The organism is Pseudomonas sp. BIGb0164 (assembly GCF_024810135.1).
GTDB lineage: Bacteria > Pseudomonadota > Gammaproteobacteria > Pseudomonadales > Pseudomonadaceae > Aquipseudomonas.
Map to the genome: position 1 here is coordinate 398,028 of NZ_JANUEA010000003.1, position 56,259 is coordinate 454,286.

At 61.8% G+C, this 56,259-nt stretch carries 55 protein-coding genes (2 of these 55 running past the window's edge); 24 read left to right on the plus strand and 31 right to left on the minus strand.

Going from position 1 to position 56,259, the window contains the following annotated elements:
- Positions 1-315, plus strand: the 3' portion of a protein-coding gene (locus M2394_RS09690; RefSeq protein ID WP_178919941.1) for an amino acid ABC transporter ATP-binding protein. Its footprint begins 423 nt before the window's first position; only the last 315 of its 738 coding nucleotides appear in the window; its start codon lies beyond the left edge, outside the window; its stop codon occupies positions 313-315.
- On the opposite strand, the gene M2394_RS09695 is transcribed toward M2394_RS09690, so the two are convergent.
- The 4 genes from M2394_RS09695 to M2394_RS09710 form a co-directional block, all read right to left on the minus strand.
- Positions 287-811, minus strand: coding sequence for a DUF1120 domain-containing protein (locus M2394_RS09695; protein WP_259172354.1), 525 nt, complete (start codon positions 809-811; stop codon positions 287-289). The genes M2394_RS09690 and M2394_RS09695 overlap by 29 nt on opposite strands.
- Positions 801-3,308, minus strand: a complete 2,508-nt coding sequence (locus M2394_RS09700) for a fimbria/pilus outer membrane usher protein (RefSeq protein ID WP_259172356.1) — start codon at positions 3,306-3,308, stop codon at positions 801-803. Before M2394_RS09700 ends, M2394_RS09695 begins: the two co-directional genes overlap by 11 nt.
- Before the next feature lie 7 nt (positions 3,309-3,315).
- Positions 3,316-4,014: a fimbria/pilus chaperone family protein gene (locus M2394_RS09705; protein WP_178919938.1), complete on the minus strand. Its 699-nt coding sequence runs from the start codon at positions 4,012-4,014 to the stop codon at positions 3,316-3,318.
- Between the two features lie 119 nt (positions 4,015-4,133).
- The gene (locus tag M2394_RS09710) at positions 4,134-4,781 is read right to left on the minus strand and encodes a DUF1120 domain-containing protein (RefSeq protein WP_259172357.1); all 648 of its coding nucleotides are present in this window, start codon (positions 4,779-4,781) and stop codon (positions 4,134-4,136) included.
- A gap of 448 nt (positions 4,782-5,229) precedes the next feature.
- Between M2394_RS09710 and ppx the strand changes: the two genes are divergently transcribed.
- Positions 5,230-6,732 carry an exopolyphosphatase gene (gene ppx / locus M2394_RS09715; protein ID WP_178919936.1) on the plus strand — a complete coding sequence of 501 codons (1,503 nt, stop codon included), beginning with the start codon at positions 5,230-5,232 and terminating at the stop codon, positions 6,730-6,732.
- A 145-nt stretch (positions 6,733-6,877) separates the two neighbouring features.
- On the opposite strand, the gene ppk1 is transcribed toward ppx, so the two are convergent.
- Both ppk1 and hemB read right to left on the minus strand, forming a co-directional pair.
- Positions 6,878-9,100: a polyphosphate kinase 1 gene (ppk1, locus tag M2394_RS09720; RefSeq protein WP_176996883.1), complete on the minus strand. Its 2,223-nt coding sequence runs from the start codon at positions 9,098-9,100 to the stop codon at positions 6,878-6,880.
- Positions 9,101-9,118: 18 nt separating this feature from the next.
- Complete coding sequence (hemB, locus tag M2394_RS09725; RefSeq protein ID WP_178919935.1) at positions 9,119-10,132, minus strand: porphobilinogen synthase; 1,014 nt, start codon at positions 10,130-10,132, stop codon at positions 9,119-9,121.
- Between the two features lie 208 nt (positions 10,133-10,340).
- Between hemB and M2394_RS09730 the strand changes: the two genes are divergently transcribed.
- Complete coding sequence (locus tag M2394_RS09730; protein ID WP_178920097.1) at positions 10,341-10,976, plus strand: DedA family protein; 636 nt, start codon at positions 10,341-10,343, stop codon at positions 10,974-10,976.
- Here the strand turns inward: M2394_RS09730 and M2394_RS09735 are convergent.
- Positions 10,957-12,192 carry a sterol desaturase family protein gene (locus M2394_RS09735; RefSeq protein ID WP_259172358.1) on the minus strand — a complete coding sequence of 412 codons (1,236 nt, stop codon included), beginning with the start codon at positions 12,190-12,192 and terminating at the stop codon, positions 10,957-10,959. The genes M2394_RS09730 and M2394_RS09735 overlap by 20 nt on opposite strands.
- A 116-nt stretch (positions 12,193-12,308) precedes the next feature.
- On the opposite strand from M2394_RS09735, the gene elbB reads away from it, so the two are divergent.
- Positions 12,309-12,974: an isoprenoid biosynthesis glyoxalase ElbB gene (gene elbB, locus M2394_RS09740; protein WP_178919933.1), complete on the plus strand. Its 666-nt coding sequence runs from the start codon at positions 12,309-12,311 to the stop codon at positions 12,972-12,974.
- A 128-nt stretch (positions 12,975-13,102) separates the two neighbouring features.
- Here the strand turns inward: elbB and M2394_RS09745 are convergent, their stop codons facing one another.
- Both M2394_RS09745 and M2394_RS09750 read right to left on the minus strand, forming a co-directional pair.
- Positions 13,103-13,558: a YaiI/YqxD family protein gene (locus M2394_RS09745; protein ID WP_259172359.1), complete on the minus strand. Its 456-nt coding sequence runs from the start codon at positions 13,556-13,558 to the stop codon at positions 13,103-13,105.
- A gap of 171 nt (positions 13,559-13,729) precedes the next feature.
- Positions 13,730-15,625 carry a cytochrome c/FTR1 family iron permease gene (locus M2394_RS09750; RefSeq protein WP_178919931.1) on the minus strand — a complete coding sequence of 632 codons (1,896 nt, stop codon included), beginning with the start codon at positions 15,623-15,625 and terminating at the stop codon, positions 13,730-13,732.
- Positions 15,626-15,893: 268 nt separating this feature from the next.
- Between M2394_RS09750 and M2394_RS09755 the strand changes: the two genes are divergently transcribed.
- Genes M2394_RS09755 through M2394_RS09770 form a run of 4 tightly spaced genes read left to right on the plus strand, consistent with a single transcriptional unit; the run spans position 15,894 to position 19,040 of the window.
- A complete protein-coding gene (locus tag M2394_RS09755; protein WP_178919930.1) occupies positions 15,894-17,291 on the plus strand; it encodes a COG3014 family protein in 1,398 nt (465 codons plus the stop codon).
- A gap of 10 nt (positions 17,292-17,301) precedes the next feature.
- The gene (locus M2394_RS09760; RefSeq protein ID WP_038844227.1) at positions 17,302-17,673 is read left to right on the plus strand and encodes a YcfL family protein; all 372 of its coding nucleotides are present in this window, start codon (positions 17,302-17,304) and stop codon (positions 17,671-17,673) included.
- Positions 17,674-17,708: 35 nt separating this feature from the next.
- Positions 17,709-18,296, plus strand: a complete 588-nt coding sequence (gene lpoB / locus M2394_RS09765; RefSeq protein ID WP_176996890.1) for a penicillin-binding protein activator LpoB — start codon at positions 17,709-17,711, stop codon at positions 18,294-18,296.
- A gap of 3 nt (positions 18,297-18,299) precedes the next feature.
- Positions 18,300-19,040 (plus strand): penicillin-binding protein activator LpoB, encoded by a 741-nt coding sequence (locus M2394_RS09770; protein WP_259172360.1) that lies wholly within the window; start codon positions 18,300-18,302, stop codon positions 19,038-19,040.
- Between the two features lie 122 nt (positions 19,041-19,162).
- On the opposite strand, the gene M2394_RS09775 is transcribed toward M2394_RS09770, so the two are convergent.
- From M2394_RS09775 to M2394_RS09785, 3 genes are all read right to left on the minus strand, one after another.
- Positions 19,163-19,795, minus strand: coding sequence for a LysE family transporter (locus tag M2394_RS09775; RefSeq protein WP_178919928.1), 633 nt, complete (start codon positions 19,793-19,795; stop codon positions 19,163-19,165).
- An 88-nt stretch (positions 19,796-19,883) separates the two neighbouring features.
- Positions 19,884-20,456, minus strand: a complete 573-nt coding sequence (locus M2394_RS09780; RefSeq protein WP_178919927.1) for a mechanosensitive ion channel family protein — start codon at positions 20,454-20,456, stop codon at positions 19,884-19,886.
- Complete coding sequence (locus tag M2394_RS09785; protein ID WP_178919926.1) at positions 20,456-22,366, minus strand: ATP-binding cassette domain-containing protein; 1,911 nt, start codon at positions 22,364-22,366, stop codon at positions 20,456-20,458. The genes M2394_RS09780 and M2394_RS09785 overlap by 1 nt, the downstream gene beginning before the upstream one ends.
- Before the next feature lie 50 nt (positions 22,367-22,416).
- Between M2394_RS09785 and M2394_RS09790 the strand changes: the two genes are divergently transcribed.
- Positions 22,417-22,875 (plus strand): TIGR02444 family protein, encoded by a 459-nt coding sequence (locus tag M2394_RS09790; RefSeq protein ID WP_259172361.1) that lies wholly within the window; start codon positions 22,417-22,419, stop codon positions 22,873-22,875.
- Here M2394_RS09790 and M2394_RS09795 read toward each other — a convergent pair.
- Positions 22,872-24,083, minus strand: coding sequence for an AlgP family protein (locus M2394_RS09795; protein ID WP_259172362.1), 1,212 nt, complete (start codon positions 24,081-24,083; stop codon positions 22,872-22,874). The two genes, M2394_RS09790 and M2394_RS09795, sit on opposite strands and share 4 nt — an antisense overlap.
- 192 nt (positions 24,084-24,275) lie before the next feature.
- Between M2394_RS09795 and M2394_RS09800 the strand changes: the two genes are divergently transcribed.
- The gene (locus tag M2394_RS09800) at positions 24,276-24,953 is read left to right on the plus strand and encodes an FKBP-type peptidyl-prolyl cis-trans isomerase (protein WP_259172363.1); all 678 of its coding nucleotides are present in this window, start codon (positions 24,276-24,278) and stop codon (positions 24,951-24,953) included.
- A gap of 54 nt (positions 24,954-25,007) precedes the next feature.
- Here M2394_RS09800 and rsd read toward each other — a convergent pair whose 3' ends face one another.
- The 7 genes from rsd to M2394_RS09835 all read right to left on the minus strand — a co-directional run bounded on the left by rsd (position 25,008) and on the right by M2394_RS09835 (position 31,412).
- On the minus strand, positions 25,008-25,466 hold the full coding sequence (gene rsd, locus M2394_RS09805) for a sigma D regulator (RefSeq protein ID WP_178920275.1): 459 nt from the start codon (positions 25,464-25,466) through the stop codon (positions 25,008-25,010).
- A 210-nt stretch (positions 25,467-25,676) separates the two neighbouring features.
- Entirely contained in the window at positions 25,677-26,198 is a 522-nt protein-coding gene (locus M2394_RS09810) for a disulfide bond formation protein B (protein WP_178920276.1), read from the minus strand.
- A 236-nt stretch (positions 26,199-26,434) separates the two neighbouring features.
- Entirely contained in the window at positions 26,435-27,676 is a 1,242-nt protein-coding gene (locus M2394_RS09815) for a heme biosynthesis protein HemY (RefSeq protein ID WP_259172364.1), read from the minus strand.
- Between the two features lie 5 nt (positions 27,677-27,681).
- Positions 27,682-28,797, minus strand: a complete 1,116-nt coding sequence (locus M2394_RS09820) for a uroporphyrinogen-III C-methyltransferase (RefSeq protein WP_259172365.1) — start codon at positions 28,795-28,797, stop codon at positions 27,682-27,684.
- A gap of 42 nt (positions 28,798-28,839) precedes the next feature.
- Entirely contained in the window at positions 28,840-29,589 is a 750-nt protein-coding gene (locus M2394_RS09825) for a uroporphyrinogen-III synthase (RefSeq protein ID WP_259172366.1), read from the minus strand.
- Entirely contained in the window at positions 29,586-30,527 is a 942-nt protein-coding gene (hemC, locus tag M2394_RS09830; RefSeq protein ID WP_178920280.1) for a hydroxymethylbilane synthase, read from the minus strand. Before hemC ends, M2394_RS09825 begins: the two co-directional genes overlap by 4 nt.
- A gap of 138 nt (positions 30,528-30,665) precedes the next feature.
- Positions 30,666-31,412 carry a LytTR family DNA-binding domain-containing protein gene (locus tag M2394_RS09835; protein ID WP_259172367.1) on the minus strand — a complete coding sequence of 249 codons (747 nt, stop codon included), beginning with the start codon at positions 31,410-31,412 and terminating at the stop codon, positions 30,666-30,668.
- 503 nt (positions 31,413-31,915) lie between these two features.
- Between M2394_RS09835 and argH the strand changes: the two genes are divergently transcribed.
- A complete protein-coding gene (gene argH, locus M2394_RS09840) occupies positions 31,916-33,310 on the plus strand; it encodes an argininosuccinate lyase (RefSeq protein ID WP_176994423.1) in 1,395 nt (464 codons plus the stop codon).
- A 142-nt stretch (positions 33,311-33,452) separates the two neighbouring features.
- Here the strand turns inward: argH and M2394_RS09845 are convergent, their stop codons facing one another.
- A complete protein-coding gene (locus tag M2394_RS09845) occupies positions 33,453-34,112 on the minus strand; it encodes a glutathione S-transferase family protein (RefSeq protein ID WP_259172368.1) in 660 nt (219 codons plus the stop codon).
- 126 nt (positions 34,113-34,238) lie between these two features.
- On the opposite strand from M2394_RS09845, the gene M2394_RS09850 reads away from it, so the two are divergent.
- From M2394_RS09850 to M2394_RS09860, 3 genes are all read left to right on the plus strand, one after another.
- Positions 34,239-34,523: a hypothetical protein gene (locus M2394_RS09850; RefSeq protein ID WP_178920286.1), complete on the plus strand. Its 285-nt coding sequence runs from the start codon at positions 34,239-34,241 to the stop codon at positions 34,521-34,523.
- 95 nt (positions 34,524-34,618) lie between these two features.
- Entirely contained in the window at positions 34,619-34,873 is a 255-nt protein-coding gene (locus M2394_RS09855; RefSeq protein WP_178920288.1) for a TIGR02647 family protein, read from the plus strand.
- Positions 34,874-35,039: 166 nt separating this feature from the next.
- Positions 35,040-37,880 carry a class I adenylate cyclase gene (locus tag M2394_RS09860; RefSeq protein ID WP_178920291.1) on the plus strand — a complete coding sequence of 947 codons (2,841 nt, stop codon included), beginning with the start codon at positions 35,040-35,042 and terminating at the stop codon, positions 37,878-37,880.
- Here M2394_RS09860 and rnk read toward each other — a convergent pair.
- The 3 genes from rnk to cyaY form a co-directional block, all read right to left on the minus strand.
- Positions 37,877-38,290: a nucleoside diphosphate kinase regulator gene (rnk, locus tag M2394_RS09865; protein WP_135311347.1), complete on the minus strand. Its 414-nt coding sequence runs from the start codon at positions 38,288-38,290 to the stop codon at positions 37,877-37,879. The two genes, M2394_RS09860 and rnk, sit on opposite strands and share 4 nt — an antisense overlap.
- Positions 38,291-38,421: 131 nt before the next feature.
- The gene (locus tag M2394_RS09870) at positions 38,422-38,640 is read right to left on the minus strand and encodes a DUF1289 domain-containing protein (protein WP_046070059.1); all 219 of its coding nucleotides are present in this window, start codon (positions 38,638-38,640) and stop codon (positions 38,422-38,424) included.
- A gap of 2 nt (positions 38,641-38,642) precedes the next feature.
- The gene (gene cyaY, locus M2394_RS09875; protein WP_016975873.1) at positions 38,643-38,990 is read right to left on the minus strand and encodes an iron donor protein CyaY; all 348 of its coding nucleotides are present in this window, start codon (positions 38,988-38,990) and stop codon (positions 38,643-38,645) included.
- Positions 38,991-39,228: 238 nt separating this feature from the next.
- On the opposite strand from cyaY, the gene M2394_RS09880 reads away from it, so the two are divergent.
- From M2394_RS09880 to M2394_RS09905, 6 genes are read left to right on the plus strand one after another with little or no spacing between them, the layout of a single operon-like run.
- The gene (locus M2394_RS09880) at positions 39,229-39,399 is read left to right on the plus strand and encodes an LPS translocon maturation chaperone LptM (RefSeq protein ID WP_034110232.1); all 171 of its coding nucleotides are present in this window, start codon (positions 39,229-39,231) and stop codon (positions 39,397-39,399) included.
- A gap of 9 nt (positions 39,400-39,408) precedes the next feature.
- On the plus strand, positions 39,409-40,656 hold the full coding sequence (gene lysA, locus M2394_RS09885) for a diaminopimelate decarboxylase (protein ID WP_178920292.1): 1,248 nt from the start codon (positions 39,409-39,411) through the stop codon (positions 40,654-40,656).
- Positions 40,657-40,659: 3 nt separating this feature from the next.
- Positions 40,660-41,490 carry a diaminopimelate epimerase gene (dapF, locus tag M2394_RS09890; protein ID WP_178920294.1) on the plus strand — a complete coding sequence of 277 codons (831 nt, stop codon included), beginning with the start codon at positions 40,660-40,662 and terminating at the stop codon, positions 41,488-41,490.
- 13 nt (positions 41,491-41,503) lie between these two features.
- The gene (locus tag M2394_RS09895; RefSeq protein WP_259172369.1) at positions 41,504-42,220 is read left to right on the plus strand and encodes a DUF484 family protein; all 717 of its coding nucleotides are present in this window, start codon (positions 41,504-41,506) and stop codon (positions 42,218-42,220) included.
- Positions 42,221-42,222: 2 nt separating this feature from the next.
- Positions 42,223-43,122, plus strand: coding sequence for a tyrosine recombinase XerC (xerC, locus tag M2394_RS09900; protein ID WP_178920298.1), 900 nt, complete (start codon positions 42,223-42,225; stop codon positions 43,120-43,122).
- On the plus strand, positions 43,119-43,814 hold the full coding sequence (locus tag M2394_RS09905; RefSeq protein ID WP_178920300.1) for an HAD family hydrolase: 696 nt from the start codon (positions 43,119-43,121) through the stop codon (positions 43,812-43,814). The genes xerC and M2394_RS09905 overlap by 4 nt, the downstream gene beginning before the upstream one ends.
- 196 nt (positions 43,815-44,010) lie before the next feature.
- Here M2394_RS09905 and sutA read toward each other — a convergent pair whose 3' ends face one another.
- The 4 genes from sutA to glnK form a co-directional block, all read right to left on the minus strand.
- On the minus strand, positions 44,011-44,337 hold the full coding sequence (gene sutA / locus M2394_RS09910; protein WP_178920302.1) for a transcriptional regulator SutA: 327 nt from the start codon (positions 44,335-44,337) through the stop codon (positions 44,011-44,013).
- Between the two features lie 103 nt (positions 44,338-44,440).
- Positions 44,441-44,866 carry a secondary thiamine-phosphate synthase enzyme YjbQ gene (locus M2394_RS09915; protein ID WP_178920304.1) on the minus strand — a complete coding sequence of 142 codons (426 nt, stop codon included), beginning with the start codon at positions 44,864-44,866 and terminating at the stop codon, positions 44,441-44,443.
- Between the two features lie 211 nt (positions 44,867-45,077).
- Positions 45,078-46,418: an ammonium transporter gene (locus M2394_RS09920; protein WP_176994434.1), complete on the minus strand. Its 1,341-nt coding sequence runs from the start codon at positions 46,416-46,418 to the stop codon at positions 45,078-45,080.
- A 34-nt stretch (positions 46,419-46,452) separates the two neighbouring features.
- Complete coding sequence (glnK, locus tag M2394_RS09925; protein ID WP_002555808.1) at positions 46,453-46,791, minus strand: P-II family nitrogen regulator; 339 nt, start codon at positions 46,789-46,791, stop codon at positions 46,453-46,455.
- 422 nt (positions 46,792-47,213) lie between these two features.
- On the opposite strand from glnK, the gene M2394_RS09930 reads away from it, so the two are divergent.
- Together M2394_RS09930 and M2394_RS09935 are read left to right on the plus strand one after the other, a co-directional pair.
- Positions 47,214-47,474 (plus strand): accessory factor UbiK family protein, encoded by a 261-nt coding sequence (locus M2394_RS09930; RefSeq protein ID WP_025856328.1) that lies wholly within the window; start codon positions 47,214-47,216, stop codon positions 47,472-47,474.
- 195 nt (positions 47,475-47,669) lie between these two features.
- Positions 47,670-49,166 carry a YifB family Mg chelatase-like AAA ATPase gene (locus tag M2394_RS09935; protein WP_259172371.1) on the plus strand — a complete coding sequence of 499 codons (1,497 nt, stop codon included), beginning with the start codon at positions 47,670-47,672 and terminating at the stop codon, positions 49,164-49,166.
- Positions 49,167-49,222: 56 nt separating this feature from the next.
- Here M2394_RS09935 and M2394_RS09940 read toward each other — a convergent pair whose 3' ends face one another.
- Positions 49,223-51,199 carry a methyl-accepting chemotaxis protein gene (locus M2394_RS09940; protein WP_178920308.1) on the minus strand — a complete coding sequence of 659 codons (1,977 nt, stop codon included), beginning with the start codon at positions 51,197-51,199 and terminating at the stop codon, positions 49,223-49,225.
- A 177-nt stretch (positions 51,200-51,376) separates the two neighbouring features.
- Complete coding sequence (locus M2394_RS09945) at positions 51,377-52,297, minus strand: LysR substrate-binding domain-containing protein (RefSeq protein ID WP_178920309.1); 921 nt, start codon at positions 52,295-52,297, stop codon at positions 51,377-51,379.
- Positions 52,298-52,447: 150 nt separating this feature from the next.
- Between M2394_RS09945 and M2394_RS09950 the strand changes: the two genes are divergently transcribed.
- The gene (locus M2394_RS09950) at positions 52,448-53,851 is read left to right on the plus strand and encodes a NorM family multidrug efflux MATE transporter (protein ID WP_178920310.1); all 1,404 of its coding nucleotides are present in this window, start codon (positions 52,448-52,450) and stop codon (positions 53,849-53,851) included.
- A 195-nt stretch (positions 53,852-54,046) separates the two neighbouring features.
- Here the strand turns inward: M2394_RS09950 and M2394_RS09955 are convergent, their stop codons facing one another.
- Positions 54,047-55,711, minus strand: a complete 1,665-nt coding sequence (locus M2394_RS09955; protein ID WP_259172374.1) for a bifunctional diguanylate cyclase/phosphodiesterase — start codon at positions 55,709-55,711, stop codon at positions 54,047-54,049.
- A 269-nt stretch (positions 55,712-55,980) separates the two neighbouring features.
- Here M2394_RS09955 and rep point away from each other — a divergent pair, with 269 nt between their 5' ends.
- A protein-coding gene (rep, locus tag M2394_RS09960) for a DNA helicase Rep (RefSeq protein ID WP_178920312.1) crosses the window boundary here: on the plus strand, positions 55,981-56,259 show its 5' portion. Its footprint extends 1,731 nt past the window's final position; only the first 279 of its 2,010 coding nucleotides appear in the window; the start codon lies at positions 55,981-55,983; its stop codon lies beyond the right edge, outside the window.

The following is a 56,259-nucleotide window of genomic DNA, read 5'->3' on the forward strand; positions in this document are numbered from 1 at the left end:
GGCCAGCAACAGCGCGTGGCGATTGCACGCGCCCTGGCCATGTCGCCCAAGGTGCTGCTGTGCGACGAAATCACCTCGGCCCTGGACCCGGAACTGGTCAATGAAGTGCTCAGCGTGGTGCGCCAACTGGCCAAGGATGGCATGACGCTGATCATGGTGACCCACGAAATGCGCTTTGCCCGCGAAGTCGGCGACAAGTTGGTGTTCATGCACCAGGGCAAGGTGCATGAAGTGGGCGACCCCAAGGTGTTGTTTGCCAACCCGCAAACGCCCGAGTTCGCCAACTTCATTGGCTCCGTGGAACAGGCGGACTGACCAGCTCGAAATGCCCCTGCCCCTCCAGCACTGTGTGGCTGCGCACACGCAGGGCGTCGACAGGCAGGTCGGCATCGATCTCGACCTGGGCCGCCAACTGCCGGCCAGCCCCTTGGGCCACCAGGGTCCGTCCCGGCAGCAATTGCCCGGCGGCCGGTTCACCCATGTCCGCCCATTCCACCGGCTGCCCATCCAGCCGGGCATGCCTGAGGCTCAGGCGAAAACGCCCTTCGCGCCCAAACCGAAAGCCCTCGCTATCGGACGCCGTCCCGTTGAACCGCAACGCCATGGTCGATGGCTGCGGACACAGAATATTCAAGTGCACCGTGCGAGTGCCCATCGCCACTGCCCCACGCTCATCGCGGCGCTCATTGCGGATCGCGCCATAATCGACACGTCCCTGGCTGACAATCAGCCGACACTCATCTGCCCGCGCCCATTGGGCCGTCATTCCGCCCCAGAGCAATAGGCCCAGGCACATCGCTTTAGCGGCCATGGCACACCGCCGACATGGTTTCATAGAGTTTGTCATTGTCCGGCTCAACTTCAGGAGCCAGGCGCAGCTGGCAGGAGGACGAGTCCGGCAGGGATACCCGCAGGCTTTGCGGCGCCGTTACATCACTCAGGAAAATCATGCCGTCAGCCACCACGCTGGTCATGAAGCGATCGTCCGCACCGAACACCGAAGCGCCCTGGGGCAACGGCTGGCCCTTCTGGTCGCGAGCATTGATCAACACTCGACGCACCTTCACCACTTCAAAGTCCACGGTATTGAACGATCCTCGGCCAGCGGCGACGACTCGGGTGCCATTCTTCAGGTCGACCCGTTTGGGCAGGGATCGGGTTTGCACCTCGATACGGCTATTGCTGTAGGCCGGCAGGCCCGCGATCACCGCATGACCGCGTGGATCGGTCCACACCGGGCCCTGAGGGGTGTCGATTCTGGCCGATCCGATATCTCCCACCGAGACGATGCCAAATGTGTCTTGGACCGTATAGGGCGAGAAGGTCAGCCCGCGTTCATGGGCCACCACACCTCCTCGCAGTTGCCCCGAATAGCTGGTGTTCTGCGAATCGCGGCTGACACCCAGGCCGACCTGGGTGTAACGCGGCGTCAGGTTGAGTTGGCCACGCACCGATTGCTCCCGAGCGTTGAAATCCCGCTCACTACCGACCTCGTAGCTCACAGCGTCATTGACCCGCTCACTGAGCGCCGTCCCCGCGCTGACCTGATGACCGCGCCGGCTGGCATAACTGTTCACACGGCGATCACCGCCCAACGGCACACTGACCTGCAAGCGCAAGGAAAGACCTTCATCCAGCACGGCATCTCGCCTGCGAGCTCCAGGTGCCGCATCACGTCCCGCTTTTTTGCCTCCGACCTGTGAATCGGCAATCAACGCCACATCGGTGCCACCGAACGACTTGTTCCATGACGCAAAGACATGTTCCATCGACCGCCCATCAAATGGGTCGCTGCGGGCATACCCCAGGGAAAAACCACCCATCACCGGATCCACCCAGCTGAGGCCTGCCGTGTAGTGGTTCTTGAAACGCGAATTGAGGTCGTCAACCCGAAGGGAGCTGCCAGCTTCGAGCACCTCTCGGTAGCCCCGGGTCTGCCGGGTGGCGCTCAGGTTGAGGTCCAGGTTGTCGTACACAGGGCTGCTCACCGACAGCGTACTGCGCACACCGGAAACGGCGTTGCGGCTGTCACGGGAGACGTTCTGGCGTGCGGCCACATTCACCCGCTGGAAAAAAACACTGCCAAGCGTGCCACCCGCCGCCCAGTAGTCTTCGGCACTCAACAATCCCAGGCCCAGGGTTGAATCACGTCCCAGGCCCCAGCTTGCGCTGCCCATGGCAAACATCGGGGTACGGCTATCCCCCACCGAAGCCTCGCGCACCTTGCCCGTCGAAAAGTAGTACCCCGGCGGCGCCTGCGCGCCTCCCCTGAACGAGGCCGCCGACACCGCGAAGTTGCGCTTTGCGCCCCGTACGTCGATCACCGTGACATCCAGGTCACTGGTGCCATTGAGCAACGGCAAGCCGGTGAGGCGGTAAGGCCCCTCAGGCACCAGGGTGCTGTGAATCAACACCCCGGACTGGCGGACTTCAATACGTGACTGGCTCTGGGCTAGGCCCTCCACCACCACATTGGCGGCGCCTGCCTGGGTTCGGGACAATCCATCGGGAGATAACTGAAAACCTGAAAACTGCACACCACCGAATACCGGGTTGTTGCTCGACAATTGACCCACCTGAAAGGTTGATTGCAACGCGACAAGGTCCCGTTGCGCGTATGCGTAAAGGTGCTCGGTGCGCGACTCATTGTTGTCGGAGACATAGAACTGGCGACTGCGCACAATCCAGTCGCCCAAATTGAAGCCAGCCTCGGTGTAGGCGGATACAAACCGGCTCGGCTCCCCCCCTGTGCGGCTGTCAAAACCCAGCACGTCATAATTGAACACGGCCGCACCACCGCCGGAGGAAAAATGCCCGGCCTCCCATTCAGGCTCACGCAAGGATTGGGTCGGCACCACCAGCACCACTTCGTCACTGCCAGGGCGCAATCGCACCATGGTCGTCGGAAAGGCACCCAGAAAATCATGACAGGCCTGCTCCGGCGTCGAGCCTTCACGGATTACCCGGGGCGGCTTCACCACCCCTGCCTTCTCCAGCAGCCCCGGGGTAAAACACAGCTGCCCTTGCGAATCGAACCGCGCATCCACCAACCCCAGAGGGTTACCATTGACCCGCAGCCCCACTACCTGGACACCTTCGCGAAAACGCGCTGCGCTGCGAAAGTAATCGGACACCTTCGGGTCAATGCCATGGGTGGTCAGTGCTGCGAGGTCGAACCCCTCGCCCAGCTCCACTGCAGTCACGAAGCCAGGCAGCCCACACAGTGTCGCCAGCCCCAGGAGCAACGGGGGACGGCCCAGCCGGAGAGCGGCCCTACCATTGCCGGCCCGCTTTGTTGTATTCGGCATGAGCCCATCATCCCTCGGTGGCGTCGAGAGGGGCCTGGTAGCTGTCCGCCGCAAATCCATAGACGGTGGCCGGCTGGATCTCAACGCTCGTCGCGCCCTCAAGGCGCCCCTCGAACGTTGCCGTCAGGGCCTCTCCCGGGAGGATGTAGGTGCGCGGCAATGTGCCTGGCGCATTTTGCGGCAACAGCTTTACATCGGGGGCCAGGCGCACCACGTAGGCACTTGGGTTGTGGACGGTCAGGCGCCCGCCATCGTGCCTCCACTTCAGCAATTCCCAGGGCGTAGCGTGCCGAGGCAATCCCTTTGGGTGCAGGATCAGCGGCAGGTTCTGTCGCAGGGTGATACCAATGGTCGCACCGCCCGTTGCTCGGGCCTGGGGAATGCCTTCGAAGGAAATGCGCTTCAAGCGCTGGGTCTTCAGGGGTTCCTTCAGCGTACTGATGAAACGCACCAATTGAGTGTCGCCCGCCTCTACACGGGTGATGGGCGGGGTGACGACAAGCAAGGGCTCCAGGTCTTCAGGCAGGTCCTCCACCACCGAATGAAGCAGCGCCGGTCCCTCATCGGTATTCTTCACATTAAGGGTGGCCTCACCCTCTTCCTCGTATAGAACGACCAGCGTGGTTTCAGGCCGCATACCGTCTGCCAGCGCGTTAATCGAAAAGCAGGTACTTATCGCCACACTTAAAACCAGCGACTTAATCATTATTAAAAGACCGCGCACTTCGCTTCCCCGCAGGTGTTTCCGTTAACGTAAAAAAATCAAACAGCCATACAAAAACAGCCAATAAAAAGTTTGACTTTTTATTGGCTGCCAAAAGCAACTTAGAGGTAGCTCAGTACCAACGTGGCGCGCCCATCGATGGACACATCGCGACTCAGGTCAAGATCCTGCGCTTTATTGATCACGGCCTTAACGGCGATGGTGCCGGTCAACAGGGAGATCGATGCCGGCGTAACCGCCGTGCCGCTGCGCCATGAGTACTGGCTGGGTGCTTGCGCGACTTTGCCATCACTGTTCTGCCAGCCGCCGGTGCCAGTGCGCACGATCGGGTTGAGTACCAGGTTCGAAGACTTCAGGTCTTTGAGCGTGATCGAGTAGCCACCGGTGCGCCGGGTGCCTACGGCGCCAAGGCCGAAGTTCTGCTGTTCGGTGAAGCCAGCCCCCAGGATACCGGTCACCTTGCTGCCAGCCTGCAGGTCAGTGAAGGTCAAGCCAAACATCGCGGGTGTGGCGCCACAGCTAACCGCCAGGGAAGTGCTACGCTCCTCACGCGGGTTGAACGCAGTCTGGGACAACTCACCGGAACGTATGACGCGATAATCGATAATGCCACTCCCAACCAGGCTGAGGTTGCAGGAGGCGGGGGTAATCGTTCCCCTCACCACCAGTTGAGCGCTAGTGGTGGCCTGGGCACTTACCGCCGCCGCCAGGCATGCAATACCGATCGCTGATCCAACTATTTTCTTCATGTTCGACCTGTCACTAAAAGTTATCAGGTGTATTTATTTTTGCCCTGCCAATACAAAACCATAAATAAATAACACCACGGCAAAATCGCCAAGTGAGAGTCTGTCGCTTTGACACTTAACTTAGAAATAAGACCACACCTTGATTCTCGTGGGAGCGGTTAAAACAATCTGTCATCTGTACCTGATCAAACAGTAGTCTCAACTAAAATCACGATGCAGCCCAAAGCATCTAACCTGTAGGCCGAGTCGAATTCTGAAGAACAACACACGAGAGTTAAAAAATCCTACAGAGTTGCAGCATCTCTCGGCTGATGCCTGAAAAGGCAACCTACATTTCCTACAGCGACTTCCCGCAAGCACCCTCAGACAAATTCCCGCAGCACTACGCGTTGGCGTCAGCGGTCGATCGTGGCACGATGGCAAGGTTATCGACCGAGACCCCCAAACCATGCCGCAATCCCAAGCCAAGAATCTGTCCCTGATCGCCGCCATCGACCTGGGCTCCAACAGCTTTCACATGGTCGTGGCCAAGGCCCAGAACGGCGAAATCCGCATCCTTGAGCGGCTCGGCGAGAAAGTGCAGCTGGCTGCCGGGATCGACGACGAGCGCCAGCTCAACGAAGAATCCATGCAACGCGGCCTCGATTGCCTCAAGCGTTTTGCCCAACTGATCAACGGCATGCCCCTGGGCGCCGTACGGATCGTCGGCACCAACGCCCTGCGTGAAGCGCGCAACCGCGGCGAATTCATCCGCCGCGCCGAAGAGATCCTGGGACACCCGGTAGAAGTCATCTCCGGCCGTGAAGAGGCCCGCCTCATCTACCTCGGCGTGTCCCACACCCTGGCTGATACACCCGGCAAACGCCTGGTCGCCGACATCGGCGGCGGCAGTACCGAATTCATCATCGGCCAGCGTTTTGAGCCGCTGCTACGTGAAAGCCTGCAGATGGGCTGCGTCAGCTACACCCAACGCTATTTCAAAGACGGCAAGATCACTCCGGCGCGCTACGCCCAGGCCTACACAGCGGCGCGACTGGAGATCATGAGCATCGAGCACGCCCTGCATCGCCTGACCTGGGATGAAGCCATCGGCTCCTCTGGCACCATCCGCGCCATCGGCCTGGCCCTGAAAGCCGGCGGCCATGGCACCGGCGAGGTCAACGCCGAAGGCCTGGCATGGCTCAAGCGCAAGCTGTTCAAACTGGGGGATGCCGAGAAGATCGACTTCGATGGCATCAAGCCCGACCGCCGTACCATCTTCCCGGCGGGCCTGGCGATTCTCGAAGCCATCTTCGATGCCCTCGAACTGCAACGCATGGACCACTGTGACGGCGCCCTGCGCGAAGGCGTGCTCTATGACCTGCTGGGTCGCCATCATCATGAAGACGTGCGAGAGCGCACCCTCACGTCGCTGATGGAGCGTTATCACGTCGACCTGGAACAGGCTGCGCGCGTGGAACGCAAGGCCCTGCACGCCTTCGACCAGGTGGCCGAAGACTGGGACCTGGAAGACGGTGTCTGGCGCGAGCTGCTCGGCTGGGCCGCCAAGGTCCATGAAGTGGGCCTGGATATCGCCCACTACCATTACCACAAGCACGGCGCCTACCTGATCGAGCACTCCGACCTCGCCGGTTTCTCCCGCGAAGACCAACAGATGCTCGCGCTGCTGGTGCGCGGCCACCGTCGCAACATTCCCCGGGACAAGTTCGCCGAGTTCGGCGACGAAGGCATCAAGCTGATTCGCCTGTGCGTGCTGCTGCGCTTTGCGATCCTGTTCCACCACATCCGTGGCACCCAGGAAATGCCCCAGGTGACCCTGCGCGCCGACGGCGACAGCCTGGACGTGGTGTTCCCCAAAGGCTGGCTGGATGAAAACCAGCTGACCCAGGCGGACTTCGCCCAGGAAGCCGAGTGGCTGACGCGGGTGGGTTTCAGCCTGAACCTGCGTTAACCACACCGACCTGTTGTGAGCGGGCTTGCCCCGCGCTGGGTGGCGAAGCCGCCCCAAACAAAACGCCGCGGTGTTTGAGAACAACCGCGGCGTCGGGTTTCAGGGCCCAGCGCGGGGCAAGCCCGCTCACTACAAAGGCCTGCTGTCAGTTCACCGACAGAATCGGGCTACCCAACTTCTCCAGCAACGTCGCCTGCGCACTGCGCGGGTTCTGGTTGCCGGTTGGCGTGTTGCGCACGTAGCGGCCGTCCGACTGCAGGCTCCAACTGTGGGTGTTGTCGGTGAGGTAGCTTTCCAGCTCCTTCTTGACGCGCATGATCAGCTTCTTGCCCTCCACCGGGAAGCAGGTCTCTACCCGCTTATCGAGGTTGCGCTCCATCCAGTCGGCGCTGGAGAGGAACATCTGCTCTTCGCCACCGTTGAGGAAGTAGAACACTCGCGTGTGCTCCAGGAAGCGGCCGATGATGGAACGCACATGGATGTTGTGCGACACACCGACGATGCCCGGGCGCAGGCAGCACATGCCACGCACCACCAGGTCAATGCGCACGCCGGACTGGCTGGCCTTGTACAGCGCGCGGATGATCTTCGGATCGGTCAGCGAGTTGAACTTGGCAATGATGTGCGCCGGCTTGCCGTCGAGGGCGAACTGGGTTTCGCGGGCAATCATGTCGAGCATGCCCTTCTTGAGGGTGAACGGCGCGTGCAGCAGCTTCTTCATGCGCAAGGTCTTGCCCATGCCGATCAGCTGGCTGAACAACTTGCCGACGTCTTCGCACAAGGCGTCGTCGGAAGTCAGCAGGCTGTAGTCGGTGTAGAGCTTGGCGTTGCCGGCGTGATAGTTGCCGGTACCCAAGTGGGCGTAACGCACGATCTCGCCGGCTTCGCGACGCAGAATCAGCATCATCTTGGCGTGGGTCTTGAAGCCGACCACACCGTAGATCACCACCGCACCCGCCGCTTGCAGGCGGCTGGCCAATTGCAGGTTGGACTCTTCGTCGAACCGCGCACGCAGTTCGATCACCGCGGTGACTTCCTTGCCGTTACGCGCAGCGTCAACCAAGGCATCGACGATTTCCGAGTTGGCACCGGAGCGGTACAGGGTCTGGCGTACGGCCAACACGTGCGGGTCCTTGGCAGCCTGGCGCAGCAGGTCGACCACCGGGGTGAAGGACTCGAATGGGTGCAACAGCAAGATGTCCTGCTTGCTCACCACGCTGAAGATGTTCTCGCTGTTTTGCAGCAGTTTCGGGATCTGCGGGGTGAACGGGGTGTACTGCAGCTCGGGGTGGCTGTCCAGGCCGGTGATGCTGAACAGGCGCGTCAGGTTCACCGGGCCATTGACCTGGTACAGCTCGGTCTCGCCCAGGTTGAACTGCTTGAGCAGGTAGTCCGAGAGGTGTTTCGGGCAGGTGTCCGCCACTTCCAGGCGCACCGCATCGCCGTAACGGCGCGAGAACAGCTCGCCGCGCAGGGCCCGGGCCAAGTCTTCGACATCTTCGGAGTCCAGCGCCAGGTCGGCGTTACGGGTCAGGCGGAACTGGTAGCAGCCCTTGACCTTCATGCCTTGGAACAGGTCATCGGCGTGTGCATGGATCATCGACGACAGGAATACATAGTTGTCGCCAGGGCCACCCACCTCTTCAGGTACCTTGATGATCCGTGGCAGCAAGCGTGGCGCCGGTATGATCGCCAGGCCGGAATCGCGGCCGAAGGCGTCGATACCTTCCAGCTCGACGATGAAGTTGAGGCTCTTGTTCACCAGCAACGGGAACGGGTGCGTCGGGTCGAGGCCGATCGGGGTGATGATCGGTGCGATCTCGTCGCGGAAGTAGCGGCGCACCCACGTCTTGATCTTGGTGGTCCAGTGGCGGCGACGGATGAAGCGGACCTGATGTTTTTCCAGTTCCGGCAGCAGGATGTCGTTGAGGATCGCGTACTGGCGGTCCACATGGCCGTGCACCAGCTCGCTGATGCGCGCCAGCGCCTGGTGGGGTTGCAGGCCGTCTGCGCCGGCTTGCTCACGGGCGAAGGTGATCTGCTTCTTGAGGCCGGCCACGCGGATCTCGAAGAACTCGTCCAGGTTGCTGGAGAAGATCAGCAGGAACTTCAGCCGTTCCAGCAACGGGTAGGACTCATCCAGCGCCTGTTCCAGCACGCGGATGTTGAATTGCAGTTGTGACAGCTCGCGGTGGATGTACAGGCTGCTGTCATCCAAGTTGGTGACGGCGGCCACCGGGGCCGGCACAGGCGGCTCGGCCACCACGGCGGGCGGTGCGGGCTCCAGCTCCGGCGGGGTCTCGGTGACTTGTTCAACCACCGGGTGAGCGTCTTTTACAGCAACTTCGGAGAGTCCTTCGGTATTCATCGAGTGTTCCTGTGAGGGCTATTGTTGCTCTCTAAGCAATTGGGCAGCGCGGGCGGCGAAGTAGGTCAGAATGCCATCAGCGCCAGCACGTTTAAAGGCAGTCAGGGATTCGAGGATCACCCCTTCACTCAACCAACCATTCTGGATCGCGGCCATGTGCATGGCGTATTCACCGCTGACCTGATAGACAAAGGTCGGCACTTTGAATTCCTCTTTGACCCGGTAAAGGATGTCCAGGTAGGGCATCCCGGGCTTGACCATCACCATGTCGGCGCCTTCGGCCAAATCGGCCGCCACTTCGTGCAGGGCTTCCTGGCTGTTGGCCGGGTCCATCTGGTACGAGGCCTTGTTGGCCTTGCCCAGGTTCAGCGCCGAGCCCACCGCATCGCGGAACGGGCCGTAATAGGCGCTGGCGTACTTGGCCGAATAGGCCATGATCCGCACATTGACGTGGCCAGCCAGTTCCAGGGCTTCACGAATCGCCTGGATGCGGCCGTCCATCATGTCCGACGGTGCAACCACCTGGGCGCCTGCAGCGGCATGGGACAAGGCTTGCTTGACCAGCGCGTCGACGGTGATGTCGTTCTGAACATAGCCGTCTTCGTCAAGAATGCCATCCTGGCCGTGGGTGGTGAACGGGTCCAGCGCCACGTCGGTGATCACCCCCAGCTCCGGAAAACGCTCGCGCAGGGCGCGGGTGGCGCGCTGGGCAATACCCTCAGGGTTCCAGGCTTCAGCGGCATCGAGTGATTTGAGTTCAGAAGGCGTCACCGGGAACAGTGCCAGCGCTGGAATCCCCAGTGCGACCCAACCGGCCGCCTCGATCAGCAATTGATCGATGGTCAAGCGCTCCACACCCGGCATCGAGGCCACCGCTTCACGCCGGTTTTCACCGTCGAGCACAAACACCGGCAGGATCAGATCATTCGTCGTCAGTACATTTTCACGTACGAGGCGGCGAGAAAAATCATCACGACGATTGCGGCGCAGACGGGTGGCGGGGAACAGGCGATTGGCAGGGGTAAAGCTCACGACAGACTCCTGAGCCCGCGTTTACGGGCGAGCGTTGCAGTTATAAGCGGCCATTATGACGAAGGAATGACAGTTGTGCTTATCGATGCGACCTGTAGTCGCATTCGTCGTTTATGTAGGAATTGTTCACTTCGTGACACATCTCGATACTTTCATGAATGTTCACGAAGGCGTAGGCTGCGCGTTCATTTCGCCAGCACCCCAGACCATGCTTCAACAATTTCTGCATGACTTCGGCTACTTTGCGCTCTTCCTGGGCACCTTCTTTGAAGGCGAGACCATCCTGGTTCTCGCAGGCTTCCTGGCGTTCCGTGGCTACATGGATATCAACCTGGTGGTGGTCGTTGCCTTTTTCGGCAGCTACGCCGGCGATCAGCTTTGGTATTACATGGGCCGCAAGCACGGCCGCAAGCTGCTGGCGCGCAAGCCGCGCTGGCAATTGATGGGTGACAAGGCCTTGGAGCATATCCGCAAGCACCCGGATATCTGGGTGCTGAGCTTTCGCTTCGTCTACGGATTGCGCACGGTCATGCCCGTGGCGATCGGCCTTTCCGGCTATCCGCCGCTGCGCTACCTGATCCTCAACGGCATTGGCGCCGCGATCTGGGCGGTGGCATTGGGGGCTGCGGCGTATCACTTCGGCGCCGTGCTGGAAGGGATGCTGGGCAGCATCAAGAAATACGAGCTGTGGGTGCTCGGCGCGTTGCTGGTACTGGGCTTCGGCCTGTGGCTGCGCCGCCGGGTCAAGAACGCGCGCATCGCCCGCGAGGCCTGTGCCGACGCCAAGGCCCGGCTCGCGGCCGGGCAGGCCTCGGTAGAAGCGCCTAAGACGCCAGTCGAGTAAGTCGGCTTCTGCAGCAGTAGAGGCCGATCACACTGAGCAGGCTGTAGCTCACCAGGCCCAGCCAGCCCAGGTTGCTGGCCGGCCATAGCCCCACCAGCGGCGCCAGCCATACCAGCGGTACATTCAGTGCCAGGCGCACCAGCTCGGCCTTCAGGGCCCAGGGGCGATTCTCCAGCGCCACGCCCAGGGTAAACAGCCCCAACGCCATCGCGCTCCAACCCAGGATCAGCGCCGCAGTGGGCAACCCCTCGCCAAAATTCATCAGATAGCTGCCAAACCCCACATACGCGGCAAATTGCAGGGCGATGTACACCTGTTGGCGCACATCCAGCGGCACCTCGAATTTGCGGAACTGACTCAGGTCCGGCTTGGCCATCGGGTACTTGGCCTTCACATCCGCCGGGCGCCAGCCGGTGCGCATGAACCAGATGCGCAGTTTGTCCCACCCACTTTCTGTACGCCGCGCGTCACTCCACAGCTGTGCATAAAACTGCAGGTTGGCCCACAGCGGGTTCCAGCTGGCCAGGGGCGTGGTCACGCCGAAAATCACCGGCTCGTTGTCGTCCTCTTCCTGGAAGGAACCGAACAGCCGGTCCCAAATAATGAACACCCCGCCGTAGTTGCGATCCATGTAGAGAGCGTTCTGTGCATGGTGGGCCCGATGATTGGACGGCGTGACGAAGAACCACTCGTACCAACCGAGTTTGGGCACGTGACGGGTGTGTACCCAGAATTGGTACAGCAGGTTGAGCGACGCGACGCTGATAAACACCACCAGTGGCACGCCGACCACGGCCAGCGGCAGGTAGAAGATCCAGCTCAGCAGAAAGCCGGTGCTGGTCTGGCGCAGTGCGGTGCTGAGGTTGTAGTCCTCACTCTGGTGATGCACCGAGTGCGCGGCCCACAGGATATTGCGCTCATGGCCCATGCGGTGCAGCCAGTAGTAGCAGAAGTCGTAGAACACAAAGGCGAACACCCAGGTCCACACGCTTTGGGCTGGCAATTCGAAGAGCGCCAGGTGCTTGAGCGCGAAGGCGTAGGTCAGAATCCCTACCCCTTTGGTCAACAAACCCGTGGTGGTGGACAGCACGCCGGTGCTGAGGCTGTTGATGGCGTCCGCCACCCGGTAGTTGCGCTCACCGCGCCAATGGTCGACAAGCAGCTCCACCACGATCAAGGCGATGAAAAACGGTACCGCGTAAGGCACGAAGTCCATGGTCTGGTCCGGTCTATTTTTGTTACATCAAGATTAGGTGCAGCGGCGCGAGATCCCATTGGCAACAGATGACAAATTAGTAGACATTTAACGCCATGACCCCAGGAGAAATGCCCATGAGCAAAAAGATTGCAGTGATCCTTTCCGGCTGCGGCGTGTACGACGGCGCAGAGATCCACGAAAGCGTGATCACCTTGCTGCGCCTGGACCAGCGTGGCGCTCAGGTCCAATGTTTTGCCCCCGATATTGCGCAACTGCACGTGATCAACCACCTCACCGGTGAAGAGATGCCCGAGTCGCGCAACGTGCTGGTCGAATCCGCGCGGATCGCCCGAGGTGACGTGAAAGATCTTCGCGAAGCCAATGCCGAAGCGTTTGATGCGCTGATCGTGCCCGGTGGCTTTGGCGCAGCCAAGAACCTGTCCAACTTTGCCGTGCAAGGCGCCGCGTGCAGCGTCAACCCGCAGGTACTGGAGCTGGCCGAAGCGTTTGCCGAAGCGGGCAAGCCAGTGGGGCTGATCTGCATCTCGCCGGCGCTGGCCGCGAAGATCTACGGCCCGGGCGTGACCTGCACCATCGGCAACTGCGCCGACACGGCAGCCGCCCTGGACAAGATGGGCGCCACCCACCAGGAGTGCGCCGTCGAAGACATCGTGGAAGACAAGGCGCGCAAGCTGGTGAGCACGCCGGCCTACATGCTGGGCAAGAACATCAGCGAAGTGGCGTCAGGCATCAACAAGCTGGTGGACCGGGTGCTCGAACTCACTCACGAGAACGACTGAGCATCCCATTGAACGTAGTGAGCGGGCTTGCCCCGCGCCGCGGTATACCAGGCGCCTCACGTTTACCTGACACACCGCGGCGCGGGACAAGCCCGCTCACTACAAGGGGTGGCGCGTCAGTGGCCCAGTCAGGGTTGGCGCATCAGGCGCGTGAGTAGACGGTCCAGGGCATTGGCGAAGGCCTGCTTGTCCTTGTCGCTATGGGGTGCTGGCCCACCGCCCATCTGGCCCTGTTCGCGCAGGTCGGTGAACAGGTTGCGCACCGCCAGCCGCTCACTCATGTTCGCCGGGCTGAATTCCTTGCCCCGTGGGTCGAGGGCCGCTACGCCCTTCTTTACCAGACGGTCAGCCAGGGGCACATCGCTGCAGATCACCAACTCACCGGGCACCGCGTGTTCCACCAGGTAATCGTCCGCCGCATCCGGGCCGCTGGGCACCACGATCAGCTTTACGCACGAGAAGCTCGGCTTGATCTGGCTCTGCCCCGCCACCAGCACCACGTCGAACTGGCGCTTGAGGGCGAACTTGACCACCTGGTCCTTGGCCGCCCGAGGACAGGCATCGGCATCGATCCATACGCGCATCCATCCACCTTCTCATTAACAACATAGATCCAGTGTAGGAGCGGCGGTGCGACGATTCGACTTGCTCGCGAAAGCGGTCTATCCGTTGATGAATGCATCGACTGACACTCCGTATTCGCGAGCAAGCCGAATCGTCGCACCGCCGCTCCCACATTTTTTGACCGCGTTCGTTCAAGCGGTAACGCGGCGTTTCTCGGCCAACCGACTGCGACCATACAGCACCACAATCGCCAGGATCGCCAGCGCCTGCGCACTCAGCGAGTAAGCGTCGGCGTGAATACCCAGCCAGTCGAAGTCAAAGAACGGCACCGGCCGCGTACCGAAGATGCCGGCCTCTTGCAACGCCTTCACGCCATGCCCGGCAAACACCACCGACAACGCACACAGCAGCGCCGCGTTGATGCCGAAGAACAGCGCCAACGGCAACTTCGCCGAACCGCGCAGGATCACCCAGGCCAGGCCCACCAGCAGCACCAGCGCCGTGGCACCGCCCGCCAGCACCGCGTTGTGCCCGGCGGGCCCGGCTTGCAGCCACAGGGTTTCGTAGAACAGGATCACTTCGAACAACTCGCGGTACACCGAGAAGAACGCCAGCATCGCAAAACCGAAGCGACCGCCGCCGCCCACCAGGCTGCTCTTGATGTAATCCTGCCAGGCCGCGGCATGGCGTCGGTCGTGCATCCACACCCCCAGCCACAACACCATCACACTGGCGAACAGCGCCGTGCAGCCTTCGAGCAACTCACGCTGCGCACCGCTCACGTCAATCACATACGCCGCCAATGCCCAGGTGGCCAAGCCGGCCAGCAATGCCAGGCCCCAGCCCGCGTTGACGCTGCGCACCGCCGATTGCTGGCCGGTGTTACGCAGGAACGCGAGGATCGCCGCCAGCACCAAGATCGCTTCCAGGCCTTCGCGCAGCAGGATCAGCAAGCCTGAGATGTAGCTCAACGACCAACTCAGGCCATCACTGCCCAGCAAGCCGGCCGATTCGGTGAGCTTGCCCTTGGCCACGTCCAGGCGCTGTTGCACCTGTTCGACCGGCAACCCGTCCTGCAACGACTGCCGGTAAGCCATCAAGGCCTTCTCAGTGTCCTTGCGGACGTTGGCGTCGACGTTGTCCAAAGAGCTTTCCACCAGCTCGAAGCCTTCCAGGTAGGCCGCGACGGACAGGTCATACGCCTGCTCGTGGTCACCGTTGCGGAACGCGGCGAGGCTCTTGTCCAAGGTGGTCGCGGTGTAGTCCAGCAACTGCGCCGGGCCACGTTTGACCTGCGGCGGCTGGGCACGCTGGGCGCGGAATGTCGCCGCCGCACCGGGGCCGTTGGCGGCGAGCACTTCATTGGGGGTCTGGCGCGCCAGGTCAGCAAGGTTGAACGGCTGCTCGCTCTTGGCCGCCGCCGGGTCGGCGGTAAAACCGGCGATGTAGGTGGCCAGGTCCCAGCGCTGGCGGTCGTCCAGCTGGTCGGCGAACGACGGCATGTCAGTGCCTTCAACGCCCAGCCCAAGGGTGTTGTAAATCGCATAGAGGCTCAGGCGATCCAGGCGCGTGGCATCACGCAGGTTGGCGGGTGGCGGGGTCATGCCCATGCCCGCCGGGCCATCACCGGCACCGGCCGTGCCGTGGCACACCGAGCAATGCTGGGCGTAGAGCGGTGCACCCCGAGTGGGGTCAGGCGTGATCGCCGGGGCCTGGCTGACTTCATACGCCACGGCCAGCTTGGCGCCCAGCTGACGGGCTTGGCGAGCGACAGCAGCGCCATCTTCGTGGGCAGTTACAGCGGCTAACAATTCGTCGACGCCTTTGATCAACGCCTCACGCTCTGGCCTCTGTGGCAGTTCTGCCACCAGGCCCTGCAACACCCCGAGAAACTCGACCTGTTCACGGTATTCGGATTCGTCGATAACCTTGCCCGCCTCCACCGTTGGCGGGTAGTCGGCACCAATGTAATCCAGCAAATGCAGGGCTTGCGGGGCGCCCTCAGCGGTAGCGGCCAACAGGCTGAAGCTGCACGACATCAGCGCCGGCAGCAGCAGCCAGGCGAGAAAGCGAAAGGGGGCAGTCATGAATGAATCTCAAAGGGAAATACGAAGTAACACATTGTCAAACCTTAAAGGGTTTGACTCAAGGCGTTAGTGAATTGGCGTTTGGAAGGCTGGGGCTTTTTTAGAAATGTGATGCTGGCATTTTGTGGATTGAATCACATCAATAAGCCATTGTTTTGCCAGTAATGGCGCTTATAATGCCGCGCCCTGTTAGTGCGAAAGGGAATTTCGTTCCTCGTTTTTATGAGGAATCACCTCACCGGCTGAATACTTTCAGGGAAGAAGTTACATGGCATTTCGCGCCTTACCTCCGCTCGCGCTCGTGGCGGTTACCTTGCTCTCCGGCTGTTCAATGTTCCGCAGCTACGACACCGAGCTGCAAGCCACCAACCAGCAATTGGCCACCGGCAATGTCGACGGCGCCCTGACCCTACTGGAAAAGAACAACACCGGCGAAGACAAGGACCTGCTCTATTTCTTCGAAAAGGGTGAGTTGTTGCGGGCCAAGGGCGACCTGACCGGCAGCCAGACCGCGTGGCGCAGCGCCGACCTGCAAGTCTACAAGTGGGAAGAGTCCGTCAAGTTCGACAGCGAGAAGTACCTCGCCCAGTTCGGCAGTTTCCTGGTCAACGACAAGGTGCGTCGCTACGAAGGCTATGACTACGAAAAGGTCATGCTGACCACCCAGATGGCCCTGAACCTCCTGGCCCTGAACGACTTCGACGGTGCCCGCACCGAAATCAAGAAGACCCACGAACGCGAAGCGGTGATCGCCGACCTGCGCGACAAGGAATACCTCAAGCGCGAGGACGAAGCCCAGCGCGAAGGCGTGACCACCCAGATGAAAGACCTGAGTGGCTACCCGGTGGAAGCCTTGAACGCGCCAGACGTGGTTGGCCTGAAAAACAGCTACCAGAGTGCGTTCAGCCATTACCTGGCCGGCTTTGTCTACGAAGCCCTCGGCGAAAAAGACCTGGCCGCCCCTGGTTACCGCAAGGCTGCCGAGCTGCGCCCCAACACCCCGCTGCTGGAGCAGGCGTTGCTGGACCTGGACAAGTCCAAGGTCGAGGCCGATGAAACCGATGTGTTGATCGTGGTCCAGAGCGGCCTGGCACCGGCGCGTGACTCCATTCGCCTGCCACTGCCGATTCCTATCGACGGCCATCTGGTGATCACGCCGCTGTCGTTCCCGGTGATCAAGGCCGACACCTCTACCGCGACCTTCGCCCAGATTGGCGTCGACGGTAAACAGCAGAACCTCACGGCACTCAACAGCACCACCGCCATGTCCCGCCGCGCCCTGCGCGATGACATGCCAGGCATCATCCTGCGCACCACGGTGCGTGCGGTCAGCCGTGGCGTGGCGCAAAACAACCTGAACAAGACCAACCCCATGGCCGGCCTGGTGCTGGGCATCGCCTCGGCCGTCACCGAGGGCGCCGACACCCGTACCTGGCGCACCTTGCCGGACATGACCCAGGTGACCCGCCTGCGCCTCAAGCACGGCGAGCATCAGGTCAGCCTGCCCAATGCCCTGGGCGGCACGCTGGTGACGGTCAAGGCCGATCAGCGCTACCAGGTGATCACCTTGCGCGTGGTCGGCAACCAGGTATTCGCCGGGGGCCTCGCCGCCCATGTCGTACCAAGCAGCACGCCCCAGGCCATCGCCACACTCAAGCAACCTTAAGGAGCACGCTATGCGTCATTTCATCCTCGGCGCCCTGGCGCTGGTCCTGCTCGCCGGCTGCGCCACCCCGCCGCCACCGGAGCCCGGCAGCGCTGCGAGCAAAATCGTGGTGATGGGCAAGTTCAAGGGTATCGCCGTCGGCGCCATCCGCGTTGCACGCGAGAACGGCTTCCTTACCGCCAAGGTGCAGTTGAGCAACATCACCAGCAGCAACCAGACGATGTATTACCGCTTCGCCTGGCTGGGCGCCGATGGCTTCCCGGTGGGCGACGAAGAAACCTGGAAAGTGCTGAACCTGTACGCCAACCAGGCGACCTTCCTGCCGGCCATTGCCAACCTGCCCCAGGCGGCGGACTTCCGCCTTGAAGTCAAGACGCCTTGAGCCGTTCCCCTTTTTCGTTTCAGAGAGAATTCCCCATGTTTGCACGCTTCTCGATGCTCGCTGTCGTTGCCCTGCTGGCCAGCGGCTGCTCCAATACCTCGCCTGTACTGGGCAGCAAGAACATCAGCTACGGTGACACCAAGGCCGTGGAAACGGTGACCAACGAGTTCGGTTCCACCGACTTGCAGATGATCGCCGAAAGCATGACCCGTTCCCTGGCCCAGTCCGGCATCTTGCAAGGCCGCCCGGTGGTGCAGGTGTATGACGTGAAGAACAAGACCAGCGAGTACATCGACACCCGCGAGATCACCACGTCGATCAAGACCCAGTTGATGAAGACCGGCACCGCGCGCTTCGCCAGCGACAACACCGACATGCAGAGCCAGGTCGACCAGCTCAAGCTGCAGAACCAGAGCGGCCTGTACAAGAAGTCCACCGTCAGCAAGACCGGCAACATGGTTGCCGCCAAGTACCGCCTTGAAGGCTCCATCAGCTCCATCGTCAAGCGCAGCTCGGACTACAAGGACGTGTTCTACAAGTTCAGCCTGCAGCTGATCGACGTCGAGAGCGGCCTGGCCGAATGGATGGACGAGAAAGAAATCCGCAAGACCACGGAGCGCTAAGCAATGCGTGCATGGATCGGCATGATCGGCCTGCTGTGCGCCTTTGGCGCCGAGGCCGCCCCGAAGATCGCGGTGACCGACCTGGCCTACGAGGCGCGGGTCGAGGAGTACATCCACCAGGTTTCGGCGAGCAACAACTACCAGGCGAATGCCTACAACGCCAGCGGTGCCTCGAACTACAGCGAGTACGAGAGCCGTACCAGCTACATCGAGCAGACCGAGCTGCGTAAGTTCAGCGGTGACATCAAGGGCGAGATCCTCAAGTCCCGCCAGTTCCAGCTGGTGCAAGGCACGCCCTACACCGCCGATGCCAAGGGTGACGTCTACGACGTGATCAAGCGCATCAAGGCCGGGCACTTCAAGGGGGCTGACTACGTGCTGTTCGGCACGCTATCGGACATCGACTTCACCCAGGACATCAACGCCATCGACCGCACCAACAGCTACTCGGCGGTGCTGGGCCTGACGCTGGTAGCAGATTTCAGCCTGATCAATACGCGCACCTACGAGATCACCTCGGCGTTCACCGCCATGGGTGAAGGCCAGGACACCAAGTTGGTGAACAGCCGTGACGTGCGCGTGAGCCTGAACCGGCCGCGTGTTGTGAAGGAAGTGTCGAAAGCGCTGGGCGAAGATGTGGCGCGTCAGTTGGCGGAGCAGTTGGGTGGTGGGTACCAAGACCCAGGCAAGCCGGCGTTGCGCAACAACCTGCCAAGGGATGAGGCGCCGAAAATCCTGCGCTGAAACTCGATAGGTCGGCTAACACAAATCAATGTGGGAGCTGGCTTGCCTGCGATAGCGGTGTATCTGATACACCGCTATCGCAGGCAAGCCAGCTCCCACAGTTTTGATTCGGTTCCGTCAGGTCAGGCCGTGGCGCGATGCAAGCTGGCGAGGAAACCCGCCGCCCCTACAAACAACCCGGCAAACGTGCGGTTCATGCGTTTTTGCTGTTTTGGCGTGCGCAACAGGCGCAATACCTTCGACGCCAGCCCGGTATAGCCCGCCATCACGATCATATCCACGGTGATCATCGTAGCGCCCAGGATCAGGTACTGGATCAGCAGCGGTGCCTGCGGGTTCACGAACTGCGGCAGCACTGCCAGCATGAACACCAATGCCTTGGGGTTGCTGGCGTTGACCAGGAAACCACGGAACATCATCGCCATCGGTTTGCCGATCGGGCGCACGGCGGCGTCATCGGTCATGTCCATGGGCAAGGCGCGCCACTGCTTTATGGCCAGGTACACCAGGTACGCCACACCGAACCATTTGATCGCATAGAACGCGGTAGACGACGCTGCCAAAATGGCACCCAACCCGCCGGCCACAACGGCAATCTGCATCGCCAGGCCCAGTTGCAGGCCGATGGCGTTCCAGTAACCGCGCAGGAAACCGTATTGCAGGCCGCTGGACATCGAAGCGATGGCGCCTGCACCAGGAGAAAGGGAGATGATCCAACTGGCCACGAAAAAGGCCAGCCACGTATCGAGTGCCATTACACACCTCAGGAGGGAGTTTGCTGTGATGCCCTAAGCTAACTCCGCCGACCAAAGGCTGGCTATAGATTTTTACAAGATGTGAATGCTAGCGGTCGCCCGGGAACACGTGGTTACCTGGCCAACGCCGTACCGAACGCTGGAAGAACAGGCTGTTGGGCACTTGCACCATGGCACTGTCGGTACCGGCTTCCGCGACTTCGATCAGCGTGGTGTACAGCAAGTTGATCGCCACGACCCGACCCTTGACGCCCGGCTTATCGACGGTATCCACCAACTCGACGATGTCGCCCAGGCGAAACGGCCCGACTGTGAAGATCAGAATGGCGCACAGCAGATTCGACAGCACCGACCACATGGCGAAGAACGCCACCGCCGCCACCGCCACAAACCCCGACAATGCTGTCCACAACACCGTGGCAGACACGCCCAGTCGGCCCAGCACGAAGATCAGCGCACTGCCCATGATCAACCAGCGCAAGCCGCCACGCAGCGGCATCAGCAGTTGCGGTGGGAACGGGTAGCGCTCACCCAGGCGGGTCAGGCCCTTGGCGACAAAACGCTGGGCCAGGTAACCGGCCAGCAGGATCAGCAGGATCTGCACGCCGATCCACACCGGTTCCACCCATTGCGCCGGCAGCGGCAGTTGCAGGGCTTCCATCAGGACAGCGCCTCCAGCTCCGCTTGCAAGGTTTCGAGCAGTTCGAGGGCTTCCATCCAGGTTTCCTCCAACTGCCCCTCGCGCACCTTGAGCTTGGCCTGTTCGGCCAGCAGGTCACGCAACTCGTCCTTGCGGGCGGCTTCGTACACCGCGCTGTCACCCAGGCTAGTCTCGATCTTGGCCAAGCGCTCGTGCACCTTGCCCAACTCGGCCTCCAGCTTGTCGGCTTCACGCTTGTGCGGCGCCAGCTGTTGGCGCAGCGCAGCAGCGGCCTGGCGCTGAGCTTTCTTGTCGGTCTTGTCCGGGTTGACCGGTGTGTTGCTGACCGGCGCATTGCGCAGGCGGTAGTCGGTCAGCCAGCGCGCGTAGTCGTCGAGGTCACCGTCGAACTCTTCGACTTTGCCGTCAGCCACCAACAGGAAGTTGTCGGTGGTGCTCTTGAGCAAGTGGCGATCGTGAGACACCACCAACACCGCACCACTGAATTCCTGCAGGGCCATGGTCAACGCCAGGCGCATTTCCAGGTCCAGGTGGTTGGTCGGTTCGTCGAGCAACAGCAGGTTCGGACGGTCCCAGGCGATCAACGCCAGGGCCAGGCGGGCCTTTTCGCCGCCGGAGAAGTTCAGCACCGGCTCATCGATGCGTGCGCCACGGAAGTCGAAACCACCAAGGAAGTCGCGCAGCGTCTGCTCGCGCTCGGTCGGCGCCAGGCGCTGCAGGTGCAGCAGCGGGCTGGCCTTGGAATCGAGCGAGTCCAACTGATGCTGGGCAAAGTAACCCACCACCGTGTTCTCGCCACGGGTGAGGCGACCTGCCAGGGGCGAGAGCTCGCCCGACAGGTTCTTGATCAGCGTCGACTTGCCCGCGCCGTTGGGGCCCAACAGGCCAATGCGTGCGCCCGGCGTGAGCTGCAGCTTGACCTTCTCCAGGATGGTTTTATCGCCGTAACCCAGGCGTGCATCCGAGAGGTCCAGCAACGGGCTGGAGATCTTCACCGACTCGCGGAACACGAAGTCGAACGGCGAGTCGACGTGAGCGGCCGACAATTCTTCCATGCGCTCCAGCGCCTTGATCCGGCTCTGGGCCTGGCGGGCCTTGGTGGCCTGGGCCTTGAACCGGGCGATGTAGCTTTCCATGTGCGCACGTTGCGCCTGTTGCTTCTCGTAGGCCTGCTGCTGCTGAGCCAGGCGCTCGGCACGGGCACGTTCGAACGCGGTGTAGCCGCCACGGTAGAGGGTGATCTTCTTCTGTTCGACGTGGGCGATGTTGTCGACCACGGCGTCGAGGAAGTCCCGGTCGTGGGAAATCAGCAGCAAGGTGCCCTGGTAGCTCTTGAGGAAGTCTTCCAGCCACAGGATCGCATCAAGGTCCAAGTGGTTGGTCGGCTCATCGAGCAGCAAAAGGTCCGAAGGGCACATCAGCGCCTGGGCCAGGTTCAGGCGCATGCGCCAGCCACCGGAGAAGTCGGCGACCGGGCGGTCCATCTGTTCGTTGGTAAAGCCAAGGCCGGCGAGCATCTTGCGGGCACGGGCGTCGGCGGTATAACCGTCGGCGCTGTCGAGCTCCGAGTGCAGGCGCGCCAGGGCGGCGCCGTCCTGGGCCTTCTCGGCCTCGGCGAGGTCGTGCTGCACCTGCCGCAGGCGCAGATCGCCATCGAGCACGTAGTCGATCGCGATGCGGTCCAGGGTGTCGATCTCCTGGCGCATGTGGGCGATGCGCCAGTCGGCCGGCAGCAGGCAATCCCCGGAGTCCGGGGTCAGTTCACCCAACAACAGGGCGAACAACGTGGATTTGCCGGCGCCGTTGGCACCGATCAGGCCGGCTTTGTGACCGGCGTGCAGGGTCAGCTCGGCGTCTTCGAGAAGACGTTGCGGGCCACGCTGTAATGTTAGGCTTTGAAGTCGGATCATAATGGCGGCGGAGTCTACCAGCTTCGTTGGCCGCTGGCTTGGGTGTGAATATGTACGCTGACCTGTGGAGCTTTGCCCTTTCGACTTACGCCCGCTCGGGCTGCGAAGCCGCCTGCCTGCGCTTGCAGGAACAAGGGGCGGACGTATGCCTGTTGCTGTGTGGCGCCTGGCTGGAGCAACGGGGTGTAGCGCAGACACCCGAACGTCTGCAGGCGCTCAGACACGTCGCCAGCCCCTGGCAGGCACAGGTCATCGAGCCATTACGGCAAGTGCGTGTGCAATGGCGCGCCATGGCGCAGCAGGATGAGGTTTTGGAGAAGTTGCGGGAGCGGGTCAAAGCCCTGGAGTTGGATGCGGAGCGGGAATTACTGACGCGCCTGGAGGCAGCGGCGCAGGCATGGCCGACGGAGGAAGGTCAGCACAGATGGCTTGAAGGCTTGGCGACCGAAGCCGCCAACCTTGACCACGACGCGCTGCAACTGCTGCGCGCCGTGGCTGCCAGCACTTAGGAAGCGCTGGTTGGGGTCGTGCTTGGCGCTACCGGAGCAGGCGTGCTGCTGGCGGTTGCGGCTGGAGCAGTGGAGGCTGCCGGGGTAGCCGCTGGGGTGGCTGGTTTGGCCGGTGCTGGTTTTGCTGCAGCGGGTTTGGCAACGGCGGGTTTAGCTACTGGCTTGGCGGCCGGTTTCGCAGCAGCAGGTTTAGCGGCTGGCTTGGCGGCTGGTTTTGCAGCAGCAGGTTTAGCGGCTGGCTTGGCGGCTGGTTTTGCAGCAGCAGGTTTAGCAACTGGCTTGGCGGCTGGTTTTGCAGCAGCAGTTTTGGCAGCTGGCTTGGCGGCTGGTTTTGCAGCAGCAGGTTTAGCAGCTGGCTTAGCGGCTGGTTTCGCAGCAGCAGGTTTAGCAGCTGGCTTGGCGGCTGGTTTTGCAGCAGCAGTTTTGGCAGCTGGCTTAGCGGCTGGTTTCGCAGCAGCAGGTTTAGCAACTGGCTTGGCGGCTGGTTTTGCAGCAGCAGTTTTGGCAGCTGGCTTGGCGGCTGGTTTTGCAGCAGCAGTTTTGGCAGCTGGCTTGGCGGCTGGTTTTGCAGCAGCAGTTTTGGCAACTGGCTTGGCGGCTGGTTTTGCAGCAGCAGTTTTGGCGGCTGGCTTGGCGGCTGGTTTCGCAGCAGCAGGTTTAGCAGCTGGCTTGGCGGCTGGTTTCGCAGCAGCGGTTTTGGCAGCAGGCTTGGCGGCTGGCTTCGCAGCAGCGGTTTTGGCAGCAGACTTGGCGGCTGGCTTGGCAGTAGCTTTGGCCGGAGCTTTCACGGCAACCGCTTTTGCAGGAGTACGCGCGCCCAACACTTTGGCTACGGCTTCCTTCACACGACCAACGCCCTGGGCCAGTTTCAGGCTTTCTTGAGCGTCTTTTTTGAGTTGGGAAATGTAGGTGCGGGTTTCAGCTTGGCGATCCTTGAGGGCGTCCAGCAGGTCCTCAAGTTCTTTGACAGCGTCTTTGGCTTTGGCTTGTGCCTTGGCCTTGCCGGCAGTGGCGGCGTCTTGCAGTTTGGTGCGGGATTTGTGCAGCTTCTCTTGCGCTTTACCGCGTTGTTTTTCCAGCTTGGCGAGCAGCTTTTCTGCATCGGCCAACGCTTGGGAACAAGCGCTTTCCAGGTGTTCGAGCAAGCTGCCCGACAGTTGTTGGAGTAAATGCAACGGGGTATTAACAGGCTTCTGTTTGGCCGACATGGTTTACCTCCTGGCTGACGTGGGTGCGGCTCATACTAGCCCTCTGCTCTTACCGCCGCTAGGGCATGTTGACAGTATCGTTTGCGTTGCGTTGCAACGTGCGAAAATTCTTATCGATATAACGAAAAACCGCGCCACTTTTTACCCACCCACACTGGCATAATCCGTCGCACTTTCGGCGGGAGGATGCCCATGTCGCGTTACCTTTTTCTAGTGCTTGGCCTGGCGGTTTGCACAGCCAATGCGGGCGAGCAAACGCCGTCCAAAACGACGGCCCCAGACCCGCACGACCTCGCCTACAGCCTGGGTGCCAGCCTGGGCGAGCGCTTGCGCCAAGAGGTTCCCGACCTGCAGATTCAGGCATTGCTCGACGGTCTCAAACAAGCCTATCAAGGCAAACCCCTGGCTCTGGACAATGCGCGCATTGAACAGGTGCTCGCCCAGCACGAAGCTCAAAGCGAAGCCGATGCCCAGGTTCCACAAACCGAAAAAGCGCTCGCCGCCGAGCAGCAATTTTTAGCCAAGGAAAAAGCACTGAGTGGCGTGCGCGAATTGGCGGATGGCATCCTGCTCACCGAGCTCTCGCCCGGCAGTGGCAGCAAGCCATTGGCCAGTGATGAGGTACAGGTCAAATACGTGGGGCGATTGCCCGATGGGACCGTCTTCGATCAGAGCACGCAACCGCAGTGGTTCCGCCTGGACAGCGTAATCAGCGGCTGGAGCAGCGCCTTGCAGCAGATGCCGGTCGGCGCGAAATGGCGCTTGGTGATTCCTTCTGCCCAGGCCTATGGCGCCGACGGCGCAGGTGAGTTGATCCCACCCTACTCGCCCCTCGTATTCGAGATCGAACTGCTCGGAACCCGCCACTGACCCCATAAAAAACGGTGCGCCAAGCGCACCGTTTTTTTATCTCGCCATCAGGGTTCAGGCCTGGGTGGCGGACTCTTCCTTGTGCGCGTTGTGCAGCACTTCGATCAGGCAATCTTCCAGCTCGAATCGCTCGTGAAGCAGCGCGCCCAGCTCTTTGAATTTTGCCGCCACGCAGTTGCCGGCGTCGCACAGATCGGTGAACGCCAGCAACTTTTCAGTGATGACGTCGATACGCGGATAAATGGTTTCGGCAAGGTCCAGGCCACGCTGATCATCAAAGGCTTCCGCCTCCTTGGTCAGTTGCTCGTAGACCCCGAAGTGGCCAGCAGACACGTAGTCCACCAAGACCCCACAGAAATCCTGCAATGGTTCGCGGTTCTGGGACAATGCTTCGGGCTTGGCACCGAGAGCATCAAAGGCCCGAACCAGTTCGTGACGTGCCTTCAGCCAGCTGTCGATCAGCTTGTGCACTCCACCCCAGCGTTCCTGAGCATTCTGACAACTTTCCAGCATGATGATCTCTCTTCCCTAGTAGGGGCGCTGCCGCCTGGTGCCCGCGCAACACTTCAAGGATAAAGCAGCAACCGGACAAGGCTGCATCTGACAAACGGTTTTACTGATGCGTGCGGGCCAGATTATGCTCGCATGACTATGGCTTCAAGGTACGCAGGACAGAAAGTTCATACAAGTGTTTAATCCCGTCCTACTACCTTCGGCCCACACTCAGCGCTTTGCCAACCCCGAGGGCTGGCTCAAAAACAATCGTGAAAACTGCAGGACACCAAGGATCAGCATCGCCACGAAGCACAACAGGCTCCATTCAGGCAGGCTCAAGTCAAACAGCGTCCAATTGATCTCGACGCAGTCCACGGAGCCTTTGACCGTCGATTGCAAGGCCTGCCAAAACGACAGGTTTTCAAGCATGGACTGCAAGCTGGGCCAGCAGTCAGCCGGCTGATCCGATGCGACATTTTGCAGCAACACCTGGCGCACAGCGGTGACCGCTCCCAGCAATGCACACCCCATGCTGGCCACCCCGTACAGGATGACCGCAGAGCGCTTGGGGTTATGAAGGGCGGCCACCAGGTTGATCACGGTGAATGTCGCCACATAAATGCGTTGGACCTGGCACAGGAAGCAGGGGCGTAGCAGCGCGCCGTACTCGACATAAAAAGACGCGCCCAACGTCAGCGCACCCGCCAGGAAGGCCAGGAAAAACAAGGAGCGTGAAGGGGCCAAAGACATTGTTGATCCGTACCGCAGGAGACAGGCCGCTACGGTAGAGGAAAGGCCTGACTCCTTTCAATACGCGCTGGAGCAGACGATTCGGCGAGGGCATGAGGATATGCCGTCAGAGTCTGGATGACTTGGGGCGGCCAAGAGTAGGAATTTGCTTCCTCATCTACTTGCCCCTGTATTTACAGGGAATCGAAGGGCTGGCTCCAGAAAATTCCGAGCCAGCCTCCGCTTGCTTTCCTACTTCACGCTCGCACGGGCACTGGCAAGGGTGACGCCAGCAAACGGTTGTCCAGAAGTCCCAGACCTTCCTGGAACAACTGGTTACTGCGTTCAGTGTCACCCAGTTGCGCAAGCAACCGTGCCAACTCGGCACAGGCTTCAGGATTGCGCTGCACCTGCAGGCTGCTTTCAAGGTAGTCCCGCGCCTTGCCCCACAAACTGTTCTGCAGGCACAGGCGGCCCAACGTCAGCAGCAGGCTGGCATCGCCCGGGTGGTCCTTGAGCCAGCCTTCGGCAAACTTCAACTGGCGGGCCGGATCGCTACCACGCAGCAGACCATAGAGCCGGATCAAGTGGCTGTCATAGCCGCGCTTGATAGCGCCACGCAACACTTCCTCAGCCTTCGTATCGGCACCCAATCGGCGCAGTTGCTCGGCGTAGGCCAAGACCAATGGCGGCTCCTGACGCTGGGCAGACGTGAGTTGTTCCCACGCACGCTCAAGGGACTGCAACCCGGCTTCACTCTGGTCTTCACGCTGGGCTGCCAGGCTGAGGTTCTCACCCCAGGCACGGCGCTCGAGTTCGGCCAGCTCCGGGGGTGGCAAAACCTTGTCTTTGCGCAGCTCAGGCATCAGCCGAATCACCGACGACCAATCGCCGCGCTGCTGATGCAGGCGTTGCAACTGGCGCAGCACCTGGGCGTTATGCGGGTGGCGCTCGTGCATCGCCTGCAAGGTGGTCAGCGCACCCTCGGTATCACCACGGTCCAGTTGCAATTGCGCATGGCTCAGGGCAACCGCCAACTCAGCTTGGGGTTGACGCTCCAGGGCGCGTTCCAACAAACCGTCGGACTCTTCATAACGCCCCTGCTCGTTGGCCGCACGCGCAGCACCGAGGTAGTAAAGCAGCGGCTGGCGCTCGGCTTCTGCGGCACGGTGCAAGTGGCGTTCGGCGCTGGCCCAGCGGCCTTCGGCAAGGTCCATCTGGCCCTGCTCGATCGCAATCTGTACGCGCCGGCTGCGGTTGCGCCGCGACCACGGGTTGACCACCCCACCCGACGTCGTGAGCAGGCTCAGCAGCACGCGGACCAGGTAGATCGCCAAGCCGAGCACAAATACCGCCACCAGCGTGGCCCACAGGCTCGACTCGTAATGCAGCAGATGGGGATAGGTAATCAACACGTAGCCGGTGTGTTTCGAAATGCCCACGGCCAGTGCCAGGGCGATCGCAACGGCCAGCACCAGGATCACATAGAAACGCTTCATCGGCTCTACTCCTGGGTCGCCGGCGTACCCGCCGCCGCCTTGGCTTCATCAGCAGACAGGTGACGACGATCCAGGTAGGCCTGCACCGCCGCAAGGCTCGCCGCCAGGTCCGGTGTCACCACCGAAACGGCCTTGGGCTCAAGTTCGGCGATACGCGCCAGCATGGCCTTGCTCTGCGGATTGTCCTGATTGAAGTTGTCCTGCAACACGCTGCGCGCTTCGCCGAGGGCACGGCTGTACACCGCCGTTTCGCCATTGAGCGCGGCCCACTGCGCCTGCTCGAGTGCCAGGCTCAACGCCAGGCGTACCTGGTTCAAGCCCTGGCCGGCGAGCAGCGGACGGATGTTGTCATCCGGGTTGAAGTCGATGCGGAAGTAACGGGAAATCTGCTCCCACCATTGGCTCCAGCGGCTTTCCGTATCGGTGGTCGGACGCCCTTGCGAGGCCGGCTCGGTGAGTTGGTATTCCGGCGCGATGGCTGCCAGTTGCACCACCTGGTCACGCAACGCTGCCAGTTGCAGGTACAGCCCGGTACGGTCCGGCTGCTCAACACTGCGCAGGGCAACAAGGCTCTTGGCCAACTGCTCACGCGCGGCATAGGAACCTGGGTCGCTCTGCTCACGCAGAATTTCGTCGGCACCCTGCACCAGCGCCTGGGCACTGTTGATGTCCTGCAGGGCAGAAAGGCGCAAGCTGGCCAGACGGATCAGGTGCTCGGCTTCTGCCAGGCGCCAGTCCTGGCGGCTGGCACCCAGCACGGTTTCCAGGCGCTGGCTCAGGCGTTGCTGATCGCCTTGTAGTTGGGCGACCAGACGACGACGCTCCTCCAGTTCATCTGCGGCGGGCAGCTGTGCCAGGCGTGCAGCCAGTTGCTGCTGGCTCTGCTTGAGCGACTGGGATTGGTCATCGAGGGTCTGCACCTGCCCCAGCTGTTGCTGGCTGCTGGCTTGCAGGGCACGGACCTGCCAGATCCCCCAACCGCCGGCAGCAACCCCTGCGGCGCCGAGCAACAGGGCCACGACTGCCAGACCATTGCCACGACGTGGCGCGGTGACCGGTGGCTCAACCGGCGCACTCAGTGCGGGCTGGGCTTCTTCTTTAGGCAAGGCTGTTTCGCTCACGTATCCGTCCTTTGCGTATTCAGAGAGTGGGAGCGGCTTGCCTCATGGGACAGAGCTGCGCAACGCCACTAACAAAGCCGCGGCACTCGCGCCGCGACAATCCACAACTTTTTCTGCGCCCGCCGCCCGCGCCATCTCACAGACTCGCGGGCTCGGCACGAACAACGGCAACTGTGCCACAAGCGGCCAATCCGGGCCGGCCAACGCTTGCAGGTGCAAAAAACCCTGCCCACTGCTGACCACCAGGCCATTCAAGCGTTCCAACTGGATGCGTTGCATCAGCACCCCGACGTCATAGGCCGGCAGGAAACGGCGGTACAACGCCAGATACTCGACACTAGCACCTTGCTCGCGCAAACGCTCAGCCAGCAGCTCCCGGCCGCCCTCCCCGCGCAGGATCAACACCCGTGCACCGGGCCGTGCAATCGCTTCGCGCAGGGCCGGCAGCGCCAGCAAGGCCTCGCTGTCGTCACCGGTTTGCGGATAATGAACGTCCAGGCCCTGGTCGGCCAGTACCTGCGCAGTCGCAGCACCGACACTGAACCACGGCAGTTGCGGCCAGCGTCGGTCCAACCGCTGCACAGCGAGGCGCGCAGCCGGCTTGCTGACGACGATCACCGCGCAATAGCGGCCTAGATCATCGAACACAGCCTGCTGTGCCGGGGTGATGGGTAAAGGTTCGGTGTCCAGCAAGGGCAGGCTGCTGCTGAAGATGCCCGCATCGGACAACGTCGCCGCCAGTGTTGCCGACTCCTCGGCAGGCCGCGTCAGCAGCACACGCCAGTCGGTCACTGTGGACCGGCCTCGCCATAGACTTTCTGCAGAATGGCGCCGGCGCCTTTTTCCAGCAGCTCTTCGGCCACCTGGATGCCCAGGGCCGTGGCATCGCGTTGCGGGCCGCGCACCTGGGCGGTGAGCAAGGTACCGCCCTCAGGGTCGCCCACCAGGCCGCGCAACCACAGGTTTTCACCCTCAAGCACGGCGTAGCAGGCGATCGGCACCTGGCAGCCGCCGTTGAGGTGCTTGTTCAAGGCGCGTTCGGCGGTCACACGGACTTCGGTGTCGGGGTGATCGAGAGGCTTGAGCAGCGCGTGGATTTCACTGTCGGCGGTACGGCATTCGATGCCCACGGCGCCCTGCCCGCCTGCTGGCAGGCTGTCTTCGACGCTGATGGCCGAGGTGATGCGATCCTCGAAACCCAGGCGGATCAGGCCGGCGGCGGCGAGAATGATCGCGTCATACTCGCCCGCATCCAACTTGGCCAAGCGCGTATTGACGTTGCCCCGCAGGAAGCGGATCTGCAGGTCCGGGCGGCGGGTCAGCAACTGTGCCTGGCGACGCAGGCTGGAGGTGCCGACGATGCTGCCCAGGGGCAGATCATCCAAGGAGGCGTAGGTGTTGGAAACGAAGGCATCACGCGGGTCTTCACGCTCGCAAATGCAGTACAGGCCCAGGCCTTCAGGGAAGTCCATCGGCACGTCTTTCATGGAGTGCACGGCGATGTCGGCTTCGTTTTCCAGCAGCGCGGTTTCCAGCTCCTTGACGAAAAGCCCCTTGCCGCCGATCTTCGACAGCGGCGAGTCGAGCAGCTTGTCGCCGCGACTGACCATGGGCACCAGGGACACTTTGAGGCCCGGATGGGCCTGCTCAAGGCGTGCTTTGACGTATTCGGCCTGCCACAAGGCCAGGGCGCTTTTACGGGTGGCGATGCGGATTTCGCGAGAGGACATGGATCAATCCGTACTGAATAGATACGGCAGATAATAACAGCTCAGGCAAATACGCTTTGATTTGAATCAGCAAGTGCGGGGCCTCCCTGGCCGCGCCGCACCGGGATAAGACATTATGGCCTGGCTCCAGCCCTTGGGCTAAAGCTGCTGCATCATCTTGCGCACACCGGCCACATGGCGGCGACTGACGATCAGAGCGTCGCCGTTAAGCCCCTTGAGGAACAATTGGAAGTGCCCCAGTGGCGTGCGTTGCAGGCGTTCTATTCGCTCGCGGGCAACCAGCGCGTTGCGGTGGATGCGCACGAAACGATCGCCAAATTCATCTTCAAGGGCCTTGAGTGGCTCGTCGAGCAACACCTCGCCGGCCTCGTGGCGCAGCGTCACGTACTTGTGATCGGCAATGAAGTAGACCACCTGGCTCAGGGGAATCAGCTCGATGCCTTTGCGGGTACGCGCACTGATATGGCTGCGCGGTCCATTGCCGCTCTGGGCTGCCGGCTGAGTCAAGGCGGCAAGCTGGACGCGGGTTGGGCGCTCGGCCTTTTTCAGGGCCTTGAGCAAGGCGTCGCCCGTCACCGGCTTGGCGAGGAAGCTGACACCGCTGGCTTCCAGCGTCTCCGCGGAAAACTCTTCAGCGGTTGCGCAAAAGACCACGGCAGGTGGCGACTCTCGCTCGCTCAATCGGGCCGCAACTTGCAAGCCATCGAGGCCCGGCATACGGATATCGAGCAACACCACATCCGGCTTGAGGCTGTCGATTAGCGCCAACGCCTCTTCACCGGTGGTGGCGCTCGGTTCAAGGACTGTATAACCCTCAAGTTCACTGACCAGTCGGCTCAGTCGCTCGCGGGCTTGGGGTTCGTCATCAACGATCAGGACATTCATATTGCGCTGGATTCCTGCGTGAGTCTCGCACAAGGATAGCGTAGACAGGTGCGGTGACTTGCGTCACAGCGATCCACGCTAAGACTAGCGCGAGCGGCAAAAAGTGCCCCGAGAGCGGCACCCATATTTACCCGGACCTGTTCAATTGCGCCCAAGACCTGCTGCCTTCGGGCACTGTCGTAGGGTTTGCTGATACACAATCCGAATACCCCCCTTTTTAAATGGATAGTCTGGGTTCTGACCGCATCACCCGACTTTGGTGCATTCACGCTCTATCAGTGCAACTGTAGACGCTCACTGAGACGACATTGTGCAATCGTCAAATATCGTTTCAATAAACCGCTGCCCCCAGTCTCTTCCCGGACGCGTTCGGCGGCAAGGCACTTAGCCATCCTTCGCACAAATAAAAATGCCGACCACCCGCAGCACCGCCTTCCCGGGCAACCCTGTTATTATCGCCGGCACACCTCAACGCCTCTTTTAAGCAGATCACGAGCGAATCCATGAGCACCGACAAGACCAACCAGTCCTGGGGCGGCCGCTTCAGTGAACCCGTCGACGCCTTCGTCGCCCGCTTCACCGCCTCCGTCACGTTCGACCAGCGCCTCTACCGCCACGACATCATGGGCTCTATCGCCCACGCGACGATGCTGGCCAAGGTCGGCGTACTGACCGACGCCGAGCGCGACAGCATCATCGACGGCCTGACCACCATCCGTGGCGAGATCGAGGCCGGTACGTTCGACTGGCGCGTCGATCTGGAAGACGTGCACATGAACATCGAAGCCCGCCTCACCGACCGCATCGGTGTGACCGGCAAGAAACTGCACACCGGCCGTAGCCGTAACGACCAGGTGGCCACCGATATCCGCCTGTGGCTGCGTGACGAAATCGACCTGATCCTGGGCGAAATCACCCGCCTGCAAAAAGGTCTGCTGGAGCAGGCCGAGCGCGAGTCGGGCACCATCATGCCGGGCTTCACCCACCTGCAAACAGCGCAGCCTGTGACCTTTGGCCACCACCTGCTGGCCTGGTTCGAAATGCTCAGCCGCGACTACGAGCGCCTGGTGGATTGCCGCAAGCGCGCCAACCGCATGCCCCTGGGCAGCGCCGCACTGGCCGGCACCACCTACCCGATCGACCGCGAATACACCGCACAACTGCTGGGTTTTGACGCCGTAGGCGGCAACTCCCTGGACGGCGTGTCGGACCGCGACTTCGCCATCGAATTCTGCGCCGCCGCCAGCATCGCGATGATGCACCTGTCGCGCTTCTCCGAAGAGCTGGTGCTGTGGACCAGCGCGCAATTCCAGTTCATCGACCTGCCGGACCGCTTCTGCACCGGCAGCTCGATCATGCCGCAAAAGAAAAACCCCGACGTACCTGAGCTGGTACGTGGCAAGAGCGGCCGCGTATTCGGCGCGCTGATGGGCCTGCTGACCCTGATGAAAGGCCAACCTCTGGCCTACAACAAGGACAACCAGGAAGACAAGGAACCGCTGTTCGACGCCGCCGACACCCTGCGCGACTCACTGCGTGCCTTTGCCGACATGATCCCGGCGATCAAGCCCAAGCACGCGATCATGCGTGAAGCGGCGCTGCGCGGTTTCTCCACCGCCACCGACCTGGCGGACTACCTGGTACGCCGTGGCCTGCCGTTCCGCGACTGCCACGAAATTGTCGGCCACGCGGTGAAATACGGCGTAGACACCGGCAAGGACCTGGCGGAAATGAGCCTGGAAGAACTGCGTCAGTTCAGCGACCAGATCGAGCAGGACGTGTTCGCCGTGCTGACCCTGGAAGGTTCGGTGAATGCCCGTAACCACGTGGGCGGCACAGCACCGGCGCAGGTCAAGGCAGCCGTCGCACGCGGCCAGGCCCTGCTCGCCAGCCGCTAGACCTCGTTTTCTGCTGCAACGCGGTCAACCCTCTGGGAGCGGGCTTGGTCGCGAAAGCGGTATTTCAGTCACCGATACATTGACTGATCCACCGCTTTCGCGACCAAGCCCGCTCCCACATTTTGAGCTGCGCTTGTCGTAATTATTTTTTTGCCGCAATCATCGCCATAAACGTCGGCATCGCGGCTTCCCTGTCCGCCGCAACCTTCTGCGCATTGGGCATGGCATGCAGCTTGTCCAGCAGCGCTTTCGCCTTAGGCATCTCAGCCAGAAAATCCAGCCCAAACAACTTCTCGCCCACCACGCAGGCGAGGTTCATGCTGTACATGAAATACAGATCGGCAAGCGTGAAGCTCTCCCCGGCGACATAGGGTGCGAACTTGCCATGTCGCCCCAGTGCCCCCACCCCCAGCAGCAATTCGGCCTTGGATTTGTCCTTGATCGCCTCCGGCACCGGCATACCGAAAAACGCTTCAGCGAAACAGGCGCGGGCTGGCAACTCGATGTACAGCTCGATTTCCCGACACAGCGCCAGCACCTGAGCGCGCTGGAACGGCTCGGCGGGCAGCAGTGAAGGACCTTCCTGGGTTTGCTCGAGGTATTCGAGGATCACGCTGGTCTCGTTGATAAACCCCTGCTTGACGCCCAGTACCGGCACCTTGCCTCGCGGGCTGACCGCCAAGGCTTCGGGGGTTTGGCCAGCGTAAAAAGGCACCTCTTCGAAAGGCAGCCCTTTCTCCAGCAACGCCAGCTTGACCATGTTGTAGTAGTTGCTGACCGAAAAACCGTAGAGCTTGAGCATTGCAGGTGCCTCCAGGCCGGGTATGGGGTTGGCTGCATGAGTTATAGATCCGAAGCGTCCACCTGACCAGCAGCATCACCCGCCTGAATGGGCGTAGACTGGCGCCCTTTCCTTGAGGAGCCTGCCATGAGCGAGCCGACCGATATCGACAACGACGAAGAAGAATTCGCCGAGACCACCCTGATCGAAGCGATCGAAAACCAGATCGAAAGCGAAAACCCGCCTGCCGCCAAGGCCACGTTCAACAAGCTGACCCTGGTGGGTTACGAGCGTGAAGACATCCTGCAAATGATGGCCCACGTGCTGGCCGTCGAGATCGACGCTTTGCTGGAAGAGGACCGCGCGTTCAATACCGAATGGTATGAAACTGCACTGCGCGCGCTGCCGACGCTGCCGCCTGAAAAGCAATAACCCCGGCACACTCAACACGCTGGACAGTTCGGCAAAGTGCGTTCACCTTATGGCCTGCTAGCCTCTAATAAATTCTTAGAAAGTCTGGAGTCCTTATGTCGTATACCCCTGAGTTGGTTGCCGAACTGGAAATCCTTGTACTCTTCCCCCTGGACAGCACCAAAGAAGGCCTGAAAGTCCATCAGACCGCCTCCCCGACTGCCATCGCCGCTGCCAAACGCCTCCACGCCAAAGGGCTGATCGACCAGCCAGACGGAGGCTACCTGACCAGCCTCGGCCGTGACGCTGCGGAGCAGGCCCAAACCCTGCTGACCATCTTGACCACCGCCCATACCAAAGAAGCTGCCTGACACGTGATATCGCCCATGGAGTCCGCCGATTGCGGATTCCGAGGGCGTTGCTGTGGGTCGATAAAATTCTGACGTCAAAAACCTTTTCCCTCTAAACCTCCTACGCTTCTGACTGTAAACTCCTACATGGCCGCCCACGTCGGGCCCTGCAGCCTGCGAAGCCGAAATGACCCGCACCCATGAAATCCGCCCCGACCTGGACGAAGGCATCGACCGCAAGGTGCTGGCCCAGTTGCGCGCGCGTTTCATGGCCCTCAACGAAGGCCGTATGGCCAGGGCAATCGAGGGGCTGACACCGCGTCAGCAAAGCGTGCTGACACTGCTGCCGCTGTTTTTCCACGTCAACCACCCGCTGTTGCCAGGCTATGTTTCGGGCAGCACGCCTGCCGGGCTGTCGAACTTCGAACCCGACGCCCAGGCCCTGACCGAAGCCCAGCGCCTGACCCGTTCCTTTTCCTATAAGCCGCGCCATGGCAACCCGCCCCGCCCTATCCACGGCCTGTTCTTGATGGGCAGCCTCGGCACCCTGGCCCAGGCGGACCAGAGCGACATGGACGTGTGGGTGTGCCACGCGCCGGACCTGGGCGAAAACGAACTGGCCGAACTGCGCAAGAAATGCCAGTTGCTGGAAACCTGGGCGCTGAGCATGGGGGCCGAGGCGCATTTCTTCCTGATCGAGCCCACACGCTTTGTGCTGGGTGAGCGCGACACCCAGCTCAGCTCCGACGACTGCGGCACCACCCAGCACTACCTGCTGCTGGACGAGTTCTATCGCACCGCCATCTGGCTGGCCGGGCGCACGCCGATCTGGTGGTTGGTGCCGGTGTATGAAGAAACCCGCTATGCCGAGTTCACCCACGCGCTGATCTCCAAGCGCTTTATCCGCGCGGATGAAACCCTCGACCTCGGCCACCTGGCGCACATTCCTCCGGGGGAGTTCATTGGTGCCGGCCTGTGGCAACTGTTCAAGGGCATCGAATCGCCCTACAAGTCCGTGCTCAAGCTGCTGCTCACCGAGGTCTACGCCAGCGAACACCCCAACGTGCAGTGCCTGAGCCTGCGCTTCAAACGCGCGGTATTCGCCAACCAGATGGACCTGGACGAGCTGGACCCTTACATCGTGGTCTACCGCCGCATCGAGGAGCACCTCAAGGCGCGCAACGAGCCGGAACGCCTGGAGCTGGTACGGCGCGCGCTGTACCTGAAGGTCAATCGCAAGCTCAGCGCCGGCAAGGGCAGCACAAGCTGGCAGCGCTTGCTGCTTGAGCGCCTGGCCCATGAATGGGGCTGGGACCAGCGTCAACTGGCGCTGCTGGACAGTCGCAGCCAGTGGAAAGTGCGCCAGGTGGCGTCCGAGCGCCGCGCCCTGGTCAATGAGCTGAACTACAGTTACCGCTTCCTGACCCAGTTTGCCCGCACCGAACAGACCGTCAGCCTGATCAACAAGCGCGACCTCAATGTGCTGGGCCGGCGCCTGTACGCAGCGTTTGAACGCAAGGCCGGCAAGGTCGAGTTCATCAACCCGGGGATCGCCCCGGACCTGGCCGAAGACACCCTCACCCTGGTGCAGTCGCCCAACCGCAAGGAGCCGGGCCAGCACCATTGGGGCCTGTACAACGGCAACCTCACCGCCCTGGAATGGGAGCACTTTGCGCCGATCAAGCGCAGTCGCGATCTGTTGGAGATGCTGACCTGGTGCCATCGCAACGGGGTGATCGACACCAGCACACGCCTGGCCCTGCACCCGGGCACCAGCGACATGACCGAGTTCGAGCTGTTCAACCTGCTCGGCAGCCTGCAGCAGACCATCGCCCTGCCCCTGGCCAGCGTCGACGAAGAACGCCTGCTGCGCTCGGCGGTGCCGGAGGACGTGTTGCTGCTGATTAACGTCGGGGTCGACCCGCTCAAGCATCACCGCGACCTGAACATCCTGATGACCACCGAGCGTACCGACTCCCTGAGCTACGCCGGGGTGCGCGACAATCTGGTGCTGACCCTGGACCAGGTCACGCTCAATAGCTGGAACGAGGTGATGGTCAGCCGCTACGACGGCCCCCACGCCTTGCTCGACTGCCTGCGCGACTACCTCAACCAACTGCCGTCAGATCACCTGCCCCGGCTGCGGGTGCGCTGCTTCTGTCACAATCGTGCGCAATTCATTGCACAGCGCGTCGAGGAAATTTTCGACACGGCGCAAAACCTGCTGCTGGGCCAGGGCAACCATCGCTACCTGCTCCAGGTGCAGCAGCATTATCACGTCATGGAGCTGATGCCGGGGCAAGCCACCCATGTCTCGTTGCCGACCCAGGAGGCGCTGATCGCCTACCTCAGCGAAGAGCTGGCCAGCTACAGCCCGCTGCACCTGGACGCCATGGCCCTGGAGGACCATGACCTGGCACTGCTGCTACCCATGGGTCAGGCCGATTGCGTGCAGGTGTTCTACAGGGTCAACGAGGGGTTCGCCGAGCTGTACGTGCTGGATGAGTTCAATGCGCTGTGGCAACAGCGCCTGCCATTTCATGATGAACAAAGCCTGTTGGCGCCGTTGCAGCGCTTCCTGCAATCGATCATCTATCGTCGCGAGGCGCTCTCGCCCCTGAACACTCAACACCCCTTGGGCGGTGTGCAAACCCTGTATTACCAGTTATTACCGTCTGGCAGTACCCGTGCTCGCGGCATCGAACCACGGCCAGCGCCGCAGAACCCGGCGAACAAGCCGTTCTACGATGTGCAGGCGATCATCGGGAAGGCGGCGCCGGGTTTGGTTGGCATCACCCTGTATTGCAACCAGCGGGAATTTTCCGAGTTGGAATTTGGTGACCAGTTGTTTGCCGTGGTGGCCCAGGAGATTGTCGGGCAGCGCCGCGAGACCGAGCGCTACCGCTGCTACATCACCGACCTCGACCTGTCCGGCCTGCTCGGTGATGTGCAAAGCCCTAGCAACCTGTACCTGCGCTACAAGGCCGAGCTGGAGCTGTCGCTCAACGAGGCGTTGAGCCAGCTTTAGAGAGGAAACGCGCCGCCGTCTTTCGGCTGGCCTTCAACGCTGAGCAATTCCAGCTTGAGGGTCTTGCCACCGGGAGCCGGCCAGTCGATGTGCTGGCCCACTTGCAGGCCCAGCAAGGCGCTGCCCACCGGTGCCAGGATCGAAATCTTGCCCTCGTCGGCATTCGCGTGCTTCGGATAGACCAGGGTCAGATGGTAGTCCTTGCCACTGCCCTGCTCACGGCAATGCACGCTGGAGTTCATGGTCACGACACCCGCAGGCACTTCATCGTGGCCAACCACGTCTTCGGCGCGGTCGAGTTCGGCTTGCAACGCTTCGACGCCGGGAGATTCGTCGCCCAGGCGGTCGATCAGTTGCTCCAGACGCTGCACGTCAAGACGGGTGAGGATGATGGACGGTGCGGTGGTCATGATTCAGGCAGACTCCTTTTTTCTGCACAAAAAAGCAAAACCCCGCCAGAAAAAGGCGGGGTTCTCACGGGCCTCGATGAGTTGAGGCGTACCCGGACACTACCACAGCGTCACAAATAAACAAGACGACCTCAGGCGCGCGCCTTGCGCTGTTCGGCCTCGGCGCAGATCACCCGGCGCCGCGCATCGTCGGCGGAGCGCCATTCCCGGATGTCTTCCACGTGGCGGAAGCAACCGAGGCAGACTTTTTGCTCATCCAGGCGACACAAACTGATACAAGGTGACGGCACCGCCGGGCTGACATTACTGAACAGCGGCTTGGGCGGACGGACGGGTGCAGGCTGGGTCACGGTCAGTTCTCGTCCTGCCCCAACTCATCAAAGTCCAGCGCTTCGCCGGTATATTCCTCGACCAGCCGCGCGAGCATTTCACCCAACAGCTCCTCACTCTTGTCGCACTGCCATTTGCCGCTTTCTTCGTCATAGTCGAAGTGAACGCCACCGGAACGTGCTGCCAGCCACAGCTGACGCAAAGGCTCCTGGCGGCTGAAGATCAATTGCTGACCGCTCTCGAACTTGACGGTCAGCACGCCCGCCGAGTTTTCCAGGTCCACGTCCAGGCCGCTGTCGTCGAAAATATCTTCCAGCGCCTGCTGGGTCGAATCCACCAGGTCGTGAAAACGGGCTTCGGTCAAACTCATTGTGGCAACCTCAAAAGTGTCTGGTTTTGCTCAAGCGCCGCACGATACGGGCGAGCTTCGCCGATTGCAAAGGATACCGATTTCATCACAGGTGACGGCATGAAATATCCTCAGCCAGCGTAGTACGCATCCGAACTCTCTCGGCAAAGCCCCGCCAGACGGGTATTCCAGCGCATAGGCAAGCTGGCGGGTGGTCGGTATACTCGGGCGCAATTAATGCATATTCAAGGATTTCGCCATGAAGCGCCTGATCTCTTCTCTTGCTGCGCTCGTCGCGGTCGCTTGCCTCGTTAGTGCCTGTGGTCAAAAAGGCCCGCTGTACCTGCCCGATGACAGCAAAGACCCGAATGAACAGGCGCAATCGTCGCAAAAGCCAGCCAAAGCGCATAAGCACGACACCTACGAATAAGGGAAACCCATGGACGCTTTTAACTACCGGGACGGCGAGCTGTTCGCGGAAGGCGTGGCGTTGTCCGCGATTGCCCAGCGCTTTGGCACCCCGACCTATGTGTACTCCCGTGCGCATATCGAAGCCCAGTACCGTTCTTTCACCGACGCCCTCGACGGCGTGCCGCACCTGGTGTGCTACGCGGTCAAGGCCAACTCCAACCTGGGTGTACTGAATGTCCTGGCGCGATTGGGCGCTGGTTTTGACATCGTCTCCCGTGGCGAGCTGGAACGTGTGCTGGCCGCTGGCGGCACGGCTGACAAGATCGTGTTCTCCGGTGTCGGCAAGACCCGTGAAGACATGCGCCGCGCCCTGGAAGTCGGCGTGCATTGCTTCAATATCGAATCCACCGACGAGCTCGAACGCCTGCAGGTCGTGGCCGCCGAGATGGGCGTTCGTGCGCCGATTTCCCTGCGCGTCAACCCGGACGTCGACGCCGGCACCCACCCCTACATTTCCACCGGTCTCAAAGAGAACAAGTTCGGCATCGCCATTGCCGACGCCGAGGACGTGTACATCCGCGCCGCCCAGCTGCCGAACCTGGAAGTGCTGGGTGTCGACTGCCATATCGGCTCGCAACTGACCAGCCTGCCGCCGTTCCTGGATGCGCTCGACCGCCTGCTGGCGCTGATCGACCGCCTCGGCGAATGCGGCATCTACCTGCACCACATCGACCTCGGTGGCGGCGTGGGTGTGCGCTACCGCGACGAAGAGCCGCCGCTGATCGCCGACTACATCCAGGCAGTACGCGAGCGCATCGAGGGCCGCGACCTGACGCTGATGTTCGAGCCAGGCCGCTACATCGTGGCCAATGCCGGTGTGCTGCTGACCCAGGTCGAGTACCTCAAGCACACTGAGCACAAGGATTTCGCCATCGTCGACGCGGCGATGAACGACCTTATCCGCCCGGCCCTGTACCAGGCCTGGATGAATGTCACTGCCGTGACGCCTCGCCAAAGCGAAGCCCGCGCCTATGACATCGTCGGCCCGATCTGCGAGACCGGCGACTTCCTCGCCAAGGATCGTCAGCTGGCCCTGGAAGAAGGCGACCTGCTGGCCGTGCATTCGGCCGGTGCCTATGGGTTTGTCATGAGTTCCAACTACAACACCCGCGGTCGTACCGCCGAGGTGCTGGTGGACGGTGATCAAGCGTTTGAAGTGCGTCGCCGCGAGACGGTAGCCGAGTTGTATGCTGGCGAAAGCCTGCTGCCGGAGTAAGCCATGCTGCTGCGTTTTACCAAGATGCACGGGCTGGGCAATGACTTCATGGTCCTGGACCTGGTCAGCCAGCACGCGCATATCCTGCCCAAGCACGCCAAACAGTGGGGCGACCGTCACACCGGGATTGGTTTCGACCAACTGCTGATCGTCGAGGCGCCGAGCAACCCGGAGGTGGATTTCCGCTACCGGATCTTCAACTCCGACGGTTCCGAAGTGGAGCAGTGCGGCAACGGTGCCCGCTGCTTCGCCCGCTTCGTGCTGGACAAGCGCCTGACCGCCAAGCGGCAGATCCGCGTCGAGACCAAGAGCGGCGTGATCGAGCTGGATATCCGCAGCGACGGCCAGATCAGCGTCAACATGGGCGCGCCACGCCTGGTGCCGGCAGACATCCCGTTCCAGGCCACCGAGCAGGCGTCCAGCTACGCGGTCGACGTCGACGGCCAGATCGTCGACCTGGCAGCGGTCTCCATGGGCAACCCCCATGCGGTGCTGCGGGTCAATGACATCAACAACGCCCCCGTGCATGAACTGGGGCCGAAGATCGAACACCACCCGCGCTTTCCGGCACGGGTCAATGTGGGCTTCCTGCAGGTGATCGACCGTTCCCGCGCGCAACTGCGCGTTTGGGAGCGCGGCGCCGGCGAAACCCAGGCCTGCGGCACCGGTGCTTGCGCCGCTGCCGTGGCCGCGATCAGCCAGGGATGGATGGATTCGCCCCTGCTGATCGACCTGCCCGGTGGACGCCTGTCCATCGAATGGGCAGGCCCTGGCCACCCGGTGATGATGACCGGGCCGGCCTCGCGCGTATACGAAGGACAGGTCCGTCTATGAGTGAGCCAAGCCAATGACCGATAAGCCTCAAGTACCCGCACATGCGTCCCCGAGCGAAAGTCTGGAGGCCGCCGCCGTCGCGGCGTACCTTGAGGCTAATCCGGACTTCTTCGTCCAACACGAAGAGTTGCTGCCGGCCCTGCGCATTCCCCACCAGCGTGGCGACACCGTGTCGCTGGTGGAGCGGCAGATGAAGATCCTGCGCGAGCGCAATATCGAAATGCGCCACAAGCTCTCGCACTTGATGGACGTCGCCCGCGACAACGATCGCCTGTTCGAGAAAACCCGCCGCCTGATCCTGACCTTGATGGACGCCACCAGCCTTGAAGAAACCGTCATCGCCGTGGAAGACAGCCTGCGCCAGGACTTTCAGGTGCCGTTTGTCAGCCTGATCCTGTTCAGCGACAACCCGATGCCGGTGGGTCGCTGGGTCAGCGGCGGCGAAGCGCAGACCGCCATTGGCGGCTTGCTGTCCGAAGGCAAGACCATCAGTGGCACCTTGCGTGAGCATGAGCTGGACTTCCTGTTTGGCGCCGAGCAGCGTAAGCAGATCGGCTCCACCGCCGTGGTTGCCCTCAGCCACCAAGGCTTGCATGGCGTACTCGCCATCGCCAGCCGCGACCCTGCGCACTACAAAAGCTCGGTGGGCACGCTGTTCCTGACCTACATCGCCGAAGTGCTGGGCCGCGTGCTGCCACGCTTCACCACCGCCTTGCGCGCGGTGCGCTAGCCATGGAACGGCAACTGGACGCTTATTGCGCTCACCTGCGCAACGAGCGCCAGGTGTCGCCCCATACGCTGGAAGCGTACCGACGGGACTTGAACAAGGTCCTGGCGTACTGCGAAAAGCAGCAGATCAGCAGCTGGAAGGCCCTGGACATCCAGAGCCTGCGCAGCCTGATCGCACGCCTGCACCAGGCCGGGCAATCCTCGCGCAGTCTGTCCCGCCTGCTGTCGGCAGTGCGTGGGCTCTATCACTACTTGAACCGTGAAGGCCTGTGCGATCACGACCCGGCCAATGGCCTGTCGCCGCCCAAAGGCGAACGGCGCCTGCCCAAGACCCTCGACACTGATCGTGCCTTGCAGCTTCTGGACGGTGCTGTCGAAGATGACTTCCTCGCCCATCGCGACCAGGCGATTCTTGAACTGTTCTACTCCTCGGGACTGCGCCTGTCGGAGCTGACCGGCTTGAACCTCGACCAACTGGACCTGGCGGACGGCCTGGTACAAGTACTCGGCAAGGGCAGCAAAACCCGCGTACTGCCAGTGGGCAGGAAGGCCCGGGAAGCCTTGCAACTGTGGTTGCCGCTGCGCGCCCTGGCCAACCCCGTGGACGACGCAGTGTTCATCAGCCAGCAAGGCCGACGCCTGGGGCCACGGGCGATTCAAGTGCGGGTCAAGGCAGCCGGCGAACGCGAGCTGGGGCAGAACCTGCATCCCCATATGCTGCGGCACTCCTTTGCCAGCCATATGCTGGAATCGTCTCAGGACCTGCGCGCAGTGCAGGAACTGCTCGGCCACTCCGACATCAAGACCACGCAGATCTACACCCATCTGGACTTCCAACACCTGGCAACGGTGTACGACAGCGCCCATCCACGGGCCAAACGCATCAAGGGCGGCGACTCATGAGTATCAAGCTGATCACCTTCGACCTGGACGACACGCTCTGGGACAACGTACCGGTCATCATCAGCGCCGAAGCGTCGATGCGCGAATGGCTGGCGGTTAACGCGTCCAAGGTCGGCGACTTGCCTCTGGAGCATTTCGCCAGCCTGCGCCAGCAAGTGCTGGAGCGTCATCCCGAGCTCAAACACCGCATCAGCATCTTGCGGCATCGCGTGTTGATGCATGCGTTCGAAGAGGCCGGATATGCACAACCACAAGCTACGGAAATGGCGGATGTGTGTTTTGAAGCGTTCATTCATGCGCGCCATCAACTCACCCCGTTCCCCGAAGCCGAGCCCATGCTCCAGGCCCTGCGCCAGCACTTCCTGCTGGGGGTGATCACCAACGGCAACGCCGATGTGCAACGCGTTGGCCTGGCCGAATACTTCCACTTTGCCTTGCGTGCCGAAGACATCGGCATTGCCAAGCCGGATGCGCGGTTGTTTCAGGAGGCGTTGCAACGTGGCGGCGTGGACGCGAGCCAGGCGGTGCATATTGGCGATCATCCGGGAGATGACATCGCCGGGGCACAGCAGGCGGGGCTGCGGGCGGTGTGGTTCAACCCGACGGGTAAGGTGTGGGACGCGGATAAGCGCCCGGATGCAGAAATCCGCAGCTTGAACGAGCTGCCGCCACTGCTGCGCAACTGGCAGTAACACCAGCGATCAAAATGTGGGAGCGGGCTTGCTCGCGAATGCGGTGTATCAGTACCAGATGAGCTGGCTGACCCACCGCATTCGCGAGCAAGCCCGCTCCCACATTAGATTCACAGTGACTTGTAGAAAAACTTATTCCAGGCATGAAAAAGCCCGCAGCGACGGCGGGCTCTTTCCTACAAGCAGGTGGCTGACCTCAGATAGGTCGGCTGCCGTACTTGTTATCCGGCTTCTTCGGTGGATCTGCCACCACGTTGGCCTCGACTTCCTGCACTTTGCCGCCTTTGGCGAGGAATTCTTCCATCGCACGGGCCAGCGCATCGCGCTCTTTGTTCTTGGCTTCAACGCTCGGCAGTTCGTCTACCGACACAGCAGCCTTGGCTTTGCCTTTGGCGGCTGGAGCAGGTACATCATCGCCACCGTCGTCGTCAGCAACGTCTTCCGCCGCCGCTTCAAGACCTTCTTCGGTGTCGTCTTCGTCACCTACTTCGAGTTCGTCGTTTTCCAGATCATCGTCGCTCATGTTCTACCTCATGACTTGCGAAAAGCAGATTAGTTATAGCCCAGCTTCACCAACTGTCGAAGGCTGCCGGAAAAAAATCAACATCCACTGGATTTCCAGTGGCTTATGCCTCTTCACCGTGCAAGGTGACGAGGACTTTACGAGCACCGCCATGATCACGGTGCTCGCCCAGATAAACACCTTGCCAGGTCCCCATCGCCAAGCGGCCGGCCTTGACCGGCAAACTCAGCTGGCAGCCCAGGAGACTGGCCTTGAAGTGCGCCGGCAGGTCATCCGGACCTTCGTCGTTGTGTTCGAATCCGGCGCGGCCTTGCGGCACCAGCGAATTGAAGTAACGCTCGAAGTCACGGCGAACCGCCGGATCGGCATTCTCGTTGACGGTCAACGAGGCCGAGGTGTGCTGCAGCCACAGGTGCAAAAGCCCCACACGACAGGCCTTCAATTCAGGCAAGCCGGCCAGCAACTCATCGGTCACCAAGTGAAAGCCCCGGGGCTTTGCCCGCAGGGTAATCAGGGTCTGTTGCCACATACAGTTCTCCGCCCATCGGCGCGCATTCTAGCGCGCTCTGGGAAAAAACAAAGTGTCGAATACGCCTACATGCCTGTAAGACATTCGCATGCTCAAAAGTGCCGCGTGCGCCCCATCACAAACTCGACGCAAAAACCGGTACAGCGCCCTATGACTGACAAACACCAGACAAAAAAATGCCCGGCAAGCCGGGCATCTTTTTTTCGCGTACTTACAAGTTGTAGCCGCGTTCGTTGTGTTGCGCCAGGTCGAGGCCAACCGCCTCTTCTTCTTCGGTAACCCGCAGACCCATCACGGCATCCAGCACCTTGAGGATGATGAAGGTCACGATGGCCGTGTAGATCACGGTGAAGCCGACGCCTTTGCACTGGATCCAGACTTGCGCCGCGATGTCAGTGGTGGCCGCGTTGAAGCCGCCCAGCGAAGGGGCAGCGAACACGCCGGTCAGGATCGCGCCGAGGATACCGCCGATGCCGTGCACGCCGAAGGCGTCCAGGGAGTCGTCGTAGCCCAGTTTGCGTTTCAGGGTAGTGGCGCAGAAGAAGCACACCACGCCCGCTGCCAGGCCGATCACCAGGGCGCCCATCGGGCCCACGGTGCCAGCGGCCGGAGTGATTGCGACCAGGCCAGCCACGACACCCGAGGCGATGCCCAGTGCGCTTGGCTTACCGTGGGTGACCCACTCGGCGAACATCCAGCCCAGGGCCGCAGCAGCGGTCGCGATCTGGGTAACCAGCATCGCCATGCCGGCAGTGCCGTTAGCCGCCGCAGCGGAACCGGCGTTGAAGCCGAACCAGCCGACCCACAGCATCGCCGCGCCCACCAGGGTGTAACCCAGGTTGTGCGGTGCCATTGGCGTGGTCGGGAAACCTTTGCGCTTGCCCAGTACCAGGCACGCCACCAGGCCAGCCACACCGGCGTTGATGTGCACCACGGTGCCGCCAGCGAAGTCCAGCACGCCCCAGTCGCCCAGCAACGAACCCGGACCGCCCCATACCATGTGGGCAATCGGCGCGTAGACCAGGGTGAACCAGACGCCCATGAAGATCAGCATCGCGGAGAACTTCATGCGCTCGGCGAAAGCACCGACGATCAGCGCAGGGGTGATGATGGCGAAGGTCATCTGGAAGGTGACGAACACCGCTTCAGGGAACAGCGCCGCAGGGCCGGTGATGCTTGCCGGGGTGACGCCCGACAGGAACAACTTGGACAGGCCGCCCACGAAGGAGTTGAAGTTGACGACGCCTGCTTCCATGCCGGTGGTGTCGAACGCCATGCTGTAGCCGTAGACGAACCACAGAATGGTGATCAGGCCGGTGATGGCGAAGCACTGCATCATCACGGACAGAATGTTTTTGGAGCGAACCATGCCGCCGTAGAACAGCGCCAGGCCCGGAATGGTCATGAACAGTACCAGCGCGGTGGATGTGAGCATCCACGCGGTGTCGCCGGAATTGAGGACTGGAGCAGGGGCTGGATCCGCCGCCAATGCCAGGGCCGGCATTACGAGGGACAACAGGGCTCCTAGCCCTGCGAATTTACGCAGAGTCATATTGTTTTCTCCTGGGGCGTTGGGGTTTGGCGGCTTAGATTGCGTCGGTATCGGTTTCGCCGGTACGGATGCGAATAGCCTGTTCCAGATTGACCACGAAGATCTTGCCGTCACCGATCTTGCCGGTGTTGGCGGCCTTGGTTATCGCCTCGATAACCCGGTCAAGATCCTTGTCGTCAATGGCGACATCAATCTTCACCTTCGGCAGGAAATCGACCACGTATTCCGCGCCGCGATACAGCTCGGTGTGACCCTTCTGCCGACCGAAGCCTTTGACCTCAGTAACGGTAATGCCCTGCACGCCGATCTCGGACAACGACTCGCGTACATCGTCCAACTTGAACGGCTTGATGATGGCAGTGACTAGCTTCATGAAAACTCTCTCCCGAATTGGTGGACTTGCCCCAGGAAAACAAACCCGTCTCAAGTCTAAGCGCAGTGCCTGGCTTTGTAACGCGTCGTCGCCTCGGCATTTGCCTTTGCGACGCCAGCGAACCACTGGTGACGAAACCTGTACCCCTGATCCGTCGGCGCACTGCATTCGTCACAGCGACTGCATCAGTGCATGGGTCATGATCGTCTAAGCAGAAACCTTGCCAGCTCCGTAAAAATCACTGAAATCAGTCCTTTGCCCACTTATGCCCACCTCCGGGGCTTTTTCGCGGCGGCAATGCGCACAAAAACAGTGCGCCACTGCCCGCCCCACTGCGCGAAAAGCGTGCGCGCCCGCCCGTGAAAAAGACTATAGACGGTGCGTGGTACACTGCTGGCCAACAGTTTTCCGGAATATTTCCCATGCTCGCGCCCAAAGACCTCCTCGACGCCCTGAGCGGCCACGCCTCTCGCCTGTTCAGCGGCGACACCCCGCTGCCCCGCAACGAAATCGAAAGCCAGTTCAAGGCGCTGCTGCAAAGCGGCTTCAGCAAACTCGACCTGGTCAGCCGGGAAGAGTTTGATAGCCAGATGGTCGTGCTGGCCCGTACGCGTGCACGGCTGGAGAGCCTGGAGGCGAAGGTGGCAGAGCTGGAAGCACGGCTGACACCGCCCACTGAATAACGCCGCCCTCTGTAGGAGCTGGCTTGCCAGCGATGAGGCCCTCAGGCTCAACACCTGCCTCCAGGTCGCCATCGCCGGCAAGCCGGCTCCTACAGGTTACCGATACGTTCTGTAAAACCTCCCCCGCCTCGCTCTCTCCCACCTCGTCTACCCTTGAAAAACCGCAGGAAGCGGCCCTCCATTCAAGGAACGAGCATGTCCCTCGCCATCGTCCACAGCCGCGCCCAAATCGGCGTTGAAGCCCCTGCCGTCACCGTCGAAGTGCACATGGCCAACGGCCTGCCATCCCTGACCCTGGTCGGCCTGCCCGAAACCGCCGTCAAGGAGAGCAAAGACCGCGTACGCAGCGCGATCCTCAACAGCGCACTGCAATACCCCGCCCGCCGTATCACCCTCAACCTCGCGCCCGCCGACCTGCCCAAGGACGGCGGGCGTTTTGATCTGGCGATTGCCCTGGGGATTCTCGCGGCCAGCGTGCAGGTGCCGTCGTTGATGCTCGACGATGTGGAATGCCTGGGGGAACTTGCGCTGTCGGGCGAGGTGCGCGCAGTGAAGGGAGTGTTGCCAGCTGCGCTGGCGGCACGCAAGGCCGGGCGCACCGTGATAGTGCCCCGGGCGAATGCCGAGGAGGCGTGCCTGGCGGCGGGGTTGAAGGTGATCGCGGCGGACCATCTGCTGCAAGTGGTGGCGCACCTCAATGGGCATCAGCCCATCGAGCCCTACACATCTGATGGTTTGCAGTACCTGAACAAACCTTACCCGGACTTGAGCGAAGTCCAGGGTCAACTGGCAGCCAAGCGTGCGCTGCTGATCGCGGCGGCGGGCGCGCATAACCTGCTGTTGAGCGGGCCACCCGGTACGGGCAAGACCTTGCTCGCCAGCCGCCTGCCGGGCCTGCTGCCACCGCTGAGTGAACAGGAAGCCCTGGAAGTCGCGGCAATTCAGTCCGTCGTCAGCCTGGCTCCCTTGAGCCACTGGCCTCATAGGCCATTTCGTCAGCCCCACCATTCGGCGTCCGGCCCGGCCTTGGTGGGGGGCGGGTCGAAGCCGCAGCCGGGGGAGATCACACTGGCCCATCACGGTGTGCTGTTCCTGGATGAACTGCCGGAGTTCGATCGCAAGGTGCTTGAGGTGCTGCGTGAACCCCTGGAGTCGGGGCACATCGTGATTTCCCGCGCTCGCGACCGGGTGAGTTTCCCGGCACGCTTCCAGCTGGTGGCGGCCATGAACCCCTGCCCTTGCGGCTACCTGGGCGAACCCAGTGGGCGCTGCCGCTGCACACCGGAACAGATACAACGCTACCGCAACAAGCTCTCCGGGCCGCTGCTGGACCGCATCGACCTGCACCTGACCGTTGCACGGGAAAGCACAGCGCTGAACCCGACACCGCAGGCCGGCGACGATACCGCCAGTGCATCCAAGCAGGTCTGCGCAGCCCGTGAACGCCAGCAACGGCGCCAGGGTTGTGCCAATGCCTTTCTGGACCTACCGGGGTTACGCCAGCACTGCCAGCTGTCGAAGGTCGATGAAGGCTGGCTGGAGACCGCCTGCGAGCGGCTGACCTTGTCCCTGCGGGCGGCTCACAGGCTGCTGAAAGTAGCGCGGACCCTGGCCGACCTTGAGCAGACAGACGCAATCGCACGCCATCACCTGCAAGAGGCCCTGCAATATCGGCCGGCAGCCATCACCTGAGCGCAACACCTACCAGGGTAGGAGCCGGCTTGCCGGCGCCTACAGGGGGCGGGGTGTCAGCGGAAGCGGTCGACCTCTTGGCGCAAGCCCGCCGCCAGGGTTTCCAGTTCCTTGGCGGTGATCGCCAGGTTCGACACCACTTCACGCTGTTCGCTGTTGGCCAGCGCAATGCTTTGCAGGTTGCTGCTGAGCACGTTCGCGGTGCTGCTCTGTTCCTGGGTAGCGGTGGTGATCGCCGCAAATTGCTGACCGGCCGAGCGGCTTTGCTCGTCGATGCGCGCCAGGGCCGAAGCCACGTCGGCGTTACGCGACAGGCCTTCTTGCATCAACACATTGCCGCGCTCCATGGTGCTGATGGCGTTGCCGGTTTCCTGCTGGATGCTCTGGATCATCCCGGAGATTTCATCAGTGGCCTCACGGGTACGCGACGCCAGGTTGCGCACCTCGTCGGCGACCACCGCGAAACCACGGCCTTGCTCGCCGGCCCGTGCAGCTTCGATGGCGGCGTTGAGCGCCAACAGGTTGGTCTGCTCGGCAATCGAGGTGATCACTCCCACAATCCCGCCGATTTCCTGGGAGCGTTGGCCCAAGGTGTTGATCACCGTGGCCGTGCTGTTCAGTGCCGTGGCGATATGTTCCAGCGACGACGAGGCTTCTTGCATCGAGGTGCGACCGATGCGGGTCTGCTGGGCATTTTCCTGGGCCAGGCGTTCGGTGTTGCCCATGTTGTCGGCAATGTTCAGCGAGGTGGCACTGAACTCTTCCACTGCGCCGGCCATGCTGGTGATCTCGCCGGACTGCTGTTCCATGCCTTCATAAGCGCCACCGGACAACCCGGACAAGGCCTGTGCCCGGCTGTTGACCTCTTCGGCCGCCTTGCGGATGTGCGAGACCATGGTCGACAAGGCTTCACCCATCTGGTTGAAGCTGCGCGCCAACTGGCCGATTTCGTCATGGCTGGCCACGTTCAAGCGTGCGCTCAAATCGCCGGCGCCCAGGGCTTCGGCCTGGCGCACCAGGTCACTCAACGGCTGCAGTTTGCTGCGCAGCAGCCAGACCGCCGCGCCGACCGCCAGCAGCATTGCCAGCACGCTGCCGATCACCAGGCGAATACCTACCGCCCAAGTGACTGCGCGGATCTCGGACTTCGGCATGCTCGCCACCACCGACCACGGGCCGCCTTCGAACGGCACCGAGACGCTGTAGAAATCTTCGTTCTTGTCACTCCAGAAGCGGCCTTCACCGGGCTTCTTCGCCAGGTCGAGCATCACCGGGATCGCCTGATCCAGCGCCTGCACGCCCGCCGGTGGCACCAACCAATGTTTCTGTTCGTCCAACAGCGCCAGCGAGCCGGTCTGGCCGATACGGAAGCGCTTGAGGTTGTCGAACTGGGCCTTCTGCTCGTCGGTGTAGTCAAAGCCGATGAACAACACGGCGATGACCTTGCCGCTGGCGTCACGCACCGGGGTGTACTGGGTCATGTAGGAGCGGTCGAACAGCACGGCCCGGCCCACGTAATTCTGCCCTGACAGCAGGCGCTGGTACGCCGGGTGCTGGTGGTCGAGCACGGTACCGATGGCCCGGTTGCCGTCCTGCTTGGTCAGCGAGGTGCTGATACGAATGAAGTCCTCGCCGCTGCGCACGAACACCGTGGCCACGCCGCCGGACATCTGCTTGAACTCATCCACTTCATCAAAGTTGTTGTTCAGCACCTCCTCGCCCAGGTACAGGCTTGGGGTTTGCACGCCGGCCACGGTGACTGGCTGGTCTGCACGCACGCTCAGGCCGGCGCCGAAGCGCTTTTCGAACAGCCCGCTCAAACGCTGGGTACTCTCGCGCAAGGTGCTGTGGAAGGTATTGAGTTGGTCGGCCAGCAAACGCGCCTCGCTGGCCAGGTGTTCCTCGCGGGTGTCGAGGTTGGCCGAGTCGAGGGAACGCAAGGCAAAGACGGTACTGCCGCTGATGACGACAGCCAGAATAACGGCCAAGGCGAGGCCTAGTTGGGAGGCGATCCGAGCGCGAGGTTGAGACATGACAGCTCCTGGCCGAGGCCAGGATCATCCTGATCTCATAGCGCTGCTCGGCAAATTATCTGGTGGGAAACGTTGGTGCACGATGGTTCCAACACACCTTCTTCGGCGGGCGCGGGCAATACTTGAGCGATTCACAGGGGTATCGCGCAAACGATTGCACGAACGGTAGGCCGCGCATCAGTCGAGGCGCTGCACCTGAGGCAATTCCATGGCCTTGACTTCGCCCTGAAGAAACTCCGCCAAACGTCGCAGCCGCTCTCCCCCGGGGCGGGTTTTCGGCCACACCAAGTAATAGTTTTCACCACTGGCGACTGCGGTGGGCCACGGCAGGCTCAACCGCCCCTGAGCCACGTCCTCCGCCACCATCAGCAGGTCGCCCATGGACACCCCGTAGCCCCGCGCGGCAGCGATCATGCCCAGTTCAAGGGTATCGAACACCTGCCCGCCCTTGAGCGACACCTGGGACGACAAGCCCATGCGCTCCAGCCAATTGCGCCAGTCGCGGCGGTCGGGCGTGGGATGCAGCAACTCGGCGGTGGCCAGGCGCGCTGCATCCCAGGGCCCATCCTCAAGCAGGTTGGGCGCCCCCACTGGAATCAGCAACTCGGGGAACAGGTAACTGGCTTCCCAATCGGCCGGGAAATGTCCGTAGCTCAGCAGCACCGCACAATCGAACGGCTCCTGATTGAAGTCCACCTCATCCACGCTCATCCACGCACTGGTCAGTTGCACCTCGTTGCCCGGCTGCAACGCCCGGAAACGACTGAGCCGCGCCAGCAGCCAGCGCATGGTCAGGGTCGAGGGTGCTTTCATGCGCAGGATGTCGTCTTCGGCATTCAGTGTATGGCAGGCCCGCTCCAGCGCGGCAAAGCCTTCACGCACGCCGGGCAACAGCAGGCGCGCCGCTTCGGTGAGTTGCAGGGTGCGCCCGCTGCGCTGGAACAGGCGACAGGCAAAATGCTCTTCCAGCGTACGGATATGCCGGCTGACCGCACTCTGGGTGATCGACAGCTCCTCGGCGGCGCGCGTGAAGGAGTTATGCCGGGACGCAGCCTCAAATGCACGCAGGGCATAAAGCGGAGGGAGGCGGCGCGACATACGGAAAACTCCTACAAACCAAAGCAGCACCCTAGCAGAATCCGTATACATGAGTATTAGTCATGCGAACGATCGCTTTTATCCTTTTGTGCAATGCACCAGGAGCGCCGAGAATCGACCCTTCCCCACCCCTCTGACTTTTCGAGCGTGATGATCATGCAGCATCCGGCGCGTACCGAACTCTGGGCCATCCTGCGGCTGTCAGGGCCGTTGATTGCCTCACAGTTGGCGCACATGCTGATGGTGCTGACCGACACCCTGATGATGGCCCGCCTGAGCCCCGAAGCCCTGGCCGGTGGTGGCCTGGGCGCGGCCAGCTATTCCTTTGTGTCGATTTTCTGCATCGGCGTGATTGCTGCCGTGGGCACCCTGGTGGCCATTCGGCACGGCGCGGGCGATATCGACGGCGCCACCCGCCTGACCCAGGCCGGGCTGTGGCTGGCGTGGCTGATGGCGCTGGCGGCGGGTCTGCTGCTGTGGAACCTCAAGCCGCTGTTGCTGATGTTTGGCCAGACCGAAGCCAACGTGCACTCGGCCGGGCAATTCCTGACGATCCTGCCGTTTGCCCTGCCGGGTTTCCTCAGTTTCATGACACTGCGCGGTTTTACCAGCGCGATTGGCAAGGCGCAGCCGGTGATGGTGATCAGCCTGTGCGGTGCGGTGGCCAACTACCTGCTCAACCACGCACTGATAGAAGGCATGTTCGGCCTGCCGAAACTGGGGCTGATGGGCATTGGCCTGGTCACCGCCCTTGTCGCCAACAGCATGGCCCTGGCGCTGTGGTGGTACATCCGCAGCAATCGGACCTACTCGGCCTACCCGCTGGGCAAAGGCCTGCTGCGTCTCAACACCCAGTATTTGCGCGAGCTGTGGCGCCTAGGCCTGCCGATCGGCGGCACCTATGCGGTGGAAGTCGGATTGTTTGCCTTCGCCGCGCTGTGCATGGGCACCATGGGCAGCACGCAGTTGGCGGCGCACCAGATTGCCCTGCAGATCGTGTCGGTGGCCTTTATGGTGCCGGCCGGCATGTCCTACGCGGTGACCATGCGCATCGGCCAGCACTACGGCGCCGAGCAGTTGCTGCAGGCACGCCTGGCCGGGCGGGTGGGCATCGGGTTTGGCGCGGCAGTGATGTTGGCATTTGCGGCAGTGCTGTGGCTGTTTTCCGACCCGCTGATCGGGCTGTTCCTCGACCATAACGATCCGGCCTTCCACGACGTGATCGTGCTGGCTGTCAGCCTGTTGGCAGTGGCGGCGTGGTTTGAGCTGTTCGACGGCGTGCAGACCATCGCAATGGGCTGCATCCGTGGGCTGAAGGACGCCAAGACCACCTTCCTGGTGGGGTTGGGTTGCTACTGGTTGATCGGCGCGCCGTCGGCCTGGTGGATGGCCTTCCACCTGGGCTGGGGCCCGACCGGGGTGTGGTGGGGGCTGGCCCTGGGCCTGGCCTGCGCGGCCATCAGCCTGACCTGGGCATTCGAAGCGAAGATGAAACGCATGATCCGCAAAAACCCTGAGACCCGCGCTGAATTCCAGGCAATGCAGCCTGACTAGAGGACGTGCGCGGTCAGATAACTCATCTGGTGCTGATACACCGCCATCGCAGGCAAGCCAGCTCCCACAGTTTTATCCGCGTTGTGTCAGACGGCAGCGGCGCAGATCAGGATTATCGCCTGAAGAAGCTGGGGATCCACCGGTCCAAATGTGGGAGCTGGCAAGCCGGTTCCTACAGTTGGTGGGGTTCGCCATTCAGCCCAGCAGGGCCTGCTGGCCCTTGCCGAAGGTCAGGTATTCAACCAGCTCCGGCAACGGCAACGGTTTGCTGATCAGGTAACCCTGGGCCTGGTCGCAGCCAAACAAACGCAACAGCGCCAGTTGCTCAGGGGTTTCCACACCTTCGGCCACCACTTCCAGGTTCAGGTTGTGGGCCAGGTTGATCATCGCGTGCACCAGCTTGCGGTTCTCTTCACGCTCTTCCATGCCGCCGACGAAGCTCTTGTCGATCTTCAGCAAGGCAATCGGCAGGCTGTTGAGGTGCACGAACGAGGAAAAACCGGTGCCGAAGTCATCCAGGGAAAACCGCACGCCCAAACGGCCGAGTGCGTCCATGGTCTGCTTGACCAGATCACTGCGGCGCATCACGGCGGTTTCGGTCAGCTCGAACTCCAGCCATTGCGCTTCAACACCGCGCTCGGCAATCAGCCGGCTGAGGGTGGAAAGCAACTGGCTGTCCTGGAACTGGCGGAACGACAGGTTGACCGCCATGTGCAACGGCGGCAGGCCGCGTTCGCGCAAGTCCTGCATGTCGCGCAGGGCCCGGGAAATCACCCAGTAGCCCAGGGGCACGATCAGGCCGCTCTGCTCGGCCAGGGGCACGAATTCACTCGGCGGCAACAGGCCGCGCTCACCGTGGCGCCAACGCACCAGGGCTTCCAGGCCGACGATATGCCCATCGTCCAGGTCCAGGCGCGGTTGGTAATGCAGTTCCAGTTCATCCCGACGCAGGGCACGGCGCAGCTCACTTTCCAGGTCGGCCAGGCTGCGCGCGTTGCGGTTGATGCGCTCGTTGAAGATATGAAAGGTGCAACCCTGGGTGCTCTTGGCTTGCTGCATGGCGATATGCGCGTGCCACATCAGCGGGTCAGCACCGGCACGGGCGCGAGCATGGGCCACGCCCAGGCTGCAGCCGATCAGCAGGCTCTCGCCATCGACCCAGTAGGGCTCGGCCATGACTTCGGTGATGCGCTCGGCCATCCACTCGGCGCGCTGGGGCGCACGGCGGGTGTCGATCAGCAGGGCGAATTCATCGCTGCCCAGGCGTGCCAGTTGGTCCCCGGCCTCAAGCTGGCTCTTGAGCCGCGAGACCACTTGCAGGATCAACCGGTCGCCGGCCTGGTGGCCGAGGGCGTCGTTGGCGTGGCGGAAATTGTCGAGGTCCAGATGCCCGAGGGCCAGGCCGCGGCCTTCGTTCTCGGCCAGTCGCGCCGCGAGCAAGGTCTGGAAGCCCTGTCGATTGGCAATACCGGTGAGCGGGTCCTGTTCGGCCAGGCGCTGCAAGGTGTTTTCCAGCACACCCCGCTCGCGCACATGGCGCAGGCAGCGGCGCAGTGTATCGGCGTCCAATACATCACGGATCAGCCAATCGCTGACACCGAGGGGCGACACCAGCGGCTCCTGCTCCAGCAGCAATACACAAGGCAAGCTGCAGCGGCCCGGACCGGGTTGCAGGTGGGGAGTGGTCAACAGCACGGCACCGTGGTCGTCATCGAACAGACGGCTCACGGAATCCCAATTTGGCGCACTGATCAGCACAGCCCCATCGCCCATCGGCGCCAGGCACTCGCGCAATAACGCTGCCCACGCGGGCTCATCGGCCAGCAGCAGCAAACGCAAGGGTTCGACAGGCGTAGACAAGCTAGCTCCCTAGACTCTGCAAGAATTCGTTGGCGGCGGGCATTATGACGTGCGGCCTGATAATCACCAATGATAGGGGTTATCAAATACGCCGGCTGTAAACATTCGTCTTGGCCCAAACCACAAAAAGCCCACCACATCCTGCGGCAAAGTATCAAAACCGGCAAATTTAGATCGAGTGGTACGTCACACTGTCGTTCTGACAGAGCAGAATCCTGCGAGCCTGTTAAAATGCCCGCCCTTTTGAATAACGACTCCTGAAATTCTGTATGTCCCGACTCAATCCCCGGCAGCAAGAAGCCGTGAACTACGTCGGCGGCCCTCTATTGGTGCTCGCCGGCGCAGGCTCCGGCAAGACCAGCGTGATCACCCGCAAGATCGCGCACCTGATCCAGCACTGCGGCATCCGCGCCCAGTACATCGTCGCCATGACCTTTACCAACAAGGCGGCGCGGGAAATGAAAGAGCGCGTCGGCACCCTGCTCAAGGGTGGCGAAGGCCGTGGCCTCACCGTGTGTACCTTCCATAACCTGGGCCTGAACATCATC

Bases quoted from the DNA above. Each gene is read 5' to 3' on its own strand.
- M2394_RS09795 (WP_259172362.1), bottom strand. From the start codon at position 24,083: ATGTCGGCCAAACAGAAGCCTGTTAATACCCCGTTGCATTTACTCCAA.
- M2394_RS09880 (WP_034110232.1), top strand. From the start codon at position 39,229: ATGAAGCGCCTGATCTCTTCTCTTGCTGCGCTCGTCGCGGTCGCTTGC.
- M2394_RS09785 (WP_178919926.1), bottom strand. From the start codon at position 22,366: ATGATCCGACTTCAAAGCCTAACATTACAGCGTGGCCCGCAACGTCTT.
- M2394_RS09775 (WP_178919928.1), bottom strand. From the start codon at position 19,795: ATGGCACTCGATACGTGGCTGGCCTTTTTCGTGGCCAGTTGGATCATC.
- dapF (WP_178920294.1), top strand. From the start codon at position 40,660: ATGCTGCTGCGTTTTACCAAGATGCACGGGCTGGGCAATGACTTCATG.
- M2394_RS09710 (WP_259172357.1), bottom strand. From the start codon at position 4,781: ATGAAGAAAATAGTTGGATCAGCGATCGGTATTGCATGCCTGGCGGCG.
- M2394_RS09845 (WP_259172368.1), bottom strand. From the start codon at position 34,112: ATGCTCAAGCTCTACGGTTTTTCGGTCAGCAACTACTACAACATGGTC.
- M2394_RS09915 (WP_178920304.1), bottom strand. From the start codon at position 44,866: ATGTGGCAACAGACCCTGATTACCCTGCGGGCAAAGCCCCGGGGCTTT.
- ppx (WP_178919936.1), top strand. From the start codon at position 5,230: ATGCCGCAATCCCAAGCCAAGAATCTGTCCCTGATCGCCGCCATCGAC.
- M2394_RS09800 (WP_259172363.1), top strand. From the start codon at position 24,276: ATGTCGCGTTACCTTTTTCTAGTGCTTGGCCTGGCGGTTTGCACAGCC.
- M2394_RS09750 (WP_178919931.1), bottom strand. From the start codon at position 15,625: ATGACTGCCCCCTTTCGCTTTCTCGCCTGGCTGCTGCTGCCGGCGCTG.
- lysA (WP_178920292.1), top strand. From the start codon at position 39,409: ATGGACGCTTTTAACTACCGGGACGGCGAGCTGTTCGCGGAAGGCGTG.
- M2394_RS09760 (WP_038844227.1), top strand. From the start codon at position 17,302: ATGCGTCATTTCATCCTCGGCGCCCTGGCGCTGGTCCTGCTCGCCGGC.
- M2394_RS09935 (WP_259172371.1), top strand. From the start codon at position 47,670: ATGTCCCTCGCCATCGTCCACAGCCGCGCCCAAATCGGCGTTGAAGCC.
- M2394_RS09945 (WP_178920309.1), bottom strand. From the start codon at position 52,297: ATGTCGCGCCGCCTCCCTCCGCTTTATGCCCTGCGTGCATTTGAGGCT.
- M2394_RS09810 (WP_178920276.1), bottom strand. From the start codon at position 26,198: ATGTCTTTGGCCCCTTCACGCTCCTTGTTTTTCCTGGCCTTCCTGGCG.
- M2394_RS09895 (WP_259172369.1), top strand. From the start codon at position 41,504: ATGACCGATAAGCCTCAAGTACCCGCACATGCGTCCCCGAGCGAAAGT.
- rnk (WP_135311347.1), bottom strand. From the start codon at position 38,290: ATGACCACCGCACCGTCCATCATCCTCACCCGTCTTGACGTGCAGCGT.
- cyaY (WP_016975873.1), bottom strand. From the start codon at position 38,990: ATGAGTTTGACCGAAGCCCGTTTTCACGACCTGGTGGATTCGACCCAG.
- rsd (WP_178920275.1), bottom strand. From the start codon at position 25,466: ATGCTGGAAAGTTGTCAGAATGCTCAGGAACGCTGGGGTGGAGTGCAC.
- M2394_RS09815 (WP_259172364.1), bottom strand. From the start codon at position 27,676: ATGAAGCGTTTCTATGTGATCCTGGTGCTGGCCGTTGCGATCGCCCTG.
- M2394_RS09770 (WP_259172360.1), top strand. From the start codon at position 18,300: ATGCGTGCATGGATCGGCATGATCGGCCTGCTGTGCGCCTTTGGCGCC.
- hemC (WP_178920280.1), bottom strand. From the start codon at position 30,527: ATGTCCTCTCGCGAAATCCGCATCGCCACCCGTAAAAGCGCCCTGGCC.
- glnK (WP_002555808.1), bottom strand. From the start codon at position 46,791: ATGAAGCTAGTCACTGCCATCATCAAGCCGTTCAAGTTGGACGATGTA.
- M2394_RS09745 (WP_259172359.1), bottom strand. From the start codon at position 13,558: ATGCGCGTATGGATCGATGCCGATGCCTGTCCTCGGGCGGCCAAGGAC.
- sutA (WP_178920302.1), bottom strand. From the start codon at position 44,337: ATGAGCGACGATGATCTGGAAAACGACGAACTCGAAGTAGGTGACGAA.
- ppk1 (WP_176996883.1), bottom strand. From the start codon at position 9,100: ATGAATACCGAAGGACTCTCCGAAGTTGCTGTAAAAGACGCTCACCCG.
- M2394_RS09705 (WP_178919938.1), bottom strand. From the start codon at position 4,014: ATGATTAAGTCGCTGGTTTTAAGTGTGGCGATAAGTACCTGCTTTTCG.
- argH (WP_176994423.1), top strand. From the start codon at position 31,916: ATGAGCACCGACAAGACCAACCAGTCCTGGGGCGGCCGCTTCAGTGAA.
- lpoB (WP_176996890.1), top strand. From the start codon at position 17,709: ATGTTTGCACGCTTCTCGATGCTCGCTGTCGTTGCCCTGCTGGCCAGC.
- M2394_RS09695 (WP_259172354.1), bottom strand. From the start codon at position 811: ATGGCCGCTAAAGCGATGTGCCTGGGCCTATTGCTCTGGGGCGGAATG.
- M2394_RS09930 (WP_025856328.1), top strand. From the start codon at position 47,214: ATGCTCGCGCCCAAAGACCTCCTCGACGCCCTGAGCGGCCACGCCTCT.
- M2394_RS09835 (WP_259172367.1), bottom strand. From the start codon at position 31,412: ATGAATGTCCTGATCGTTGATGACGAACCCCAAGCCCGCGAGCGACTG.
- M2394_RS09700 (WP_259172356.1), bottom strand. From the start codon at position 3,308: ATGCCGAATACAACAAAGCGGGCCGGCAATGGTAGGGCCGCTCTCCGG.
- M2394_RS09735 (WP_259172358.1), bottom strand. From the start codon at position 12,192: ATGGACTTCGTGCCTTACGCGGTACCGTTTTTCATCGCCTTGATCGTG.
- M2394_RS09860 (WP_178920291.1), top strand. From the start codon at position 35,040: ATGACCCGCACCCATGAAATCCGCCCCGACCTGGACGAAGGCATCGAC.
- M2394_RS09905 (WP_178920300.1), top strand. From the start codon at position 43,119: ATGAGTATCAAGCTGATCACCTTCGACCTGGACGACACGCTCTGGGAC.
- M2394_RS09950 (WP_178920310.1), top strand. From the start codon at position 52,448: ATGATCATGCAGCATCCGGCGCGTACCGAACTCTGGGCCATCCTGCGG.
- M2394_RS09850 (WP_178920286.1), top strand. From the start codon at position 34,239: ATGAGCGAGCCGACCGATATCGACAACGACGAAGAAGAATTCGCCGAG.
- M2394_RS09855 (WP_178920288.1), top strand. From the start codon at position 34,619: ATGTCGTATACCCCTGAGTTGGTTGCCGAACTGGAAATCCTTGTACTC.
- M2394_RS09755 (WP_178919930.1), top strand. From the start codon at position 15,894: ATGGCATTTCGCGCCTTACCTCCGCTCGCGCTCGTGGCGGTTACCTTG.
- M2394_RS09790 (WP_259172361.1), top strand. From the start codon at position 22,417: ATGTACGCTGACCTGTGGAGCTTTGCCCTTTCGACTTACGCCCGCTCG.
- elbB (WP_178919933.1), top strand. From the start codon at position 12,309: ATGAGCAAAAAGATTGCAGTGATCCTTTCCGGCTGCGGCGTGTACGAC.
- M2394_RS09920 (WP_176994434.1), bottom strand. From the start codon at position 46,418: ATGACTCTGCGTAAATTCGCAGGGCTAGGAGCCCTGTTGTCCCTCGTA.
- M2394_RS09730 (WP_178920097.1), top strand. From the start codon at position 10,341: ATGCTTCAACAATTTCTGCATGACTTCGGCTACTTTGCGCTCTTCCTG.
- M2394_RS09940 (WP_178920308.1), bottom strand. From the start codon at position 51,199: ATGTCTCAACCTCGCGCTCGGATCGCCTCCCAACTAGGCCTCGCCTTG.
- M2394_RS09780 (WP_178919927.1), bottom strand. From the start codon at position 20,456: ATGGAAGCCCTGCAACTGCCGCTGCCGGCGCAATGGGTGGAACCGGTG.
- xerC (WP_178920298.1), top strand. From the start codon at position 42,223: ATGGAACGGCAACTGGACGCTTATTGCGCTCACCTGCGCAACGAGCGC.